Here is a 55,788-nt window from a genome sequence, read left to right on the forward strand (position 1 = left end):
GTTCACCATCATCCTGCTCGGTGAGAGCGTGCTCGCCACCTCCGTCGGTGTCGCCGCGGCGATCAAGGGCGGCGTGAGCGGCTCGCTCGTGACGATCTCCGTGTCCGGGCTCGTCCTGCTCTTCGCGCTGTGGTGGCTGTATTTCCTCCAGCCCGCCGGAGAGGGGCTCAGCCGCAACCGCCAGCGTTCGTACCTGTGGGGCTACGGCCACTACTTCATCTTCGCGGCGCTCGCTGCTCTCGGTGCGGGACTTGAGGTCGCGGTCGCACAGACCGGGCGCCATGTCGGGACGTCGCACGTGTCGTCGCTGACGGTTTGTTACGCCGTGGCCATCCCGGTCAGCGTGTTCCTCGTACTGCTGACGGCGGCGCACGCACCGATCGCACCTCGGCGGGTCATCCACCCCGCGGTGACTATCGTCGGCGCCGGCCTCACCCTGCTGCTGCCAATCGCGTCGGTGGTGGCCGGCTCGGTCTTCGTGGTCGCGGCCATCGCGACCGTGTGCGTGCTGGCCGTCGCCGTGACGACTGTCCAGCGACGTGCGAGCGCGCCGTCGCAGTGAAACTCACCTTGCCGGCGCTCGACGCCGGGTGCGATGCTTGGGCGGCGTACGACCTTGGGGGAACGCAATGAGCGGCTGGATGTGGATCCTTCTCATCTTTGTCTGGCTCGGCGGCGCCAGCTGGATAGTCGAGACCACGCGGAAGGCGCTGAAGACCCGGCACAAGCGCCGGCTCGAACTCGAGCGGGAGACCACCCGCCGCACGCTCGCCCAGCAGGCCGCCGACCAGCCGCCGCAGCCCATCTGCGGCTGCACCCACCACCTCGCCAAGCACGACCGGTCCACCGGGAAGTGCCACGAGGAGGTACAGGCGCCAGTCGCCTGGGATGCCGACCGCAAGCCGGTGCAGTTCGAGGCTCGCCAGTGCAACTGCCAGCAGTACGTCGGGCCCGAGCCTCTCGGCACGGTGTACGCGCCCGAGATCATCGACCCTCGCTGAGAGCTGCGAAAGCCGCACCTTCGGCCTGACAGCGCGACGAGAAACCGGCCGGGAGTGAACCGCCCCCAGAGCGGGTACGCGCCGCTCGACTCGACGGTGTGCTCGCGTACGCTCACCGGCGTCGGCGCGCACTCACCCGCACGGTGCGCGAGCGATCAGCAGGAGGGAAGCTGTGGCCGGGCTGGACCTGGACGAACTCCTGCACGTCGCCCTGGGCGCCGCCGACATCGCCCGGCGAATTCTGCGCGGCGAGTCCGGCGTGTCTCTCACCTCGGTGACCCAGAAGAGCGACCGGGACTTCGCCTCCAACCTCGACTTCACCGTCGAACGCGAGCTTCGTGCCTACCTTCGCGAACACACACCCCGGTTCGGCTTCCTCGGCGAGGAGGAGGGCTCCGGTGCGACGGAAGGCGGCCGGCCGGAGCTGCCCGTGACCGACCCGGCTGCCGACGAGCGACCGTTCTGGGCACTGGACCCGGTGGACGGTACGTCGAACCTCATCCACGGCGTGCCCATGTGCGGGACGTCGCTCGGGCTGGTCCACCGCAGACGCCCGGTCCTCGGCGTGATCGACCTGCCGTTCCTGAACGAGCGGTACCACGCGCGTCGGGGCGGCGGCGCGTTCCTGAACGGCGACCCCATCCACGGCGGCAGGGCGACCAGCCTGCAGCGTGCGTTCGTCGCGGTCGGCGACTTCGCCACGGGCGCGGCGGCCGAGCGGCAGAACCCGCTCCGGCTGGCGATGGTCGAGCAACTCGCCCACCGGGTCGAACGCATCCGGATGCTCGGCTCGGCCGCCACCGACCTGGCATGGACGGCCGCCGGTCGCGTGGACGCCTGCGTCCTGCTCAGCAACAAGCCGTGGGACACCGCGGCGGGCGTGATCATCGCCCGCGAGGCCGGCGCCGACGTGGTGGACGTCGACGGCAGTCCGCACGACCTGGACTCCCAGGGGACCATCGCGGTGTCGGCTGCCGTCCGGGACGAACTGCTGGCCCTGCTCGCCGCCGCCGGGGTCGGCCACTAGCGCGTCTTCCGACCCGACCGATGAGTTCGCGGGCGAGCGCAGGTCTACCCCCGGAAGACAGCGGCCGAGTTGGAAAGGTGGCATCCACATGGCGACCTTCGTGTTGATCCACGGCGGCGGAGACGTGGGCTGGGCCTGGCATCTGGTGGAGGCCGAACTCCGGGCGCGCGGCCACGACACGGTCGCTCCCGACCTGCCGAGCGGCGACGACTCCGCGGATCTCGACGCGTACGCCGATGCCGTGGTCGATGCAGTCGGCGACCGGCGTGGTCCGGTCGAGCGGACCGGTCCGGATGACCGGGATGATCTGGTCGTGGTCGGCCACTCCTACGGCGCTTTCACCGCGCCACTTGTCGCCGACCGGCTCTCGGCCCACCTGTTGGTCCTCCTGGCCGGGATGGTCCCGTCCCCCGGCGAGCCCCCGGGTGACTGGTGGACCAACACCGGCTACTCCGAGGCGGCAGCGAAGCAAGCGGAGATTGATGGCGGGCTCACCGGCAACGAGGATCCCTACATCCTCTTCTACGACGGGGTTCCACGCCCGCTGGCCGAGGAGGCGCTGGGGCGTGGGCGTAACGAGTCCCCCGCCGCGAGCGGCCAGCCGTGGCCGCTGGCTTCGTGGCCCGACGTACGGACGAAATTCGTGCTGTGCCAGGACGATCGGCTGTTCCCCGCCGACTTCTTCCGCCGGCTGGTGCCCGAACGCCTGGGCATCACACCGGACGAGCTGCCCGGCTGTCACTGCGCGATGCTAAGCCATCCCAAGGAACTGGCGAACCTTCTGGTCGGCTACCTGGGATCCGCGGAATCCTCGACGCCTTCCCCGGCGTGAAGACCGAGTGACGGCTCCCGTGACAGAGCGGCTTCACTGCCGCCGGCCGGACGCTCAGCGCAGGGGGCCGGTGACGTACAACGCATTGCCGTCGGGATCGCGGAAACCGGCTTCGCGTACGCCCCATGGCGCGTCGGCCGGTTCGATGCTGATCTCGCAGCCGGCCGCGCGCACCTGGTCGACCAGCGCGTCGACATCGTCGGTCTCGAAGGTGCCGACATCGACCGACCGCGGGTCGTCGCTGTGGTGCAAGAGGATCTTGACAGTCGTCGTCGCGGTCGCCTCGCCGGCCGCAGCCGAGCCGCCTACCGAAACTGCGAGGCTGATGTCACCGTCGTCGACGGACTGCCGTAGGAATCCGAGCACCTGCTCGTAGAACCGCGCCGACTTCTCGACATCGGCACAGAAGATGCTCTGCCCCGTGAACGCCACCCTGTTCATCGCGATCCTCGCCTTCCGTTGACACCGCATTGCATGCGCCATGCGCAATGCACATACTAGGCAGATGCGCCAGTCGTTGCCAGTGTTCGCAGAAGCAGGTCCGGCACCACAGCTGGAGATCGCACCTCCCACACTGGCCCTTGCGATGCCAACCGGCATGGTGCTGGTGGACTACGCCCTTGCAGGTATGGCGACTCCGACCCCCGAGCCGCAGCTCGTGGCCGAGGAGTTGCCGGCCGATCTCGTACGGGCGAGCCATCCGATCCGGGCGGTGCTCGCCCACGGCACGGTCCTCCGGGACGTACTTCTCGCCCAGCTTCCGCCCGAGCACGAGGGTCACACGTCCTGGCCCGCGCTTCGCGAATGGCTCGCCGACCTGGATGATGCGCACATCCTCGGCCTGGTCGAGTTCGGCGCGTACGCGTGTCTCACCTACGACCGGCCCACCGCGCACGATGATCCCGCTCACCGTCAACCCCGGGACGTGGCCGGCATGCTGGGCTCCCGCGCGGCACTGCGGCGCGACGTCACAGCCGTACTCGAATCGTGGCCGGTCCCCCGTGCCGGCAGGCGTTCGGCCGAGTTGCTCGACCCGTCGTCCGTACGCGACACGCTTCTGGAGTTGCTGGACGCGATCTGGGAGCTCTGGTTCGAACGCGTCTGGCACGACCAGCTGTCCGCACTGCGTGCCCAGGCCTCCATCGGGCCGCCGCCGGGTTGCGGAGGCGCACAGTGGGTCAGCGTCGTCACCGGACTGCGGCCGGAAGCGCAGTACGCGGAGGCGGCCGACCAGGCGCGCCGGCTCACCTTGGTGCCGTGCCCCGGACTCGGCAGAAGCCTGTCCCTGCTGCGGGACGAGCACGACATCTGGGTCCTCTACAGCCCGGCGTACGAACCGGCTCCCGAGCCCCGTCCCGGCGACAGCGCGACGGAGGCGCCGTCTCAGCGCCGCCGCACCGGCATCTCAGTCGGACGGCTCGCCTCACTCGCCCCTGCGATGCGCGCCCTGGGCGACCGAACCCGGCTGGCGATCGTGCTGCAGCTCCTCGACGACGGACCGCTCACCATGCAACAACTCGTCGACGTACTGCAGGTCCACCAGAGCACGGTGTCCCGTCAGGTCGCCGCCCTGCGGGAGGCGGGCTTGGTGGAGGTCGACGAACAGCGGCGCATCGTGGTCGACCGCGATCCCGTTCGCCAGGCGTGCCACACTCTCCTGGATGCGCTCGAATAGCCGAGCCATCCGCCCCGCACGTACCGACCTAATTCCGTTGCCGAGGAATTCAAGCCTGGTTACGCTCACCGAGTCGTGTCCTACCGTTCGTCGGAACGCGACATCGAATTCGGCGACCCATTCAGGAGATCCGCCATGGCTGGCGTGTGCGATATCTGCGACAAGCGCCCCGCGTTCGGAAACAAGGTTGCCCGGCTGGGACACCGCGCACTGAAGCGCAAGGTCAAGGGTCGTTCCCGCCGTCAGTTCAAGCCCAACATCCAGACTGTGCACGCAGTGGTCGACGGCAAGCCCAGGCGGCTGAACGTATGCACCGCCTGCATCAAGGCCGGCAAGGTGGAACGCCGATGATCGGCCGCTCTTTGCTCTGGTCTTCGAATTGATCGAGACAGAAACGCGCTGATTCCGGCAACCTCAGTACGGCCTGCTTTCACCGAACCGAAGAACAGACCGATGACCTCCTCCTGATTTCCGAGGATCACCCAGTGAAGTTGGTTCAGCGCGGAGTGCGCCCAGTACATCCTCAACAACGCCGGCCCGATCAATTCCTGCAGTACTTCGTCGATCCGGTCGAACGCCGACCGCTGTACGCCGTACTGACCACCAGCTGGCCCGAGCCTGCTCCGCCACAGGTCGACGCAGATCCGTACGCAGCAGACGCCAGTCGGTCACCGGACACCACAGCCTCCCGCCCATACCGACCCGCTCGCACCGGCCGAACTCGTTCGCAGAGACGACGCGGAGCGGGCCGGTGCCGCCCACCTGCAGCAGGTACGGGCCAACCGGGTCCGCGGCACAGAGGTGGCGCCGTCAAGAAATCCTTGACAAGAGTCGGACTGCCGCCAACCGGGCGCGAGGAAGCCGAAGACACCCGGGCCTACGCGTCCAGCAGCCGCGCCAGGGCAGGTCGTACATTCCATTGCTTGGTCATGTCGGCGTACTCCTCGCCGATGTTCTCGCCGGCCTCGGCGCCGGTACGGGTGGCGCGCAACATGATGTTGCGGGGGGTGTGCTCGCTGCCGACGAACTGGATCGTGTCGACGCGGTAACCATGCTGGCGCAGGATCGAGGCGCGCAGCGCATCGGTCAGTACGTCCGCGAAACGCTCCCGCAGGATGCCGTGCCGGGTGATCATCGTGTACGGCTCGGGCGGCTCCACCTTGCTCAGCTGGGCCTGGATGTCGTGGTGGCAGCAGGGCGCCGCGAGGATCAACGGCGCCTGCCACCGCACCGCTCTGGCCAGCGCGTCGTCGGTCGCGGTGTCACAGGCGTGCAGGGACAGGACGAGGTCGGGAGCCTCCTCGAGTTCGGCGGCGGCGATGCTCGACGCTGCGAACGCCAGCTGGCCACCGAAGCCCAGATCCGTTGCCAGCTTGGTGTTCCGGTCGCGCGCCTGCGGACGCAGGTCGATCCCGGTCATCCGCAAGGGGAGCTTGCGGACGTTCGCGAGGTAGCTGGCGGCGGCGAAGGTGAGGTAGGCGTTGCCGCAGCCGAGGTCCACGACGCGCAGCGGCCGCTCGTCGGTCGGCAGCGGGACGAGTCCGGTGTCGAGCGCCCGGTCGAGCGCGGGCTCGAGCACCCGGAGGAACTCGTCCACCTGGCGGTACTTCGCCTGCCGGGTGGGCTTGATCCGCCCCTGGTGGTCGGCGATGCCGACGGCCTTCAGTACCGGGTCCTCCGCCGGCAGCAGGCGAGGCTTCTCCCGGTCGTGCTCACGGCTGACCGGCTGCTCGGCCACGCGCGGCCGGACGTGCAGCTGCGCGTCGCCCTTCTTGGTGACCCGAAGCTGCAGCGTCTCGTCCACGGAGTCGAGGTGCCAGTTGCCGAACGCCGTCGCGAGCAGGCCGTCGACCGCCTCCTCCGCCTCCGGCCCGAGGGCGGCGTTGCGGGTGTGCGCCTGGTGTTCGTCGTACGTCGTGACCTGCAGCACCCGCCCGGCCCGCACGTCGACGTACCTCAGTTCGGCCCGCCGCCAGGCCACCTCGTGCCCGCGACGCCGGCCCGCGGCCACGGCACGGACGAGCCGCTCGGAGTCAAGGAGTTCCTCGCGTACGCGGGCCAGCGCCTGCGACAGTGGTTCGGGCATGCCTCCAAGAGTGTCATGCGCACTCCGCCGCCGACTCCGACCGGCCCGGCCGACACCATGCGTAGCCGGCCGGTCGCTACCCGAACCAGCGCACGGCCTGGCCGTGGGCCCTGGTCCAGGCCAGCGGCCTGCCGTCGAGGCCGAGCACGTTGTGGTGGGCGTGGTCGGGTGGATCGGGCAGGTCGTCGTACGGCAGCACCTCCGGGGCCTCGTTCGACACCCAGTGCCCGGGCAACCGACCGGCCAGTTCGGTGAACGCTGCCCGTCGGGGCGCCGGCACCTGATACAGCACCGAGGTGTGGAACACCACCAGCGTCGCGTCAACCGGTGCCTGCGCGGCCAGGGCGGGCAGGTCGTCCACCAGGTCCCCGCGCAGCAGCGACGGTGGGTCGGCCGCGGCGACGGCCGCGGCCGCACGCAACCGGGCACGGCGATGCGCGTGCTCGGGCCAGATGAGCGCCTCGAGCCACGCAACGTCGGCGGGGTCGGTCACGTCGAGCGGATTGAGGTCGAGCCCGGCCCTCCAGACGACCTCCGGAAGCGTGGTCGGCGGAATCAACCCGGTCGCCTCGCAGTCCAGTACGGGTTCACCCTCACCGATCTTCCGGTCGCCGTAGCGGTAGGCGTACCGATCCGGGTACAGGCACAGCCCGGCGGACGCGCCGACCTCCAGCAGAGCAAGCGGTTGCGGCAGCATGGAGAGGACCGGAAGCAGGACAGCGCACCGGCCGGCCTCGTTGGTCTGCGTGGCGCGGGCACGCATCTGCACTTCGATCAACGGCCAGTTCGCCACCGTGTAGTCGTGGAACGCGGCGGGATCCTCCACCGGACCGCCGAGGAACCGCACGACACCGAACAGCAGGTTCGGCTGCCGCTTCGCCGGTGGGAGGTTGTCGAGCAGGGCGAGCATCTCGTCGTCGCCGGAGACCGCCGATGACAGGCGTTCGTACGCGTGCGAAACCCCACGCGCCTCACGGGCCGCGAACTCGGCGTACGTCTGAGCGGTCGTCATGGCAGCCGCCGACCGACGGTGAGGAGGGCGACGAAGCTGACCGTCAGCGGAGGCCGGCCGAGCGAGTCCAACCGGCGTTCGACCCGGGCGAGGAAGTCCGCGCCTCGCGCTTCTCCGAGAGCGTGCGTGCCGGACTGCGTGGCCAGGTTGGCGACGTAGTCCCCGGCGGTGTAGCGCACCTCGAAGGGGTACCGCAGGCTTGCCACCTCCTCGAAGTAGAGCTCTGTCTCGGGCGCGAAGTGCAGCGGAGCGACGTGTTCGGGGGCCGGCGGCGGGCCGCCCTCATAGCCCACCGCCCGATAGTCCTCCTGCACCTGAGTCCAGAACGCCTCGGCGTCCGCCGGCTGCGCCCGCACGCATGCGGCAACCGCCATGCAGGCTCCGGGGCGCAGCAGTTGATGCGGTTTCGCGTATCGGAGCGCGGGATCGACCCAGTGCAGGGAGTTGACGGCAACCACCGCGTCGAGCGGTGGATCGGTCGGCGGTGGCCGCCAGTCCTCGAAGGAGGATGTCACCACGTCCGCGGCGGGGAACCCGGCCAGCCGGACGCGGGCGAGGGCGGCGAGCTCGGGACCCAACTCCACACCGGTGACGGCCAGCCCCCGCTCGGCGAGCGGCACGGTCGCCTGCCCCGTGCCGCAACCGATCTCGACCACGCGGTCGCCGGGACCGAGCCCGGCGACGTCAACCAGGTCGTCGAACAACCGGGGCGGGCAGACCGGCCGAGTGCGTTCGTAGTCCGGCGCAGACCGGTCGAACCCGGCACGCAGCTTCTGACGTCTCAGTTCGTCCTTCACGAAACACCTCTGGGAGGCGCGCAACCCACGCTTGCGGCCCATGGAGTCAGTCCGGGATCAGATCGACCGCCAGTCGATGCCGTCCGGCTGTGGGAGGCCAAGACAGGAAGCGGCCCAGGCCAGGTCGATGGCGATCAATCTGACGAAGACGCTGACCAGCCAGTCCGGCGTACCGGGTTCGTCGAGGACACGCCGGGCGAGCAAGGCGGCTCCGGCGGCTGCCCACCCTCCGGCCTTCGGCAGCACGTCGTACGGCGCCGGACCGCCTTCGAGGTGCAGCGTGGGAAGAAGGAGTGCCAGGTCGTGTTCGGCGCTGCCACGCGAGGCGTGCGACCAGTCGACGAAGATCACGCGGTCGTCCGCGACGCAGATGTTGTCGCTGCGCAGATCCCCGTGGACCAGCGAGTCGCCGCTGTCATCGAGGCTCGCCTCAGCATCGGTGAGCACGGCGGCGGCCCTGGTCAGCCAGCCCACGGAGCACAGCCCGAGGTCGAGGAACGCAGCCCGATCGGACCCCTTCCCCAGCAACGTCGGCCAGTACGCGGGCCGGCGCGGCGTCGGTTCGAACGCGTCCGGAGCCCGAACGGCCGACAGGGCCGCCACCGCGGCGAGCACCCGATCGATGTCGCCGTCCCGCCAGTCCACACCCTCGTGGCCGGCCGGCCAGTGCGCACGCCCCAGGTCCTCGACCACCAGCACCGGATGCTTGCCGTGTTCGTCGAGCCACGCCACGACCTGCGGAGTGAAACGTTCGGGCGCGTGCCGGAGGGCGAGGTACTCGGTGCGAAGCCATCGTTCCGTCTCGTCGTCGGTCGCCGCCTTGACGAAGACACCACTTCCGTCCTTCAGCGTCACCAGGTAGCGCTCCGCGGCCGACAGTCCGGTGTCCGGCTTGATCCACTCCGTGCTCGGTTGGTCGAGAGCGCGTTCCACCCGCGCGCGAATGTCCGTCATCGAGCACGGACGTCGCTGTGCGTCTGCGTTCACCGTGGTCCCGCTCAGCCTGATGTTGTCCGACATCAGCGGATCACACCGCTCCACGGGTCTCGTCCAGTGCTCGCATCGCCCCGGTGATCTTCATCTACGCGCCCTCTTTCCGCAGAACCCCAACCAGTTACGTAGCCGCAAGGATACGTAAGAGCTGACACATCAGAACCCGATTGCCTCGCGGAGGAGCAGGACGGTGCCACGCCCGGGCTGGTACTCCGCGTTGAGGACGAGCAGGCGGTTGACAGCGCTCGGGTATCCGTAGGCCGCCTGGGCGCGGACGCTCTCCAGTGGGAGGGCGTACTCATGCACACGACGCAGCGCCGTGTCCAGGTCGGGCACCACCTTCTGCGCCCCGACGACCCAGATCGCGTGGGCGGCTCCCCCGGCATAGGCGGGCAGCTGACTTCCGCTGCCGGAGGCGGCCACGAGGGAGCCGGTCTCGGTGACCGCGGCGACGCTGCCCACCACGACGTCGGGCGTGGCTGTCAGCCGCCGGATCTCGTCTGCAGAGGTGGCGCGGTCCATCGCGAGTACGCGTGGCTTGACGGCCCGATAGCGCCCACTGACATTGATGTCGTCCTGAATCCCCGACAGGCGCAGGGTCTCGCTGGCCCCGGTGAAGACGCTTGCACCTTCCGGAACGAGGTCGCGCACGCGGACCCGAGCGGCGGCGACATCGTCCAGAATCTCGACGTCGAAACCGTTCGCAGCAAGGGAAGCAGCCGCACGTTCCAGACTCTGCGCGGAAGCCGGGTCGGCGAAGGTCGTTGCCGGGACGGAGGTGGTCATGGCACTCCTGAACTCCTCGTGGCGGCACGTTGTCTACTTGTCACGTGCCCTGCTCACGAGTACGACGAGACAGCCCCGCGGAAGGTCAGGGGACTCGCCGCCCGGACCTCACGTTTCGGCCCGCCGGCTCGTCGAACCAGCAAGGGCAGAACCTACGTCAGGGAGCCGTCGACGACATGAGCACACCCCCAGAGTCGGGAAGCAGCCGAACCGGGCCGGGACCGGACGCGATCATGAGCGAGCGGCGCCAGTTGATCAGTCTCGCGTACCGGCTGCTCGGCTCGCTGGCCGACGCCGAGGACGCAGTACAGGAGACCTATGCCCGCTGGTACGCCATGCCCGAAGGGCAGCGTGAAGACATCGCCTCCCCTGGCGCCTGGCTGACGACGGTCGCGAGCCGCATCTGCCTCGACCTGCTCGGCTCGGCGCGTGCCCGGCGGGAGAAGTACGTGGGCGAATGGATCCCCGAACCAGTGCCCGAGTCCACGGACTGGATCAGCGGGCGGCGCAGCGCCGGCGACGCCGCTGTCGACCCGGCCGACCGGATCACCCTCGACGAGTCGATCAGCATGGCCTTCCTCGTCGTACTCGACTCGATGACTCCCGCCGAGCGTGTCGCCTTCGTCCTGCACGACGTCTTCGCCTACCCCTTCGCCGACATCGCCGAGATCGTCGGCCGCACACCTGCGGCATGCCGGCAACTGGCCTCCTCGGCCCGCCGCCGCGTCCGCGCCTCGCAGGCCCCACCGACCCCGGCAGCCCGACAGGCCGGCATCGTCAGGGAGTTCAGCCGGGCATGGGAGGCAAAGGACGTCGACGCCCTCATCGGCCTCCTCGATCCCGACGCCACACTCGTTGCCGACGGTGGCGGTCTCGCGCTCGCCGCCCTGCACCCCATCGAGGGCGGCGAACTGATCGCACACCTGCTCGCCGACCTCGCCGACAGGACGCCCGGCAACGTGACCTTCGTCGAGCATGTCGTCAACGGCCAACCCGGCCTGGTCGCACAGGAGGACGGCGTCACGATCTCGGTGTACGCGTTCGAGATGGTGGCCGACCGGATCAGGCACATCTGGGCGGTTCGCAACCCCGAGAAGCTGCGCCCCTGGACGGGCGGCTGACACCTCGGCAGGGTCGGTTCCGACCACCGCGACGATCGGCACCAGCTCAGTCGCTCGGCGCGGTTTCGACAGATGCCAACAACTTCCCGAGCAACGAGGCGAGCTGGTCTCGCTCGCTGCCGTCAAGCCCCTCGAGGACGGCCGCCTCGTTCGCCATGTGGGTGCGAACGAGCTTGTCGACGAGACGCCGGCCCGCTCTGGTCAAGGTGGCGACCCGCCCCCGGGCGTCGTCTCGGGCGCGAGCCCGCGTCACCAGGCCCGCGGCGGCGAGCCGGTCGATCCGTTTGGTCATCGCCCCGGGAGTGACCAGCGTCGCCCGGGCGAGCTCGCCGTTCGACAGGGCATGAGGTGGGGCGCTTCGGCGCAGCGCGGCCAGTACGTCGAAGTCGCCGGGCGCGAGTCCCGCGGCGGCGAACGGCGGCCGGAGAATCGGGTCGCACACCGCTGCCAGTCGTTCGATCCTTCCCAGGATCAGCATCGGCGAAGGATCCAGGTCCGGAAGTCGCGCCCGCCACTGGTCGACGATCGCCTGCACGGCGTCGCTGTCGGGGAGTACGCCCCGCTCACCGGGTAGGGCCATGTTGACAGGATACTTTCCGCGTCAAGTAAACTCGTTTCCATGGAAACTAGCGCGTGTCCTCCGAGGGTGGCTGTCTACGTCGACCCGACCTGTCCCTTCGCGTGGATCACCAGCAAGTGGCTCGCCGAGGTCGAGCAGCACGCCGGCCTCGAGGTGCGCCGTGAGCTGATGAGCCTCTCCGTGGTCAACGAGGGGCGTGAGCTCGACGCCTGGTACCGGGACTACAACGAGGGCGCGTGGCGGCCCGCTCGGGTCGCGGCTGCCCTCCTCGCTTCCGCCCATGCGGAACGCTGGACCGACTTCTACGAGACGTTCGGACAGCGGCGCCACGTAGGTGGCCTTCGCGACGATGCGCAGAACATCGCACTCACCCTGGACGAACTACAGCTCCCGGCCGGGCTGGCCGGCGCGTCCGAGGAGACCTCGTGGGACGCCGATCTGCGCGCCCGTACCAAGATCGCCACCGCACTCCTGAGCGACGACGACGGCGGGACCCCGATCGTTCGGATCGGCGACCGCGGATTCTTCGGGCCCGTACTCACGGCCGTCCCCCGCGGTGATGCTGCCGTCCGACTGTGGCACGCGGTGTCGACCCTCGCGACGATCCCGTCGTTCAGCGAACTCAAGGGAGCACGCGACGAGCATCTACAGACGAACTGACAGCGGGAGCCACACGTTGCATGCCGCACCTGGGCGCCGGCATGGCCCTCGCAGGTGGGTCTTCCGGTGCCCCCACCTCGGCAGGGTCGACCGGCGGGTTCTGAATTGGTTCTGAATATCCGGCACGACACGCCGGTGTAATTCAGCAGACGGTTCAGACTTATCGAGTGCGGACCGCCTGCACAAACCGAACAGGTGCGCACCGCTCCTTGTTGCGACGCCAGGAAAGGCCGTACGCAATTCCGGAAGCCGTCGATCAACCAACGAGAAAGGTTGCGCGCCTCCACAACCGGGCAGGAATTCCCGCGCCCGAAAAACTGCGTCGCCCAGGCGTGGATCGCGAAGTTCAGCCTGGCGCTTCGGCCCTACGTGGACGGCGCGTACGTCAACGTGCCGAACATCGGCATGGCCGAGTGGGAGACCGCCTACTGGACGTCGAACTTCTGCCGACTGCGCAGGATCAAGTCGAAGTACGACCCCACGAACCTCTTCCACTGTCCTTGGGTACCGTCAGCCCGCCGCACAGGAGGGCACCCGCGTCGCCGGGTGCACTTCCACGTCGCGCCGCGGTCCGCCGAGGAGATGGCCACGTGGAGCCCGGCGAGCGATCGGTGGAGCGGCCGGCACGCCGGGTGACTTCCCAGCCTTACGTGTTAAGCCGCCGACCCGGGGTAGACCGGCACGACATGCGACCGAGGGCCGTTGTTCGGCCCCTCGCACCTACGACGGTTGGAGGAAGCATGTCGACCCCTAGCTACGGTGGGCCGGCCGGTTCGGAGCCGACAGGCGCCAGCGGTGGCAAGGAGCAGGCACGGCAGGTCGCGGGGAACGCCGCACAGGAGGGCACCCGCGTCGCCGGGGTTGCCAAGGACCAGGCACAGCAGGTCGCGTCCGAGGCTCAGCACCAGGCCAGAAATCTCTTCCATGACGTCCGTGGACAGGTCGAGGAGCAGTCCCGCGCACAGCGCGACCGGCTGGTCAGCACGTTGCAGAACTTCAGCGACGACGTCGAGCAGATGGCGAGCGGCCAGGACGGCAACGGCGGGCTCGCCCACGACGTCGCCCGGCAGGTTGCCGGTCGGGTGCGGGAGTTCAGCTCCCGGATCGACGGCCGCGAGCCGGCCGAACTCCTCGACGAGGTTCGCCGCTTCGCTCGGCGTCGGCCGGGCGCGTTCCTCGCGGGCGCTCTCGCGGCCGGCGTGGTGGCCGGCCGACTGACCCGCGGCGCCAAGGAAGCGAGCAGCAGTGGTTCCGGTGCCGCGACGGGCACCAGCGGTTCGGCCGGATACGGCGACGGATACGGCAACGGCAGTGGAGTCGGCCACTACACCGGCCCCTACACAGGGCCCGGCGCCACGGACTCCGACACGGTTGGAGACGCCGCGGCCAACTACGGCCCGAGCAGCCAGTACGAAACGTCCAGCACCGCGGACCCGACGAGCACCACCGGCTACAGCGGCGGCACCACGGCCCCGGCCGCCGGCCCCGGCTGGTCCGAGCAGGACAACCCGTACACGCCTTCGGGCACAGGCGCGGGCTCGGGTGGTTCGGGCGGGGTCGCCCCGCTGGATCCGGCGGCGGACGAGTACGCCCCGCCAACCGAGCGGCCGCAGCCCGGCGGCGGTCGGATCGCTGACCGGCGCGGAACCACCGGGGAGGCGCCGTGAGCGGTACCGACCCGTTCAGCCCTTCCGGCACGTACCGTACGACGGATGCCTCCGGCACGACGGCCGGCGGTCACAGAGCGGAGGACAACCGTTCGCTGGGCGAGATCGTGGGCGCCATCGCCGGTGACCTGACCACCCTGGTTCGCGCCGAACTCGACCTCGCGAAGACGGAACTCAAGCGGGAAGCGACCCACGCGGGCAAGGGCGCGGGTCTGCTCGGAGGGGCCGGCGTCACCGGGCTGCTCGCGTTGGTGTTCGTGTCGTTGGCACTGATGTTCCTGCTCGACAACTGGATGCCCATCGGCCTGGCGGCGCTCATCGTCGCTGCCATCTGGGGCATCGTCGCCGCGGTGCTCGCCGCCCGCGGCAAGAAGGAACTCAAGCAGCCCATGCCTCCCCTGGAGGCCACACAGCGCACCCTGAAGGAGGACGTGCAATGGGCCAAAGCACAGAAGGGCAGTTGACCGACCAGATCGCCGACACGCGTGAGGACCTCTCGCGCAACCTCGACGCTCTCGCCGACAAGGTGAGTCCGAGCCGGGTGGTCGAACGCCGCAAGCAGGCCGTACGCGGCCGGTTCGGTCGGATGCGGGACCGCTTCATGGGCACCGCCCACGACGTGCGCGGCATCGCGGGTCACGCCACCAGCCACGCGGGCGGCTCGGTGAGCGACCGCGCTTCGCAGGTCGGAAGCTCGGCCAGTGACGCGGCGTCCGGCGCCGTCGACACCGTGTCCAGCACCGCACACGGAGCTGCCCACACGGTGCAGGAGCGGACCGAGGGCAACCCGTTGGCGGTCGGCCTGATCGCCTTCGGAGCCGGTGCGCTGATCGGATCGCTGCTGCCGGCGACCGAGAAGGAAACCCGAGCGGCCCAGCAGGTGGTGGAAACCGCCAAGGAGAAGGGCCAGCCGGTGGTCGAGGAAGCGAAATCCGTCGGCCAGGAGGTCGGGCAGAACGTCCGCGAACACGCCACCGAAGCCGCACAGGAAGTCCGCGGCACAGCCGAGGAAGGCGTACGCCAGGTCAAGGACCAAGGTCAGTCCTCGGCGCAGAACGTCAAGGACGACGCCAGGTCGCGTACCCAGTAGGTCGCGCTACCAGACGAATCCCGTTTCGCCCGAACGTACGGCGCGTGGATGCGGCTCATGGCGAGCGCATCCACGCGCCGTTCGTCGTTACGTGAAAGCCTTGCACCATGAGGGGCGAACCACTGCCGGCTGCTGATCCACCGCCGATCGGCGGGCCGGTCCTTGTGGCCCAGCGATGGCGCGAGGTCGTTCTCGTCCACTGGGCTGTCGATCCCCGCGCCGTCACGCCACTCCTACCGGCCGGCACCTGGCCCGACACGTTGGACGGGCAAGCCCACGTTGGCATCGTGGCGTTCGGGATACCCGGCACGTACGCGTTCGGGCGGGCGCCCGTCGGATCGGCGTACGAGGTGAACGTTCGCGTCTACTGCGTCGACGAGGAAGGCCGGCACAGCACGGTCTTCCTGCGGATGGATGTCTCGCGCCCCGACATGGTTCTACTCGCCCGGATGCTCGCCCGGATGCTCGCCTGGCTGCCGTACACCTGGTCGAAGATCAGCTTCCTGAACGCCGGAGGCACCGACTCCGGATCGCGTTCCGACTTCGGCTACCGGTGTCGACCTCGCCTCGCGCGGGGCGCTCCTTTCGCGGATCTGGTTGTGGAACCCGGACCTGCCATCGAGGCTCCCACGGCGTTGGAGCAGTTCGTCACGGCGCGCTGGTACCTCCATCAGGGACATCCACTCGGGACGTATCGGCTACCGGTCGCGCACCGGCGGTGGCCTCTCCACCGAGCTCGTCCCGTGAAGATCGACGATTCCCCTGTCCGAAGGACCGGCCTGACTCCCCTCGACCCGTCCCCGCTCTCCGTGCTCTGGTCGCCCGGTGTCGATGCGGAGTTCGGTCCACCACGCTTCTGCAAGGCTCCGTGATCCGTAGGGTTTGGGATTCCGGGCTGAGGCGTGCTGGTTTCAGAACGGCGGCAATGCAAGGCGGGATGCTCCGCAGGCCGCGGAGCTGCAGTCGCCGGGACCTCCGTCGCTCACCCGGCGCGCTGGTTGCGACGCCACCGCTCGGGGGTGACGCCGTAACGATCCCGGAAGCGGCGTACGAGATAGGTGGCGTCGCGCAGGCCGGTCCGTGCGGCCACCACGCCGAGCGGCAGGTCGGTCTCACGCAGCATCCGCCGGACCTCCGTCATGCGCCGTTCGGTGATCCATTCGAGCAGGGGCCGACCGGTCCGCTCCCGTACGACCGTCGTGAGATGCCCCGGCGTGTAGCCGAGCGCGCGGGCGACATCTCCTACGGTGATGGGTCCCCGGAAAGTCGCCTCGATCTCGTCGAAGACCTGTTCCACCAGCGGATCCGGTGTTCCCGCGGACGCATCGGGAGCCAGCCTCGCGGCCGCGACCAGGACGCGGGTGAGGAGTCCGGCAACGACCTCGCCGGCACCGAGACGATGCGGATCGGCGAGTTCCTCGGAGAGTTCGGCCAGCCATCCCGACCACCGGGCACGGTCGGGTTCGGCGACCAGGCCATGCCCCGCTTCGGTCGCGAACATCGCGAGCAGCGGATGAGTGGCCCAGGCCAACGGAGAGACCGCCGCCAGGGCCGGCACAGCGTCCGGCGTGAAGGCGACCGACCAAGCACGGCAGCGGGCCATCGCGATGACGGCCGACACGTCGATCACCTGGCCCGGTGGCACCGCATGGACCTGGCCAGGACGCAACGGCCACTCCGTGCCGTCGACCGAGAACGAGCCCACGCCGTCCTCGACGTACACCAGGACGAGGAAGTCATGGGCGTGCCGGTGGACCGGCGGAAACCCCGCGTGCTCACCCTCGGCGTCGAAGCACACGACCGAGACCGGTGGCACGCCCGGACGATTGTCGTAGCGGTAGACAGGCGTCCCGTCCGACCGCAGCGTACGCAGGCGCGAGGAAGTTCCGGGCGAGACCTCGACCGAAGGATGTGCCATGGATACCGACTCCTGTGCTGTCCTGGAACCGAAGAATATCCAAGGCTTGGAGGTGACGACACCAATCCGGCACGGGGCCCCGGCTCCCGACCGGGCGAACAGACCTGGGGAGCAACCATGACGTCCTCGACCAACGTACGCATCACCGACCAGCGCGCGCCGGAGGACCGCGGCCGCCCGTTCCTGCCAGGAGCCGGAAAGACCTGGCTCCTCCCCTTCTACGACATCTTCAGCCGGGTGGCCGGGGTCCGGCACCTGCACGAGCGCACGGCCCAACTCGCCGGCATCGCGCCGGGCCAAACCGTGATGGATGTCGGCTGCGGCACCGGCAACCTGTCGCTCGCCGTGCTCGCGGCTCAGCCGGACGCCCGCGTCACCGGTCTGGACCCAGACGACGATGCCCTGCGCAGGGCGGCTCGCAAGGCGGTCCGGCGTGGCGTGTCCCTGAGCCTCGTCCAGGGATACGCCGACCGGATCCCGGCCGAGGACGCCTCGCTGGACCACGTGGTCTCCGCACTTGCGCTGCACCACGTCGACGACGACGGCCGGGCCGGGTTCGGGTCCGACGCTCTGCGAGCTCTCCGACCAGGAGGCAAGGTCACGATCGTCGACTTCGGCAGCCCCGCGTCCGGTAACGACGACGCTCAGCACTCGACGCACGGCGGCGGTCACGGGCCGGCCCACGCCCTCCGGCACCTGCCTCGCATGCTGCGGTCACGAACAGTTCGAAACCCAGCCGTGGCCCGCAACCTCGACGGCGGCATCGTCAGGCTTCTCGCCGATGCAGGATTCACCGACGTCCGGGAGGTCGAACATCTCGACCACAGGTTCGGCCCGGTCACCTTCGTGCAAGCGACCCGCGCCTAGACCCTCAGGCTGACCGGCCGGACGGGTCGTCAACTGGAACTTGCCCACCGCACAGTCCGATCGGCGGCCGCCGCGGTTGTCCCGCGCCGGCCGCCGATCTCCGTCGCCTCGTCAGGCGAGCGTCTCGGTGCGACGCCGCCTCACGAGGAACATGCCGCCGAAGGCAGCTGCCGCCAGCGCACCGGCGCCACCCGCCGCGAGTCCCGGGTTGGCGACCGTCGAAGAGCCTCCGTCACCGCCGTCGACCCCGCCAGATGGCTTCCCGCAGGGGCCGGGGTCGGAGAGTCGGTCGCCCATCTTGCCGTGCTCCGATCCGTAACCCCAGTCACCCTTCTTGCCGTGCTCCGATCCGTAACCCCAGTCGCCCTTCTTGCCGTGCTCCGACCCGTAACCCCAGTCGCCCTTCTTGCCGTGCTCCGATCCGTAACCCCAGTCGCCCATCTTGCCGTGCTCCGACCCGTAACCCCAGTCGCCCTTCTTGCCGTGCTCCGACCCGTAGCCCGCGTCGTCCTTCTTGCAGTGGTTGTCCCAGGCTGCCACCTGGCCAGTGGGCGCGACGCTTGCGGACGCGATTCCGGGCGCCGCCACCAACAAAGTCGCGCTTGCGAACGCCGCTCCGGCAGCGAGCTTTCCGAGGTGCTTTTTCGACATGCGTTGCGTCACTCCTTTTGTGCGCCTTCTCAGCATCCGCTGACGCCTTGGAAGCTCCCCCTGCGCTGGGCAGACAACCGGAAATCAAGATGGCGGCGAACCGCGGGAATGAGGTTCTTCAGGCTTGGTAGAGTCCGCGACCGATATCCCCCACACACCTCGCGGCCGCATCAATCCGGGCCGAGGTTGTTGCCGGGGTCGAGGGCGGTTCGGAATTTCCGGCACGACGATCCGGTCGCGCACCGGGATCGAGTTTTGGCCCGCGTGCGGCAGCGGCCGCGGCCACGCCGGCCACGTTGAATTACAGATCCCGCGGCTTCGGCTTTCACCGGACCGAAGGAACTTGAAATGTCTGCGCACGGCGCAAATTCGAAGATGGGAATTCCCGGCACGTCACGGGAAGGGCATTCTGAAGGAAATGCAGGTGGTTTGGAGGCTCGCCCTCCTCCGCTCACCTCTTTGTCGGCTTTGCCCCGTATACGACAGGGCGCCCCGACAGCGGCCTGTCGGGGCGCCTCGGTGGCGGTGCGACTACCGCGATGCCGATTGCGGAGCCCACCGGTAAAGCACTGAGTACGCCGGACCGTGGGCGCCGAACCCCGTGACCTCGTTGATGTGCTCGACGACCCGCCGGGTAGCGGGATCCGCCAGGTCACCGAGGCCACGGACCTTCACCAGGTAGCGGATGCCGGCCGCGGCGTCGGCGGAGATCCCGTTGCGGGCAAGAACCTCGAACACCTCGGCGACCGAATCGGCGTGCAGGCTCGAGGCGAGGCGATACCCGTCCGCGACCAGGCCGAACGCACGCTCCACCTCATCGCCGGCCAGGTAACCGGGCCGGCCCCGGTGTCCGATCTCGCCGACGACCAGGAATCCCCGATCCGGATGCGCGCTCAACTCGGCCACCTCTTCCCGGGTCCCGAGAAACTCGCGCCGCGGCACGTTCGCGGGCGCCTCGGCGAGGATGGCGTTCGTCAGCGTGCTCTTGCCCGCGTTCCGCGGGAGCGCGTAGACCAGGAACGACTCACCGGACGCCGCGATCCGCCGCAGGAGATCGGCGCCCTCGTCCGTGACGGACCCGTTCGCAACCATGTCGGCCAGCGTGATCACAGCAACCCCCCTCAAAAGATATACCGGCAGAGTATCGCCGGATGCCGCCGAGGAGGACCCTCCGTACGACCGGTGAACGGCCAGAGCAGGACACCTCCGCGGTCCTCGGCAGATACCTCTGGAGGGTCACGGCGCGTCGGGGGCCGGCACGTCGACAGTTCGGACCGACCTGCGGCGTAGAGGAGTCGCGAGGCAGTCCTCACACCCCGCTGCGGGTGAGGGTCTCGTCGAGCCAGTGCTCATAGCGGCGGCCGAAGTACAGCACGTGCATGATCGCCGTGTAGACCTGGTAGACCGGCGCACGGACCTCGAAGAAGTCCTTCTCGATCGGATGGAACCTCCGGTACGACTCGAACACGGCGTCGGCGTACGGCTGGCCGACGACATGTGACAGGTCGAGCTCCGGGTGGCCGTAGACGACAGACGGATCGAGCAGACCCGTTATCTTGTTGCCGTCCGCGAGAATGTTCGCGCTCCACAGGTCACCGTGCAGCAACGTCGGGGCGGCGGGCTCGGTCAGACGGTCACCCAACTGCTCGCAGAGCCTCTCGACCCGTGCGCGAAAGCCGACGTTCAGTGTTCCGTTCGCGACTGCCGCGTCGGCGCAGTGACGCAGCCGTCGATCCCTGAAGAACGGCACCCAGGCGCTGGACCATCCGTTGGGTAACAGGAACCAGCCGTTCAGGGTCGGGCCGTCGAAGCCGAAGGCGTCGGCGTGCCGTCCGTGCAGGATCGCCAACTCCTCGCCGAGAGAGGTCGCTGCGGCGCCGGTCAGGTGCACCCCGGGCATGAAGGTCTGCAGGAGGAGCTCCGGATCGGCGTAGATCACCTCCGGCACGATGCGGGGGTGCGCGTCGTGGAGATGACGCACCATCGTCGCCTCGATGTCAAGGCGCGCTTGCTCCCCGAACGCCGCCTTGCAGACGACCGTACGCCCGTCGGCCAGGTCCAGCCGCCGCACGTCCGCCACCATGCCACCGACGAGGGGTACCTGCCCGGCCACCGTCAGCCCGGCGCGATGGCGTACGGCGTCGAGGATGCGTTCCACGGCAACGCGATCTTCAGCCACGATGTTTCTCCCTTCACGCCCTTCCTGCGAAGGCGGAGTCGTCCGGCCGGAAGCGGCGGCCGGTGAGGAGGAAGCCGACGAAGCCCAGGGCTGTCAGGGCGGCGGGGATGACGAACAGCGCAGGTATGCCGAGCCAACCGACGCCGAAGGCCCCGATGGACCCGCCGACGGCTCCGGCGAGCGGGATACAGCTGCTGAACATCGAGGAGGCGAGTCCGATCCTTTCCGGGCAGAGCTGTTGAGCAACGGTGATGCCCAGGCCCGCGACCGCCGCCCAGACGCCGGACATCAGGACCTGGCCGGCGAACAGCCCCACGACCTGACTGCTGGTGGCGTACGCGAGGTGGGCACCGACTCCGAGCACCGCCGCCATCGCGAGCACCCGGATCGGGGTGAACCTGTCGGCGAGCCGGGCGAAGACAGGCATCAGAAGGAGTTCCAGGAACGGCTGTACGGCGATCACGGCCCCGCGCATGGCGTCACCGACGTGCAGTTGGTTCGCCATGTACAGCGGCAGGAACGCGAACTTCATGGTGTCGCCGTTCATCACCAGTACGCAGCATCCGAGGAACACCAGCAGCGGTGTCAGCCTGTTCTTCGTTCCGTACTTGGTGGTTCCCCTGTGATCATCGGGCCGGCGAACTGTCGACCTCGTGGCCGCATCCGGCTTGGCGGTCTCCACCCTGAAGCGTTCGACGCGGCGGGTGCCGAGCGGAACCAGCTGCGCGACCAGGCAGGCGGCGTTGGCCATGAGCAGCGGCCGCAGGCCGAAGGTCGCGCCGAACCAGCTCCCGAGAACCGGGCCGACGATCCAGCCGGCCGTGAAGCTCATGCGGACCGCGGCGACGATCCGGTTGGTGGCCGGGGATGGGTGCCGGCTGAGTTCGTCGCGAGTGGCGGCGAAGAGTTGCCCCATCGCTCCGCCGCCGAAGCTCAGGACGAACGCCCCGATGACGAACGGCATCCAGGGCCGGTCGGCCAGCGCCATCGCGGTCCAGCCGAGTGCGGCGATCACAGCGCACGCGCGGTACAGGAACAGCCGGTTGGTGAGCCGCTCGGACAACGTGCCGACCAGGAAGCCTGCGACCGGCGCAGTGAGGTTGACGAGGTAGTACAGGCCGGCGGCCTGGATCGGGATGTGCAGTTCCGTGACCAGGTACAACGTCATCTGGGGCATGGTCGCCGACGTGCCGATCCCGGCGACGAACAGGCTGATGCAGGCGGCCCGCAGGAATGGCGTACGCCAGACGATCCGTACGACGGACGTGCCCGTCGGGCTATGGTCCCCCTCGGCGTTTCCCAACCTGGCTCACAACCATCCTCTGGTCCGGCATGATCAGGCTGATGGTACGAGCGATACCGCCCCGGATCGGCGCGAGGTCTGACCCGAACGGAGTCCGATGCACGCTGCGCTCGCTGTCCACCGGGTGGTTGCCGACCAGGCTGCCAATCTGACCAGCATCACGAGGTTGACCAGGGAGGCTGCGGACAGGGGTGCGGGTCTGGTCGTCTTCTCCGAGACGGCACTGACCGGCTTCGTCGGCAACGACGATCCCGTACACGATCGGCTCCTGGCGCAGCCCGTGTCCGGCCCGGTCACCGAGCAGCTTGGCGCTCTGTCAAGCGAGAGCGGCATATGGATCGCCATCGGCCTGTACGAATGGTGAACCACCTGGCAGAGCCCGACGTGGGCGGCTGCTTCGGCGCCGCTCTGGCGGTGGGTCCTGACGGCACGATCATCAGCGAACTTCCGCCGGGCAACGAAGGTCTCCTCCTGGTAGACCTCTCCCGTTGACGACACCTCGCACCGTCGCGTCCGGGTGCGGCCTACCTGGCTCGTCGGAGGTTTTCGCATCCGCCCCAGGGTAGACAGCGCCGCAGGGAAGCCGGAGTTGCCCTCGACTTCCCTCTGATTCGGCGACATGGCACTAAGGAACCGATTCGTGGACATCTTCCAGACCCTCGAATCCGACGTACGCAGCTACTGCCGAGGATGGCCGGCGACGTTCGATCGGGCTGTCGGCAGCCGTCTGTACGACGAGAGTGGAAGGGCATACCTGGACTTCTTCGCGGGCGCGGGCGTACTCAACTACGGCCACAACAATCCCGTACTCAAACGAGCCCTGATCGAATACCTGGAACGCGACGGAATCACCCACTCGCTGGACATGAACACCGTGGCGAAGCGGGATTTCCTGCAGGCGTTGCGCGACCTCGTGCTGAGGCCGCGCAACCTGGACTACAAGGTGATGTTCCCCGGACCGGCGGGTGCCAATGCAGTCGAGGCCGCGCTGAAGCTCGCCTGCAAGGTGACCGGGCGCCACTCCGTGGTCAGCTTCACCAACGGCTTCCACGGCATGACACTCGGCGCGCTCGCCGTGACGGGCAACTCGGTGAAGCGCGCCGGCGCGGGCGTACCACTGGCACACACCGCGCCGATGCCCTACGACGGCTACCTCGCGAACTCACCGGACTTCGAACTCCTGACCAAGCTGCTGGACGACCGCGGAAGCGGACTCGACCTGCCAGCGGCCTTCATCGTGGAAACGGTGCAGGGAGAAGGCGGACTCAACACGGCCAGGATCGAGTGGCTCCAGGAACTCGCGGAGCTGTGCAGGCGGCGCGACATCCTGTTGATCGTCGACGACGTGCAGATGGGCTGCGGCCGCACAGGGCCGTTCTTCAGCTTTGAGATCGCCGGCCTCAGGCCGGACATCGTGTGCCTTTCCAAGGCCATCGGTGGGTACGGGCTGCCGCTCGCGCTGACCCTGTTCAGGCCGGAGCTGGACATCTGGACACCCGGGGAGCACAACGGCACTTTCCGCGGCATCAACCCCGCCTTCGTCGCCGCGGCCGAGGCTCTGCGTACCTACTGGCGCGATGACAACCTCGAGAAGAGCACGGTGGCGAAGGGCGAGCAGGCCGAAAGAGTCCTGGCCGACGTAGCCGCCGCCCACCCCGGGATCCCGATGCAGGTCAGGGGAAGGGGTCTCGCGCGCGGCCTGGCCCTGCCCAGCGGAGACCTGGCGGAACGGGTCTGCCGCAACGCGTTCGAGCGCGGACTACTCCTGGAAACCTCCGGTCCCGAAGGAGAGGTGGTCAAGTTGCTGCCGCCGCTCACCGTGACCGACGACGAACTCGACGAGGGACTGTCGCTGCTCGAGGAGTCCGTGAAGGAAGCATCGAGGTGACCGTAGTCGAACTGTCGAGGTCGTCCTCGCGACGGCGGTCAGGACGCCCGAACGGCCGGTCCAGGTGGTGCACCAACCTCGCCGGTGCGCCTGAGCTTGTGCCAACGCAGGCGATTTCCGGTCAGGGCGGTGATGCACGAGTGCAGCAGCACGAGATACATGACCTGCCGGTAGGCCACCTGCTGTAGAGGCAACGCCCAGAGGCTGCGCAGGTCCTCGCGATCGAGCCGGAAGGCGTAGGCCGCGGATATGGCTTGTACGCCCAACAGCCCTGCCCATACCAGCAGGGTCCGCCAGGGGTTGTGGGACACCAGCCCGTAGACAGCAGCGATGTCGACCAGTGGTGCGAGCAGTGGGGCCAGAACCTGGAACACGGAGATCAGTGGCAGCCCGACCCGCCCGAAGCGGCCCGAGGGTCCGCGTTCGATCAGCGAGCGGCGGTGCTTCCAGATCGCCTGCATGGTGCCGTAGCTCCAGCGGTATCTCTGCCGCCACAGTTGGGTCATCGTGCCCGGCGCCTCCGTCCACGCCAAGGCGTTCTCCTGGTACGCCACGTCCCAGCCGGCGCGGTGGAGCGCCATGGTGATGTCGGTGTCTTCGGCAAGCGTGTCTTCGGTCATCATCCCGGCATCCCGCAGGGCAGTGCGACGGAACGCTCCGACGGCACCCGGGATGGTGGGCATGCAGCGAAGCAGGTCGTACATGCGCCGGTCGAGGTTGAAGCCCATGACGTACTCGATGTGCTGCCATTTGCCGATCATGCGATCGCGGTTGCCGACCTTCGCGTTGCCGGCCACTGCCCCGACTCGCGGGTTGGCGAAGGGCTGTACCAGGTTGTGCACCGTCGCGGGCTCGAAAACGGTGTCGCCGTCCATCATCACGATCAGCTCGTACGAAGCCCAGGCGACGCCGGTGTTGAGCGCGGTTGCTTTGCCACTGTTGGGCTGCCGTACGAGCGTGACCCCGGGCAGGCCGAGGGATTTCACGATCTCGGCGGTGTCGTCGGTCGATCCGTCGTCCACCACGATGATCTCGACCGGATGATTGCTCGCCGCCAGTGAACGCACCGTGTTGGCGATGCACTCGCGTTCGTTGTACGCGGGAACCACGACGCTGACCGGTTCGATGACGTCAGGTCCCCAGGAGAAGTCCGGGTCGTTGCGTACGCGGGCGTGGCGCCGGGCAAACACCAGCATCATCACAAGCCGGAAGAGCACCAGCAGGCCGGTGACTGCCAGGAGAACGAACAAACCTCGTACGGCCACCTGGGAAAGCTGGACCGCGGCGACGAATGCCCTGCCCTTCCAGAGCCCGGCGCTGGTGGGGGGATGGTCGAAGCTCTCGGCTCCCATGGCCTTGCTGAGGGTGGTGAACCGGTAGCCTCTGGCCTGCAGTCTGGGGATCAGCACATCCAGTGCATGGACCGTCTGCGCCACCTTGTCGCCGGATTCGTACATGAGCACCACGGCGCTCCGGCCGGTCGGCTCGGGGACTGGACGATTCGCGGCGCCGTGAACGGCGGTGCGTAGCCAGTGCTCGCTGCCGGTGTCGTTCAGGACGGTGAGGTATCCCTTGGACCCAAGGTATTGGACGGCCGGCCAGGAGAGGTTGTCCAGCCTGCTCGGGACGGACGAATCCGCCGGGCGGACAAGTGAACTGGTGATTCCGGCGGCACCGGCCAGCGCCAGTTGGGAACGCGCAAGCTCGCCGTCGATGTCCGCCTTCGAGCCGCGAAGGATATCCGGGCGAGAAAAGGTGTGCAGCCCGACATCTTGTCCTGAATTGACCAGATCACGGACAACGCCGGGGTACCGAACGGTCAGCTGACCGACGACGAAGAAGGTGCCGTGCACCTTGTGTTTCTTCAGGACCTTGAGAATTTTCGGTGTCCACATCGGGTCCGGGCCGTCGTCGAAGGTAAGGACGATGGTCTTCTTCGGGACGCGGTACGTACGAACTGTGGATCCGGTCGCGTCGAGGACGGGGCCGCCTCTCAGGACCTTCTCGGGCACCCAGTCGGAGGCCACCATGTAAGGCAGGTGCTCGGTGGCCGGGACTTTGTGTACGTAGCCGTCGAGGAGAAGAACGCAGAGGAGGACCGCGAGCAGGAACACCGGGACGATCGGCAGGCGTCGAGCCCTCCCTGGCCGGGACGGCGTCCGGGCGCGACCAGTTCCCTGGTTCGACTTCGGGTTCGCACGTACCGGCGACTTGCTGCTGGCGTTCACCATCGTCGCGACTGGTCGTACGTCGGCGGGGCATAGTCTTCGGATCCGACGGGGAACGCGGCGTCATCTGTCCCCGGGCTGTCCGACCACCGGCTGGGAGGCCGTTTCCTGCTCTCTGGCCGGGAACCCCGTCCTGAGGCCGGAGAGCCGGAAGCGGTTGGTGTGGGACCTGAGGGTTCGGGGAGGGGCCGGCTCCTTGACTGCCCTCTCCGGTCGGAGCGGTCGGTGGCGGACGAGGTGCGATCCCTCGCTCCAGAACGGACTTCTTGCATCCGCGCGAGCGACGCGGAGGGGGACGGGGCCGCGGAGGCCCCAGCGGGAGGTGCCGCCCGGCTGGGAGCCATCGGGGTGACTCCAGTGAGGCTGACGCCCAGCACGGCCGTGCACGCGGCGCACAGGCCGGCCACAAGGTAGCCGGCGCGCCGAACGTTGCGGGCCCGGCGGCCGGTCGAGTCGACGAAGATCGGATCGACAGAGACGTCGACGCCGGTCGCGACGTCGGTCTCCCCTCTGTCCGCATCCTCGCTGGTCTTCTCGGGTCCCCCCACTGCGGCCAGCGCGCGAGGTTCGGGGACGGACCTGCCGAACGGCTCGACCACGTTGACCGCGTAGACCCGTGCGCTTCCGGTAGCGGGAAGCGACTCCTGCACGTAGGCGACTCCCGACGCGGTGACAGGCGCCGACTCAAAGATGCGGACGATCTGTGCCAGGTGATCGTCGGTGAACCGGTAGCAGTCGCCGAGCATGGTGAAGGGGACCCTGCGCGCTGCTGCCTGCTGCTCCAGCCAACCCGGCGCGACTCGGAGGACTTCCGCGGCTTCCTCAGGCGTGTAGACCGTGAGCACCGCGTTCACTCGGCCCCTCGCCCTGTGTGACATGCCGGTCGCGCCCGAGCGGCTACGTACGTTTCGAGGTTCTTCATTGGAATAGCCGTATTCGCAAAGTCATTTCCGGATAGCTATGCTTGATTCCCTTTCAGGAATACCCAAACTGGCCGGGGGCAAAACTGCCGGAACTCTGCACCGACCAGTTCCGGCCTGGGGCTTTTGGTGCATTGATGCTGTCCCAGTCAGCCAGTGAATATCCAAGAAGGCGCAGGCCGAGACAACCGTTGCAACTGGTACGAACATCCGCCTCGGGCAGGCGATTGTGCCGGACGAAATCCGTCAGGCGAGGCGGAGAACAACGGCCAGGAAAACAAAGGTGGACGCGAAACGCGTCGGTCTCCATCACCCAAACGGATAGGCATTCCGTCGACAAGCAATGAGAGGAAATCGGCGGAGGTGAAAGTGCCCGTTCCGAAGTCGCCGACGGCACCTCCTGCGAGGCCACACGGGTGGAGAATTTCAGTGAGCAGGTACGGGGAGATTCGGATAAGCGCCGTAAGGGTTCGGACGCGCCGCTCTACCGACTGGCCGTTCCGTCGTGCACCCTCGGCCAGCCGTCCGCTCCTCAGGTGAGGACGTCCATCATCAGCGCTCGCGGCGCCGGGCTCGAGAGCGGGTTTCCGGCCGGGTCGCGCAGCGGGTAGGCGTGGTAGAAGAGCACGTCGGTACGCCGCCCGTCGACCGTCGCCTGGGACTCGGACCCCCATCATCGGATCCAAAAGGGCGATGAGCGGCTCCAACACCGTGCTGACCTGCGACGATGCGTCCGCCATGGCACCGATAGGCGAGAGGTCGCATCGTCCGAGACCGGGACCAAAAGCTGATTTTGTGGCAGGCTCCGGGGCCATGCCAGGAATCGCGACGATCGGAACGCGGTGTGGCCGCGGCCACACACGCTTGCCTACCCCGAGCCGCTGGAACAGGGGTGTTCGAGGTTGGCCATGAGCTTGCCTTCTACTCAGCATGTGAATGCGGCGTGTTCCACTTCGTTGTCATCTGGGCCGGCGACAGGACCCGAGTCATGCAGACTGGCGGCCCTGAGCTCGCGCAGCGACTCGAGGATCAGGGGTGGCCAGAAGAGATCTACGCGGATGAGAACGGGACCTTCTTCTACAAGGTGGTCCCATCCCTGGATGTCGCCATGTTCATGTCGGGCTAGTCTCCGCCGCCGCCTCGAACTCGGCCGGCGGGGTCAGCTCCGCAGGTGCCACAGGTCCAGGAGTGGGACGAGGACACGTTCCCTCTGTAGCTACTTCACTTCGGTCCATTGGCCGCGTTCCTTGCTGGCGAACCCCGGGGCAGTGAGTTCGTGCAGGCGCGTTGCCGTCCACTGCGTAAGGTAAGACGGGCTACGACCGCGGGTCGTCGACCTTGATTTTGTCTCCGGTGTTGGAGACGAAGACGATCAGGAGCTTGGCCGGTTCGGTCCGGCTGGTGTTCTCGGTGAGGATGTGGTGGGCGCCCGGCGGCTCGACCCAGTTTTCGCCTTGGTGGTAGGCGTGCACGGGCTTGCCGGCAAGTTCGCTGCGCACGGTGCCTTCGAGCACGTAGGCGTAGACGAACGCCTCGCCGTGCCGGTGCGGCTTCGCACGTGCGTTGGGCGGGAAGGCGACGACCGCCGAGGTGAATGTCTTGCCCTTCACGTCCGGGAGGCTCTGCTTGAGCAGTGGCGTGAGGGTTTCGGTGGGGTGCTTCGATGTCGCGGCCGCGGTCGGCGTCCTGGCGTTGGCAGGCTGGTCGGCGGTGGAGCAGCCCGTGGCCAAGGTCAGCGTAGCGACGGCCAGTAGGCCGCCGGCGATCCGCATTCCGATCATGATTGGTCTCCTGCTCAGCCTTCCGTGACGCCGATGATCGTCTTGCCGGGGGTGCGCGTGGCAGGGGCGAACGCGGCGGCCGTTTCGGCGAGCGGCCGTACCTCGCCGACGACCGGTTTGAGTCGGCCGTCCCTCACCCGTGTGACGAGCTCGGAGAGCCGCACGCGGTCGGGCTCGACGACGAAGAAGACCGCGCGCCCGTCCTTGGGCCGGGCCTTGGGCGGCAAGGTGATGCTCACAAGCGTTCCCCCGGCCCGTACCACCGTGGCGGATCGTTCGAGGATGTCTCCGCCGATCACATCGAACACGACGTCAACCTCGGCGCTGTCCTCCAGCTTCTCCGCCTGCAGGTCCAGGAACATGTCGGCGCCCAACGCAAGCACCTGGTCACGGTCGGCGGCCCGTCCGGTGCCGATGACACGTGCGCCGGCCTCGCGGGCGAGCTGTACCGCGATCGAGCCGACCCCGCCCCCGGCGCCGTTGATCAGCACGGTCTGGCCCGCCGCCAGGCGGCCGTGGTCGAACAGGCCCTGCCATGCGGTAAGTCCGGAGATCGGCAACGCGGCAGCCAGGGTATGGTCGACGTCCGCCGGCAGCGGCGCGAGATTGCGGGCTTCGACAGCGCAGTATTCGGCGAGCGAGCCGTTGCGGGCCCAGTCGGCCATGCCGAACACCCGCTGGCCGACACTCACGCCGGTCGTGCCGAACCCCAACTCTTCGACGACACCCGACAACTCGTGTCCGGGCACGCTCGGCGTCCGGTCGCGGCCCGCGCGATCGGTCCACGTGGCCGGCCAGTCCAGCTCTCCACGGGTGAAGCCCGCGGCGTGCACCCGCACGATGACGTCATTCTCGGCCGCGTGGGGGTAGGGCATGTCCGTCAGCGACAGCCCGCCGAGACCGGCTTCACGGTCTCGGACAGTGATGGCTTGCATAAATGTCCTTACTGGGGAAGGGAGCGCTCGAGCGCGCAGCCCGCTCACACGCAGGACTCAGCGCGGCTCGTCGTCGGAGGAACGCAGCAGGTGGACGCATGCCGTCCGGCATGATCGATCTCATCTGCTCACGAGCGCGCGCTCCTTCGTCTGTCCCGTTTTGGTTCTCATCAGGGAGACGAGGCAGCCCCTCGGGATGTGACGGCTCAGACGTGAGAAAGCTTGTCCGGGTTGATGACCCTGCGGTACGTGGTGATCAGACCGTCTGCGATCTCCAGCGTGTCCACGGAGTAGACACGGCCCTCCCGGCGGAACACCAGGGCGAGCTCGCCGCCGACCTCGACGAGATCGATGCGGTCCGGACGCCACTGGCGTCCCACGCGCACCATTACCTCAGCGACACGCTCCCCACCATGGATGAGCTTGCGCGCCGCGAGGGCCTCGCCGCCGCCGTCGGTGACGTAGACGACGTCCGGGTGTAACAGCCTGACCAGGCCAGCCAAATCCCCCACCTCGTAGGCGGCGCGAAAGGCCGCCAGCACACGTTCACGCTCCGCCTTCGACGCCTGCGGCGAAGACTGCTTCGCCTTGGCCACCCGCCGCCGCGCCCGCGAGGCCAGCTGCCGGGCACCCGGCACCGAGACATCCAGTACTCCGGCGATCCGGTCGAACTCAAGGCCGAACACATCGTGCAGCACGAAGGCCACCCGCTCCGGCGGACTCAACTCCTCCATGATCAGGAGCATCGCCGTGCCGACGGCCTCATCCACGAGGACCGGCTCGGATGCGTCCGGCCCAGTCAGCAGCGGCTCCGGCAGCCACGGCCCGACATAGGTCTCCCGGCGGAAACGGGCACTCTTCAGAATGTCGTACGACCGCCGCGCGGCCACCGTCACCAGCCAGGCCCGCAGATCATCGACGTCCTGCAGATCTGTTCCGGCCGCCCGCAGCCACACATCCTGGGTCACGTCCTCGGCATCGGCCACCCCGCCCAGCAGCCGGTAGGCCACACCGAAAACCGCGGGCCGGTGCCTCTCCCATTCGGCTGCGAGCGTGTCCTCCTGCTCACACCGTCCAGGCACGCGCCCGTCGTCCATACAGAACGCAACCTCCTCCAACTTGCGAATCCAGCGTAGTCATCCGAGCTCGGGATCTACGCAGACAGGCCCGGAAGCGAGCCGGCGTGCGTTCTTCCGGCCCAGCTCGACGCGGAGACGGGTCAGGTGACTGATGTGAGCCTTGGTAGGTGAGTAGATGGAGAGGTTTCTCCAGGATCCCCCCGGGGCGGCTCACCCTCCGGCGATGACGGACCACAGGGCTCGGAGGCGGTGTTGGCGCTCGGGGGCAAGGTACTGACTGGACCACGAACACCTTTGTTCAGCCTGTGTCGACCCGAGATGCATGCTGGATCGGCGCCTTCGTCGCCGCCCTGGGCCGGCACGGACTGGTCGGTCTCTACCGGAAAAGTGCGGACGAGGCCAACGACTAGCGGGGGGTCGGTCAGGCTCGTCGAAGGGGCAGGGAACAGGTCGCATGGGGACGGCGGTGACTTCGTGGGTCGGTCTCGGGCTCATGGGCGCACCCGCGCGTCTGGGGCTTTGTCGCTCGGGCGTAGCGTCGCATCTATGGCGAAGGGCCAGCCCTCTCGTCGGCGTCACCTGTGGACCGTGCTTGCGATCATTGCGACCGGGGCGGCTTATCTGCTGGCGGCGCAGCCCGGTGTACTCAAGAGGCTCGGCGAGTCGGGCAAGGCGACCCTTGTGTGGCCGGCAAGCGGGGTTGCCCTGGCGGCCCTTCTGATCTTCAGGCTGCGGGCCTTGCCCGGAGTTGCGTTGGGGGCCTTTGTGGCCACCTGGGTGGCATTCGACCGGCCCCTGTTGGTCGCGCTGGGGATAGCGGTCGAGGCCACGGTTGCGGCCCTGCTTGCCTACGCTCTGCTGCGTCGGGCGGGCTTCCGGAACGATCTTGCCCGGCTGCGTGACGCCGTGGCGCTGGTGGTGTGCGGTGCGGGGGCTGGCATGCTGACCGGCGCGGCCATCCGCAGCGGCGTCCTGGTGCTGGCCGGCATCGAGCCGGCCCGTGAGTACGGGGCGGTGATGCTTCGTGGTTGGCTCGGGTCCGCACTCGGAATCCTGGTTGTCACGCCGTTCCTTCTGGTGCTCTACAGAATCTCGCTGCGTCGGGCGCTTCCTGACGTGTGGCGCCTGGTGGAGGCCGTCGGCCTGCTTGTGTGCACGCTGGGCGTGACATGGTGGGTGATCACGGGAAGCACCGGCGGGCAAGAGCTGTTCCTGGTCTTCCCGCTTCTGATCTGGGCCGCGTGGCGGTTCCAGCTCGAGGGTGCCGCACCCTGCATCGTCGTCGTTTCGGTTGTCACTGTCTACGCGACGGTGAGGGGTCTCGGTCCGTTCAACGGGACCGATCCACAGGCGGCGCTGATGACAGCCCAGACGTTCGTCGCCGCAACCACCCTTGCCACCCTCTTCCTCGCCGTCGCGGTGACCGAACGCAACGATGCCCGCGACGAGATGGATCTGGCCGCCCGCGAGCTCGTGAGAGCGGTGAATATCCTCGGCGAGCGCCTACGACCGGACAAGACCATCAGCGCCGACTCTGGTGAAGCAGCACCGGAGCCCCCCGATCCGCGCACCCGCGTACGCCGCGAACGTATCCAACCTCCACCGGATGGATGACTTGCCTGACCCGCACGGGAACGCGGCGGGGCCGATTGAAGGGCCGGAGGGTTTGGCCGGTGTCCTGGCTTGGTCCGGGAGAGTGGCAGCCCGTAGCCTCGTCCGGCGCGGTGGGCAGCTTGGCTGCCTGCCGGTAACCGCCCACCGTGGACCGCCGCTCTTGGGGTCCCGGGCCAAGCGAGGCGGCTGAAGCCTCCGGGCCGGCACGTCGGCAGGCGGCGGGTACGGCGGAGGTCTTCGCCGCTGTTGTCGAGGACCAGGCCGAGGAGCCTGGACCGCGTGGTGCGGCGGTGCCTGTTAGCAAGGGTGTTAGCAATCGTCAGGTTGAGCATGGCCGCCGACTCGCCTCGGCCCCTTCTGGGACGTTGGTGCTGGTCAGGGGCCGTTTCTGTGGCTTGCTGGGGTGGGAGGACTCGAACCCCCATCATCAGATCCAAAATCTGAGGTCTTGCCCTTAGACGACACCCCAAGGCGCCCACAGCCTACGCGGGAGCCGATCAGTCTCCACACCCGGCTGAGGGCGTCCGGCGGGTCGGCGAGACCCGCCGGACGGCCGCGTACGACCCCTCAGTACGACCGGCCGACGATCGCGATCAGGTCCGGTTCGTCCTCAGTTTCCGGCACGCTTCCGTCGGGGCGGAGCAGGCATCGCACGGTCATCGCGCTCTCCGCCAGCCGGGCCTCGCCCTCCTCGCCGACCGCCGACCACGGGATCCGCGCCCAGCCCGTCCCCGCCGCCTCGGTGGCCTCGTCGATCGTCGTCGCGTCGACCGTACGGGAGTCGCGGAACGCCTCCGCCTCCCGCAGCAGCGCCGCCTGATCGGCGGAAAGCGCCTCGCCGACGGCCGCGACCACCTCGGCGACCGGCGTCGGCGTCTTCGTACCCGGGATCCGACGCACCACGGTGACCGTCCCGGCCGACACGTCGCGCGGACCGATCTCGATCCGTACCGGAACGCCCTTCAGCTCCCAGTCGACGGCGCGACGGCCGTACGCCACCGCCACCTGGTCGTCCAGGTCGACCCGTACGCCGGCAGCCCGCAGGTCGGCCACCAACCCACCGGCGAGCTCCGCGACACCCTCACCGGCCTTGACCATGGTCACCACGGCCTGGGTGGCGGCCAGGCGCGGCGGGATCCGCAGACCGGAGTCGTCGCCGTGGGTCATGATCAGCCCGCCCACCATCCGCGTGGACGCACCCCAGGACGTCGTCCAGGCGTACGGCCGCTCCCCCTCGGCGTCGAGGAAGCGGATGTCGAACGCCCGGGCGAAGTTCTGCCCCATCTCGTGGCTGGTGCCCATCTGCAGCGCCTTGCCGTCCCGCATCATCGCCTCGCAGGTCAGCGTGTGCGCGGCACCGGCGAAGCGCTCCTTCGGCGTCTTCAGCCCGGGTACGACGGGGATGGCGAGAACGTCGACCATCATCGCGGCGTACACCTCGTGCAGGATGCGGCGCGTGTACGCGGCGGCGTCCGCCTGCGTCGCGTGCACCGTGTGCCCCTCCTGCCACAGGAACTCACTCGTCCGCAGGAACACCCGCGGCCGCAGCTCCCACCGAACGACGTTGGCCCACTGGTTGAGCAGCAGCGGCAGGTCGCGGTAGCTCTGCACCCACTTCGCCATGTACTCGCCGAAGATCGTCTCGCTGGTGGGCCGGACGACGATCGGCTCCTCGAGATCCTTCCCGCCGGCGTGGGTGACCACGGCGAGCTCGGGGCTGAACCCCTCGACGTGCTCGGCCTCGCGCTGGAGGTAGCTCTCCGGGATGAACAGCGGGAAGTAGGCGTTCTGGGCGCCCGCGTCCTTGATCCGGGCATCCAGCTCGGCCTGCATCCGCTCCCAGATCGCGTAGCCGTACGGACGGATGACCATGGTGCCGCGGACGGGGCCGTTGTCTGCCAGCTGGGCCTTGGCCACGACGTCCTGGTACCACCGGGGGAAGTCGCTCACCTGGGAGGTGAGCACCGCTGCTCTGCTCATGGGGCGACACTAGTGTGACGCCCGACGGCGGTGCGAGCGAGAATGCCCTCCATGACCGCCGCCGCCCCGCGCGACCCCCGTGAACCCGGTGATCCGAACGACCCCGGTGACCGCCGAGACCCAGGCGACCCCCGAGACCCCGGTGAACCCCGAGCCGCTGGTGAACCCCGCGATCCTCGCGATCAGTACGAGCCGGTCGAACCGCCGCGACCCGAACGCCCGCCGCGCAACCGGTCCGGCTGGTTGGGGCTGGCGCTGGCAGGTGCGGCGTTCCTCGCCTCGCTGCTGGTCGCCTGGACCGGCGCGGTACTCCTCGCCGCCCTCGGTCTGGCACTGTCGGTGACCGGCCTGGTCCGCGCCTACCGGGGTCGGGCCACCAACGGCGCGGCGTCCGCGGGCGGCCTCGTGCTGGCGATCCTCACCATCGCGCTCGGCTTCTTCTGGGCCCACCAGGCGCAGCCGTGCCTGCCGCTCTCCCAGGACACCAAGAAGTTCAGCCAGTGCTACGAGGAGCACACCGGGCTGCTCTGACAGGTGCGAGCTCAGCGCAGCCAGCTCACGTGGCCCCGCAGCAGCGCGTACCCCACGAACGCCACCACGTCCAGGAATGTGTGCGCGACGACAAGGGGCCACAGCCGGTTGGTGCGCTGCCAGAACCGCCCGAAGATCAGCCCCATGACGACGTTGCCGACGAAGCCGCCGAACCCCTGGTAGAGGTGGTAGGACCCGCGCAGCACCGCCGACACGACCAGCCCGGAGTTCTCGCTCCACCCGAACTGCCGCAGCCGGGTGAGCAGGTAGCCGACGACCAGCACCTCCTCGGCCCAGGCGTTACCGGCCGCGGACAGGATCAGCACCGGCGTACGCCACCAGTGCTCACCCAGGGTGGACGGCTGCACGTTGAGGCTCAGGCCGAGCGCCTGGGCGAGGAAGTACAACCCGAGCCCTGGTATGCCGATCACCGCGGCCAGTACGGCACCCGCACCGAGGTCACCCGGCCAGCGGCGCAGGCCGAGTCCGACCAGCCGGGGCCCGATGCCCGAACGCCACAGCAGGTACGCCCCCAGCCCGCCCCACGCGAGCAACTGCAGCACACCGGTGAGCTGCAACGCGAAGTCGATCAGCTGCTGCGCGGCCTGGGAGACGTTGAGCGCCACCGACTGCTTGCTCAGCGGCTCCGGCTTCAGCAGCGAGTCGATCAGCGACAGCAGGCTGCGCAGGCCGGACAACCCCAGCGTGACGCTGAAGACGAGCAGCAGTTCGACGAGCAGGGCGCGGCGTTCGCGGGGGTCGGTGACCACCTCGGGCCGGTCGGGCCGTTGGGGCGCCAGCCACCCGCGCACGCCGTATCGCACAGCGGAACGCTACCTGTTGTCGCCGTGAAGCAGGCGGGCGATGTCGGCGGCGAACCGGCGTTCGGAGTCGTCCTGCGGCGCGTAGCCGATGACCTCGCGGGCGTTGGTGATCGACCAGAACTTCCGCGCGTTGTCGGAGACGCCGTAGAAGATGTGGAACGGCACACCGTGCTCGTCGGCGATGTCCGGTGTCTCGATCGACCGTACGAACAGCTGGCGCAGGTCGCGTTCGCTGATGTAACCGGCGAGCTCGCGAACGTAGCGGTGCGCCGGCTGGTCGACGAAGTTCGCCGGGTCGATCTCACGCGGCACCACGATCCGCACCTGGATCACCTCAAGCGCCCGGCCGATGCTGCCGCAGGCGTAGAGGAAGCCCAGCGACTCGTACGCCGCCTTCGCCCAGCCGTAGAAGTTGTCCGGCCGCGGGTAGTCCTCCGGGGTCACCCGGTCGCGCCGCCCGGCGAAGTAGGGCTGTTCGTACCACTTGGCGGCCTGGTTCGTGCTGGCGGCGACCACCCGGCGCACGCCGTGGTCGAGCGAGAGCTGGTAGACCCGCTGCATCAGGTCGACGTTGCGGCGTTCGCCTTCGTAGCGGGCCTGCGGGTCCTCACCGTCGGGCCGGTGGTACGCGAGGTGCACAACGGTGTCCACGCCCTCGAAGTACTCCGCCAGCTCGCTTGCCGGGGTGTCGAGCAGGTCGACAACCTCCACGTCGGGACCAGGGCGTACGTCGAGGGCTCGCACGTCGTAGCGCTCCCGGAGCTCGGGAACGAGCTGGCCGGCGATGTAGCCGGTGGCGCCGGTGACCAGGACCCGGCGGCGGGCACCGAGGCCGGCGTCGCTGGCGGTGGAGGTGGCGGAGGTGGCGGCGTCGGCGGTCGCGTCGGTCAGCGTGTCGGTGTAGTTCGCAGGGGATTCGGTCGGCATTCTCCCAGCCTCGCACCACCGCGTTCCGTCACCGCACCCCGTCACCGCACCGGCGTGAGGATCTCCACTCGGTTGCCGTTGCCGTCCGCGGTGTGAAACCGCCGGTAGCCCGGAAAGAGCTCGTCCCAGCTCACCTGGAATCCGGCCGACGCGGCCCGCGCCGCCAGTTCGTCGATGTCGTCGACACAGAACGCCGGATGGGCCTTACGCGCCGGTGCGAAGTCGGCCTCCACACCGACGTGCACCTCGACCTGCCCGTCCGCGGACCGGAACCACGCCCCGCCCCGGGCAGCGAGCGCCGGCGGCTTGTCCACCTCGGGCAGGCCGAGCACCCCGCCGTAGAACGCCCGCGCCGGGTCCTCCCCACCGGGCGGGCAGGAAACCTGGACATGGTGAAGCCGCATGCCTGCTCCGTTCCTTTGCTCTGCGCTCATCGGTTCTCCGCTCATCGGTTCTGCGTTCACGCGGTCTGCGTTCACGCGGTCTGCGTTCATGCGTCCTCCCCCAGGTAGCGCTTCATCCCGACGTGGCTGGCGACGAAGCCGAGCCGTTCGTAGAACCGGTGTGCGTCCACCCGCGCGGCATTGGAGGTGAGCTGCAGCCGTACCGCGCCACGCCGCCGGCACTCGGCCAGCACCCAGCGCATCAGCGCGGTCCCGAGTCCCCGCCCCCTCAGGCCGGCGGCGGTGCGGACCGACTCGACCTGGCCGACCAGGCCGCCGTGGTACATCAGGTGGCGCAGGAAGTTGACCTGGCAGGTGGCCACGACCTCGCCGTCGAGTACGCCGACGAGCAGCAGTGCGTTCGGGTCGGAGCTGATTTCCTCGTACGCCGCGACGTAGCCCGGCGCCGGTTCTCCGGCGTGGCCCACGTCCTCCGCGACCTCGCGGATCGCGTCCGCGGCAACCAGCGCGAGCACCGCGGGCAGGTCCGCGCGGGTGGCCTCCCGTACGACCAGGTCGCTCACGACGCGGCCCGGTGCGCGACCGCGAACACCCGCCGGAACGGCAGGACGGTCCCGTAGTCGCGCCGCGGGTAGGCGGCGGCGAGGCGTTCCTTGTAGACCTTCTCGAACTCCGGGCGCACGTCGTCGGGCAGCGCCTGCAGCACCGGCCGGGCGCCGGTGCCCCGGATCCACTCGAAGACGGCGTTCTCGCCGGGCAGGACGTGCAGGTACGTCGTCTCCCAGGCCTCCACCTCGCAACCGGCGCCGGCAAGGAGGGCGAGGTACTCCTCAGCGCCCGGTGCGGCGGCCCGCTGCCGGACCCGCCCGGCCAGGTGCGTCGCCCACGGCTCCTCGGCGGCCAGGTCGAACAGGATGCGGTGTGTGGGGCTGTCGAAGTTGCCCGGCACCTGCAGGGCCAGCCAGCCACCGGGGGCGAGGTGGCCGACCCAGGTGGGCAGCAGCGCCTCGTGGCCGGGCACCCACTGCAAGGTCGCGTTGGTGACCAGGACGTCGACCGGCCGGTCCGGCACCCACGAGTGCGCGTCGCCGAGCCGGAACGACAGCCGGCCGGAGGTCTCCCCCGCCAGGCCCCGCGCCAGATCCTGGGCCCGGTCGATCATCTCCGGCGAGGAGTCGATGCCCTCGATCCGCGCGTCCGGCCAGCGGCCGGCCAGGGTGGCGGTCAGGTTGCCCGGCCCGCAGCCGAGATCGACGACGTACGCCGGTGCCGGTGCGGCCACCCGGGCGACGAGATCGGCGAACGGCCGGCCGCGCTCGTCGGCGTACTTCAGGTACTGCCGGGGATCCCACCTGAGGCCGCCGGCCCCGGCCGCCTGCTCGGCGCCGCCCGTGACCGGCCGATCGTCGGTTCCCATCCGCTGCCTCCCGCGAGTCTCGTGCCCACCCACCAGGGTGTGTCCTCGGCACGCGATTTATCTTGACGTCGAGATAGCTTGCCCGAGTTGGTATCTCGACGTCAAGAGTCTTGACACCCCCTAGGCTGGGCGTCGTGGAGAGCAACGAGGTGGCGGGCCGGGAAACGGGCGCGAAGCCCGCAGACCAGGAGGCAGAGGGCAGGTCGGCGCAGGACGAGGTCGACCGGCTGGTGACCGCGTGGCGGCGGGAGCTGCCCGACCTCGACGTGTCGCCGTTCGAGGTGCTGTCCCGGGTGACCCGGCTGGCCCGCCACCTCGACCGTGCCCGGCGGCTGGTCTTCGCCACGCACGACCTGGAGTCGTGGGAGTTCGACGTCCTCACCGCGTTGCGCCGCGCCGGTACGCCGTACGAGCTCTCCCCCGGCCGGCTGCTCACCCAGACCCTCGTCACCAGTGGCACCATGACCAACCGGATCGACCGGCTGGCCGCCAAGGACCTGGTCGAACGCCGGCCGGACCCCGCCGACCGCCGCGGCGTCCGGGTCCGGCTCACCGCGAAGGGCCGCGATCGGGTGGACACCGCCCTCGCCGACCTGCTCGCCCACGAACGCGAACTGCTGGCCGGGCTGCCGGCCGCCGACCGTGACCAGCTCGCCGGCCTGCTGCGCCGGCTGCTCGGCCCGTTCGACGAGCGCAGCTGACTCGGGGCTCGACACGCTCAGCGCAGGGGCGGGCCGCCCGAGCGTCCAGGCAGGCACGGCATGATGAACCCGTGCAGATCTCGGCCCGCGCCGACTACGCCGTCCGCGCCATGCTCGAACTCGCCGCGGCACCCCGCACGGTCACCGCGCAGGCGCTCGCGGACGCCCAGGGGCTGCCGCACAAGTTCCTCGAGGCGATCCTCGGCGACCTGCGGCGGGCCGGGCTGGTCCGCAGTCTCCGCGGAGCCGAGGGCGGCTACCGGCTCGCCCGCCCCGCCGAGGACATCGCGGTCGGCGACGTCATCCGGGCCGTCGACGGTCCGCTCGCCGGAGTACGTGGCATGCGTCCGGAGCAGGCGTCGTACGAGGGAGTGGCGGCCAACCTGCAGACGGTGTGGGTGGCCACCCGTGCGGCCGTGCGCGGCGTCCTCGACGAGACCAGCCTGGCCGACGTGGTCAGTGGCAAGCTCTCACCGCACCTGCGCCGGCTGGTGAACAGCCCGCAGGCGTGGGAACCCCGCTGAGGACGGGACCCCACCCGGACGCCGCGGGCTACGCCGTTCCCTCCAGCAGCTCGGCGAGTTCCAGCCAGCGCGTCTCGACCTCGTCCTTCTCCGCCTGGACGCCGCGGAGTTCGCCGTCCAGCTCCATCAGGCGTTCGTAGTCGCTGGCGTGTTCAGCCTGCGCGCTGTGCAGCTGGTCGACCCGGGCGGTGAGCCGGGAGAGCTGGCGTTCGAGCTTGGCCAGCTCCTTCTTCGCCGCCCGCTGGTCGGCGGCCGACGCCTGCCGCGCGCCGGCGTCCGGCGACGGCGCCGGGGACGGCGGCCCGGCGGTTCCGGGCGTGGAAGCAGCCGACGCCTCGGCCGCGTTCGCCTGCGCTCCGAACGCGTTTCCGGCGGCCGGCCCACCCGCCGCACCGGCTCCGTCCCGGCGCCGCTGGAGGTACTCCTCCACACCGCCGGGCAGCAACGCGAACCGGCCGTCACCCAGCAGGGCCCAGACCGTGTCGCAGGTGCGCTCCAGGAAGTACCGGTCGTGCGTCACCACGACCAGCGAACCCGGCCAGCCGTCCAGGAAGTCCTCGATCACCTGCAGGGTGTCGATGTCCAGGTCGTTGGTCGGCTCGTCCAGCAGCAGCACGTTCGGCTCGGTGAGCAGCAGGCACAACAACTCCAGCCGGCGGCGCTCGCCACCGGACAGCTCACCCACCCGGGTGCGCAGCCGGTCACCGCGGAAGCCGAAGCGTTCGAGCAGCGAGATCGCGGTGACCTCCGGCCCGACGGTCGGCACCGGGCGGCGCCCGACCGCACCCGGCCGGATGTTGTCGGGGGCCAGCTTGACCACCCGCTTGATCTCCTCGGCCGCGGCGGCCACGGTCACGTCCGGGTCAAGCGTGCCGAGTTCCTGGGACAGGTGGCCGAGCTGAACGGTCTGGCCCCACGCCACCTTGCCGTGGTCGGGTTCGGTCTCGCCGGCGAGCAGCCGCAGCAGGGTCGTCTTGCCCGCACCGTTCACGCCCACGACGCCGATGCGTTCACCCGGGCCGAGCTGCCAGCTCACCTCCCGCAGCAGCTCGCGCGTGCCCCGGCGTACGTCGACGTCCTTCAGGTCCACCACGGTCTTGCCGAGCCGGGCGGAGGCGAACTTCGCCAGCGCCGGCTTGTCCCGCGGGTCGGGCTCGTCGGCGATCAGTGCGGACGCCGCGTCCAGCCGGAACTTCGGCTTGGACGTACGGGCCGGCGCACCGCGCCGCAGCCAGGCCAGCTCCTTGCGCAGGAGGTTCTGCCGCCTGGACTCGGAGGCGTCGGCCATCCGGTCGCGTTCGGCCCGGGCCAGCACGTACGCCGCGTAGCCGCCCTCGAACGAGTTCACCCGCGCGTCGGCCAGCTCCCAGGTCGTCGTACACACCGCGTCCAGGAACCACCGGTCGTGCGTCACCGCCACCAGGGCCTCCGACCGCGCGCGGAGGTGCTGCGCCAGCCAGTCGGTGACCTCGATGTCGAGGTGGTTGGTCGGCTCGTCGAGCAGGACGAGATCGTGCTCGCGGACCAGCAGCCGGGCCAGCGCCGCCCGCCGCCGTTCGCCACCGGACAGTCCGTCGACGGTGCGTTCGAGGGGTACGTCGGCGAGCAGGCCGGTGAGCACGTCGCGGGCCCGGCGGTCCGACAGCCAGGTGTGTGCGGGCAGGTCGCCGAGTACGACGTCGGAGACGGTGCGGCCCGGCTCGAACTCGTCGCGCTGGTCCAGCACACCGACCCGCAGCCCGCGGTTGTGGGTGACCCGCCCGGCGTCGGCCTCCTCGGTGCGCGCGAGCAGCCCGAGCAGCGTGGTCTTGCCCGCGCCGTTGCGTCCGACCAGGCCGATCCGCTCGCCCGCGGAGACGCCGAGGCTCACCTGCTCCAGCAGCGGCGTGATGCCGTAGGACTTGTCGACCCGTTCGAGGTTGACGAGGTTGGTCGCCATCCCTGCCCTTCTGTAGTGGAGGCGCCGGCCACACCGGCCATCACCGGACAGCACCCGACCGCCGCGCCGCTGTCGAGGCTATCCGCTCGCGGGAACCACCCCCACTCCCCGTCCGGGCCCTGGTCCGGCCCCTGGTCCGGGCCCCTTGTGCCGGTCGCCTGGCTGAGGCCGGACCGAGGCGTTCCGGCCGTGCCCGACCTGGGCAACGATGGACGGATACGCACCGAACGCCGTACGCCGAGCCGAGAAAGGGTGCCGATGAGTGCGCCGCTGAAGATCACCGAGGTCGAACGCATCGTCGTCAACGTGCCGTTCACTCCCCGCTGCCAGGAGTGGAACGCGCTCCTGGTGTGGGACTGGGGCGTCATCGAGGTGGTGAAGGTGACCACCGACGCCGGCCTGGTCGGCTGGGGCGAGACGCTGCTGCACTACGGCTGGGGGCTCGTGCCCGAGGAGGCGGCCGCACGCGTACGCGGAGGCAACCCCGCCGACTTCCTGGGTGACGACTCGCTCGGCCCCGGCCTGCAGATGGCGATGTACGACCTGGTCGGCAAGGCGCTCGGCGTACCGGTGTCCGCCCTGCTCGGCCGGAAGGTGCGCGAACGCTGCCCGATCGCCTGGTGGAACACCAAGATGGCGCCGGAGGCGCTGGCGGAGGAGGCCAAGGAGGCGGTAGCGGCCGGCTACGTCTTCCACAAGTTCAAGGCGCGCCCGTGGCTGGACGTCTACGCCCAGGTCGACCAGGTGGGCGCGGTGACCCCGCCGCACTACCGGCTGGACATCGACTGGAACGGCATGCTGCTGTCGGCCGGGGACGCCGTACCGGTGCTGCGTGAACTCGACCGCCGCGAGCGGGTCGCGATCTACGAGACGCCGATCCCGCACGAGGACCTGGAGGGCTACCGCCACATCCGCGACCGGGTCGCCCGGCCGGTGGCGGTCCACCTCGCCGCACAGCCGTTCCAGGCCGTCGTACGGCAGGAGACCTGTGACGGCTTCGTCGTCGAGGGCGGCGTCGCGAGGGCCCTCCATCGGGGCGCGATCTGCGCGGAGTTCGGCAAGGCGTTCTGGCTGCAGTGGGTCGGCGCGGGACTCACCACCGCGCTGGTCGCACACCTCGGCTCTGTGCTCACCCACGCCCGCTGGCCCGCGGTGACCGCACTCAACAACTACGCCGACGACCTGATCGTCGACCCGCTGCGTGTCGAACAGGGTTACCTCGTGGTGCCGGACGGTCCGGGCCTGGGCGTCGAGGTCGACCAGGACGCGCTGGAGCGCTACCGGATGTCGGCACCGCACACCCTGCCCGAACGCCGGCACGTCCTCTCGGTCGTCTGGCCGTCCGGTCGCGCCGTGCACTACGCCCGGATGGCCGACATGTGGACCGACTTCCTGGCCGGCAACCATCCCGTCCAGGAGCCGGGCGTGCGGATGGACGTGTGGCCGGACGACGGGTCCGCGGAGTGGCGGGAGCTGTTCGCCCGGGCCCAGCGCGGGCCGGTGCACGCGTCCGCCTGAGCCGTCGTGCGGGGTCGCGCCGGCAGTCGCGTACGACACACGAAACCCCCGGCGGGAGGCCGGGGGTTTCGTGCTGTCACCCGATCATCTGCTCGGGGCGGTGCCTGTTCAGTGCCCGCGGAGGGCCCGTTCAGGGCCCTGCTCAGCGCAGGTCGAACTCGCCCTTCTTGGCGCCTCCGACGAAGCTGGACCACGAGCCCGCACCGAAGACCAGCTTCGGGCCCTGCCGGTCCTTGGAGTCGCGGACGGCCAGCTGCGCACCGAGGTCGGCGACCTCCACGCAGTTCGACATCCCGACCGAGGCAGATGCCTTACGCCATCGTGCTCGGGACAGGTCAACTTTCATTTTCGCCTCCTTGTTGGGTGGCCATCTCCGATGCGATGGCCACGACTTTGCGGGCCGACTCGGTGGGGCTGAGCGCCACGGCGGCCATGTGCGCGAACGCGCGGTTACCTCGGTCGACGTCGGCCTCGGACTCAAGGAGCGCGATGCCGGCGTGTCCGTCGGTGAAGACAACGGGTGAGTGGACGTCCTCGTCGAAGTCGAAGATGGTGAACGGACCGGACGTGCCGGGATAGCTGCCGGCCTCGAAGGGCACCACCTGGAAGATGCAGCGTTCGGACAGCTCCAGCACCCGCAGCAGCTGGCCGCGCATGATGCTCAGGTTGCCGCCCACCGGACGGCGCAGTGCCGCCTCGTCGACGATCACCCACAGCCGGCTGCGGTCGTCGTCGGCACCCTCCGCCCAGAACTGCTCCTGGCGGGCCATCCGCACCTTGACCGCCCGCGCCTGCTCATCGGCGGTGAGGAAGGTGCACATCGCGTCGAGCGCGCTGGCGTACTCCTCGGTCTGCAGCAGGCCCGGAAGCACGAGGGGTTCGAACTGCCGGATACGCAACGCCTCCGACTCCAGGCCGACAAACACGCTGTACTGCTTGGGGAGCGAGCCCAGCGGAGCCCACCATCCGCGCTGCTTCCCGAGCTTCTGCAGGTCGCGGAGGAGCGATGCGAGCTCCTCGTCGTCGACCTTGTAGAGGTCGAGCAGCGAATCCAGCTCCGCCTTCACGATTCCGACCTCACCCGCCTCGATCTTGCGAATCTTCGAAGGAGAGCACCCGAGGAGCTCGGCCGCGTCGTCGAAGGAACGTCCCGCCTCCTCGCGCAGCCGCTTCAACTCCTTGCTGAGCCGCCACCGCGAGATCGTGGGTCCGGTCACTCTGGGCATGCGAGCCTCCCCGGTGCGTAACTGCAGAAAAGTGTGGACCTTGGGCCTGATTGTGGCAAGTACTTATGCCACATCAGTCGGGAAATCCCGGAACGCGAAGATCAACTCGGTACATGAAAATTTACATTGGAAGTCTTACTTGACCATCCGTGGTGCTCCTGTCACTCTAGGAGTCCCTACGGGCCGCCGTAGACCCCGGCCCATTCCCTGCGCGGCGGCCCGTAGGACTCCACTTCGCGGAGCACGTGATGGAGAGGAAGGGCTCATGCCCAGCAGCGCGACAACCATGCCGTGTCGCTTCCAGCTGTATCGACACCGTGACGCGACAGGCGTTTCCGGAACGGGTGTCGTGGCGTGGGGGACCGTGTACCCCAACGGGAAGGTCAGCCTCGCCTGGTGCGGGCCGCGACCCTCCATCAACGTCTACGAGTCACTCGCCGACGTCACCGCGATCCACGGCCACGACGGCCACACCCAGGTGGTGGTGTACGACGAGCTGCCGCACCCGGCGGCCATCGACCCTGCCCGGCTACTCAGCCGTTTCGACGCGCGCGCCGTGTGACTCCGCGAGCAGCACCGCACCGGCGAGGTCGAGCCGGGTGTCACCCAGCCTCGCCACACTCAGGTCCACCGCGTGCAGGTTTGCGCCGCGCAGGTCCGCCTCGGTGAGCACCGTGCCCCGCAGGCCGGCGAACGACAGGTCCGCGTCGCGCAGCACCGCTCGGTGCAGGTTGGCCTCGGACAGGTCGGCGTCACCGAGCCGAAGGCCGCGCAGGTCGAGCCCGCTCAGGTCGGCACCCCGCGCGGTGATGCCGCCCCACTGGCCGCCGCGGACGGTCAACGGCCGGAACACGCAGTCGACGAACGTGCTGCCGGTGAACTTGCAGCCGTCCAGGACCGCGGAGAAGAAGGAAGTACGCCGGAACTCACAGCCCGCGAACGCCGAATCCCGGTGCTCGGAGGCGTTGAACCGGCAGTTGTGGAACTCGCACCGCTCGAACGACGCGCCGTGACTGCGGGACTCGGTGAGGTCGACCTCGCGGAACACGCACTCGACGAACCGCTCCGCCTCGAAGTCGCGGGCGTACCAGTCGAGTTGGTCGAAGGTCTCCGCCGTGGTCTGCTCGTTCGCCGCCATCCCCCCATCATGGCGATGGCCACCGACAACGCGACCGGAACCGGTGCGCCCGCCGGTGGCCATCACGTGGGAGGTGCGAGGCGTCAGCTCGCCCCGGCCTCCTCGAGGACCTCCTCGGCCAGCCGGTCGGCGTCGGCGAGGTCGTGGTCCATGCCCCGGGCCACGAACCACTCGCAGATCCGCTTCACGTCCCGGCGCAGGAACTCCTGGCCCTGCGGGTTGGTCACCACGTCGACCAGCTGGGGCAGGTCGATCAGGATCAGCTCGCCGTCGTTCACCAGCAGGTTGTACGCCGACAGGTCGCCGTGGGCGTATCCGTTGCGACCGAGCAGGACCAGGGCGTCGTGCAGCTGCCGCCACAGGTCGGCCAGCTGGTCCGGCTCGGGACGTAGCTGTGCCAGCCTGGGCGCGGCCTGGCCGTCGGCGGAGCCGATGAACTCCATCAGCAGCTCGGTGCCGAGGTGCTGGACCGGGTAGGGCACCGGCAGCCCAGCCGTCCACAACTGACTCAGCGCGTCGAACTCGGCGACCGCCCACCGCTGGGCGATCAGGTTCCGGCCGAAGTTGGTGCGGTTCTCGACCGCCCGCTGGTCGCGGGTCCGGCGCGACCGACGGCCTTCGAGATAGCCGGCGTCCCGGTGGAAGAGCCGGTGGTCGGCCGAGCGGTACCGCTTGGACGCCAGCAGACACCGGCTGGGGCCGCCGGCGCCGGCCCCGCTGTCGGTGCTGTCGGTGCCGTTGGTGCCGTTGGTGCCGTCGAGGTCCGGCACGCCGCGTTGGATCAGGAACACGTCGGCTTCCTTGCCGGTCTTGAGGACACCGAACTCGGTGTCCACCGCGCCCAGGTCGGTGACCAACCACGACGGGTACGGCTCCGGGCCGTGGCCGCCGGGATCGTCCCAGGTGGTCCAGCGGTAGCCGGTCGGCGGACCGTCGTCGGCTTCGACGGCCTCGCGTTCGGCAGCCAGCCGGGCGCGGGCCTCCTCGGTCATCCGGCCCCGCGAGCGTGGCCCGGGCTCGGCGTCGGACCGCCGGCGCCGCATCCGGGCCGAGGCCGGCGCGTCGTCGTAACCGGGGCCGAGACCGTCGGCGAGGTCGTAGGCGGAAACGTCGATGTTGCGGTCGTACTTCAGGTTGCGCTTGCGCACGGTGAGAGAGCTCCTTGGGAAGGATGCGGCCCTCCCGCCGTGCGCGGTGAGTTGTCGGCGCCTGTCAGCGGCCGGAGGGCTGCGCGAGAGGACGGGTACGAGACCACGCCCGGACGGCATACTTGGTCACTTCGCACACCTCCTCGATCGCGCCGGCCGACGGCCGGATGCCCTGGGTCGCCGCGACAGGCACCGCCCGCGGCTGACGACTGCCGACACTCTGGCGCAGGCCGGCGAAGGACCGCAACCGGTTTTTCTCGCGGCAGGACTTCGAGTCTCTCCGGGCGCAGCCGGCCGGGGACTCAGGACTCGACGACCCGCGCACCCGGCACGGGCCCGGTTGCCCGGCGCACCGAGGCGCACAGCCCCGTACCCGCCAGCCGCGCGGCCAGGTCGACCGCGTGCACATGGTCGCGGGCCAGGAACGCGCAGGTCGGCCCGGATCCGGAGACCACCGCGCCGATCGCGCCGTAGTCGCGGCCCGCGTCCAGCACCTGGCCGAGCCGGGGCCGGATCCGCAGGGCGGCCGGCTGCAGGTCGTTGACCAGCGTCGCGCCGAGCTCGGTCGCCGAGCCGGACGCCAGCGCGGCCATCATCGGCTCCGGGATCCGCGGCGGCAGGACGGCGAGGTCGTCGCGGATCCGGTCCAGCCGGGCGTAGACCGCGGGCGTGGACATGCCCTCACCGTCCAGCGCGAACACCCACTCGTACGTCCCCCTCGCCAGCGCCGGGGTGACGATCTCGCCGTGCCCGGCGCCGATCGCGGTGCCGCCCAGCAGGCAGAACGGCACGTCGCTGCCGAGCCGGGCGGCCAGGCCGAGGAGTGTGTTCCGGTCGGTCTTGGTTCCCCACAGCGCGTCGCAGGCGACCAGGGCGGCCGCCGCGTCGCTGCTGCCGCCGGCCATGCCGCCGGCCACCGGGATGCCCTTGGTGATGTCGATGGCCACACCGGCGTCGACCCCGGCATGGTCGGCGAGCAGCCGGGCCGCGCGGATCGCGAGGTTGCCGTTGTCGAGCGGCACCTTGCCGGCCTCCCGGCCGCTGACCCGGACGGTGAACTCCCCCGGTGGCGCGAGCGTCGCCGCCACCTCGTCGTACAGGCCGACCGCCTGGTAGACCGAGGCGAGCTCGTGGAAGCCGTCGGTGCGCAACGGGCCGACCATCAGGGCCAGATTGACCTTGGCCGGTGTCCTCACCACTACAGCGCTCACCGGGCCGGCTTCCCTTCTCTGCGTTCCGATCCGCGTTTCGCTTGCGTACGTTCCGATCCGCGTTCCCGCCTCGAGGCCCGGACGTTGCCGGGCAGCGCCTCCGCGATCCGGGCAAAGGCGGTGACGTCCAGGCGTTCGCCGCGCTCACCCGGGTCGACGCCCGCCGCCCGCACCGCGCTCTCGGCCGCGGCCGGCGAGCCGGCCAGCCGGGACAGCGCCGACCGCAGCGTCTTGCGGCGCTGGGCGAACGCCGCGTCGACGACCGCGAACACTTGCTCCCGGGACGCGGTGGTCGGCGGTGGCTCACGGCGGGTGAAGCCCACCAGGCCGGAGTCGACGTTCGGCTGCGGCCAGAACACCGTCCGGCCGACCAGCCCGGTCCGGGCGACCTCGGCGTACCACGCGGCCTTCACGCTGGGCACGCCGTACACCTTGGAGCCGGGTGCCGCGGCCAGCCGGTCGGCCACCTCCAGCTGCACCATCACCAGGCCGCGCCCGACAGACGGGAAGTGCTGGAGTACGCCGAGCAGGACCGGGACGGCGACGTTGTACGGAAGGTTGGCCACCAGCGCGGTCGGCGGCGGCCCGGGCAGCGAGCGGAGATCCATCGCGTCGGCGTGGACCACGTCCAGCCGGTCGGCCTGCTCCGGCGCGAACCGCGCGACCGTACCCGGAAGCGCTCCGGCGAGCGTGTCGTCGATCTCCACCGCGACCACCCGGGCCGCCGCGCCGAGCAGGGCGAGGGTCAGGGAGCCGAGCCCGGGGCCGATCTCCAGCACCACGTCGCCGGCCCCGACGTCCGCGGTCCGCACGATCCGGCGGACGGTGTTGGCGTCGGTGACGAAGTTCTGCCCCCGCTGTTTGGTGGGGCGCAGGCCGAGGTCCGCCGCCAGCACGCGAACGTCCGCCGGGCCGAGGAGACTCGGCCCGGCGGACGCACCTTCGAACGCGTTACCCACACCGGAACGCTATCTGGCACCTACCGGTGCCCGGACGCGCACTCAGCTGTCAGGGGTGGGCACTGACTTTGTGACCGTCAGTCGTACAGGTGGCTGCCGCAGCTCCACTGGCCCGCGCCGTCCCTCTTGTACAGGAGCTTGGCGCGGTAGGTCTGCTCCGCCGACGAGTTGTCGATCGGGTTGCCCGAACCGCCCACGGAGTGCCAGGTGGACAGCGAGAACTGGTACAGGCCGTAGTAGCCGGAGGGGTTGACCGCCCGCGGGTTGCCGCTGGACTCGCACTGCGCCAGCGCCGCCCAGTTGAGGCTGTCCACGCCGCCGCCGACGTTGCCGCCCCCACTGGAGCTGCCGCCGCCACTGCTGCTACCGCCACCGCCGCTGCTGCTTCCGCCGCCGCTGGACGTGGAGGTCTTGCGTACCTTGATCCCGTCCAGCACGATCTTGTCCACCGGCTGGCGGACGATCTTCTGGGACAGCAGCTGGGACTTGACCTTCTTGCCGTCGACGTAGGTCGTACGGAAGATCTGGGCCTTCTCGCCCCTGCGGCCCACGCGGTCGACCTTGCTGTGACCCTTGTACAGGGACGCCGTCTTCCGGTGGATGGTGTCGTAGGACAGCACGACCTTGCGGGTCGACTTGCGGACGTCGACCCGGTTGACGGTGATCGCGGTCCCGTCCTTGACCTCGGTGGACAGGCTCGGCTTCACCCGGTCGTCGGCGTCCACCTTGACCTGGGCCTTGGCGAGCGCGTCGGAGACGGTCCGCAGCGGCTCGTCCAGCGGTGTCTTCTTGCCGTCGTGGCTGATCACCACGGACTTGCGGGTGAGGATGTCGACCGTGAGGCCCTTCCGCGCGATGCCGACCGAGCGGCTGGCGGAGGTGCGGGCGCCGTCGAAGCGGCCGCCCAGGTTGTTCAGCGCCTCGCCCAAGCTCATCGCGGTCACCCAGTGGGTCTGCTTGGAGCCGTCGACGTTGAGGGTGAGCGGCTTGGCGTACCGGACGGCGATCCGGGTGCCGTCGGTGACCCTCGCCGTCCTCGCCGGCGCCACCACGTCACGCGGGCCGACCTTGATCTTCTGCGACGCCAGCACGTCACCGACGGTGGAGTCGAAAGTGTGGAGATTACGAGCCTTACCGTCGACCGAGACGGTGACGGACTTGTCCAGCGACGCATAAGCGGTCGTGCCGCCGATTCCCAGCGCGCCGACCACTCCGATGCCGACGGCACCGATAAGTACCTTCTTGTGCACGGTGCTCCGATGGTCGTGCTTTCCGGGCACGGACACAGACGGCACGCCTCAATGGAGGGTCAGGGTCCGCGCGACTCGACGGTGAGCCCTTGACCAGCGCGAACACACGCTGATGCCGGGCGCGGATGACGCCCCCCTCTGCGCCGTCCGAGGCTTCCCCGACCCCGGCCAACGACACGGGACGATAACGAACAATGCACCCGCTATCAACTCCAGGCGCATTAGAAGCTTATTCCGGACAGCCCGCAGAGGCGGTCGGAGTGACCACGGATTGTCAGAAAAGCGGAAATGCGCTGGGCAAATACGAATCCCGGGATCGGCGAATTCCGCTGGTGTGATTCGTTCGTCACCAGGTGCCGAAGACAGCCTCTGTGGCCTCCGCCACGGCCGCGCACATGGCCTCCTCCGAGACCCCCTTCACCTCGGCCATGCACCGGACGGTGAGGGGTACCAGGTAGCTCGCGTTCGGCCGGCCGCGGTGCGGCGTGGGAGCGAGGTAGGGCGCATCGGTCTCGACCAGGATGCGGCCAAGGGGCACCTCGGCGAGTGCCTCGCGCAGCGGTGCGGCGTTCTTGAAGGTCACCGTGCCGGCGAAGGAGAGGTAGTAGCCGCGGCGTACGCACTCGCGGGCCATCTCGGCGTCCCCCGAGAAGCAGTGCATCAGCACCCGCTCCGGTGCGCCCTCCTCGGCGAGCACCCGGAGGACGTCGTCGTGGGCGTCGCGGTCGTGGATGGCCAGCGCCTTGCCGTGCTTCCTTGCCAGCGCGATGTGGGCCCGGAAACCGTCCTCCTGGACCTTCCAGCCCTCCTCGCCGGTACGGAAGTGGTCCAGCCCGGTCTCCCCCACCGCCCGCACGCGCGGGCTGGACCCGGCCAGCCGGTCGATCTCGGCCAGGGCCTCGTCGAGTTCACCAGCGGCCGCGAGGACCGGCACCTCGTTGGGGTGCAGGGCCACCCCGGCCACCAGCGCGGGGTGCTCCTCGGCGGCGCGTACCGCCCAGCGCGCGCCGGGCAGGTCGCAGCCGATCTGCACGATCCTCGGTACGCCGACCGCGGCCGCCCGGGCCACGGCCTCCTCGACCGGGAGCCACTGGCCGCCCGGACCGTCGGGGATGTCGAGGTGGCAGTGGGAGTCCGCGACCGGGACGGCCAGCGGTGGCGGCGGCTCCGGCCGGCTGCGGTCGCGGCGGTCCTGCCCGCCTGCCCGCTGCGGGGTCGGGCCCCCGCCCGGTTGGGGCGTCACGACGCCTCCGGCTCCTCGATCCGCGGGAACAGCGGCGCCCCCTTCGTGAGCACCGACCCCTCGGGCAGCTGACCCCAGTTGCCCGCCTCGGTGAGCGACTGCTCGGCCAGCGCGCCGACACTCTGCTCGGCGCCGAGCATCTCCCACAGCGCCGCCGCGCTGCGCGGCATCACCGGGTTGTAGAGAACGGCCACCGCGCGCAACGCCTCGGCGGCGGTGTAAAGGATGGTCGCCAGCCTGGCACGCGCCTCCGGGGAGTCGTCCTTGGCGACCTTCCACGGAGCCTGCTCCGTCAGGTATCCGTTGACGACGCCGACGAACGCCTCGACCGCGGCCAGCGCCTCGTGGAAGCGCAGCGACACCGCGGCCTGGTCGGCCACCCGTACGGTCTGCGTGAGGCGTTCGGCGATCACCTGCTCGGCCGGGCCGGCGTCGGCGGGAGCGGGCAGGCTGCCGTGAAAGTAGCGGCCCACCATCGCCGCGACGCGGGAGGCGAGGTTGCCCAGCCCGTTGGCGAGCTCGGAGGTGTAGACGGCGCTGAGGTGTTCCCAGGAGAACGATCCGTCGGAGCCGAACTGGATGGCCCGCAGGAAGTAGTAGCGGAAGGCGTCCGAGCCGAAGGTGTCGATGATCTGGCTGGGCGCGATCCCCGTCAACTTCGTCTTGCTCATCTTCTCACCGCCGACCAGCAACCAGCCGTGCGCGAACACCGTGGTCGGCAACGGAAGTCCAGCGGCCATCAGCATGGCAGGCCAGATGACCGCGTGGAAGCGCAGGATGTCCTTGCCCACAAGGTGGACGTCGGCTGGCCAGACCTGCTTGAACAGCAGGGGATCCGTGCGGTAGCCGGCCGCCGTGACGTAGTTGAGCAGCGCGTCGATCCAGACGTAGAGGACGTGCTCGTCGTCCCACGGGACCGGGATGCCCCAGTCGAAGGTGGACCGGGTGATCGACAGATCCTGCAAGCCCTGCTTGACGAACGCCACGACCTCGTTGCGGGCGCTTTCGGGCTGTACGAACTCCGGGTGCTCCTCGTACAACCTGAGGAGCTTGTCGGTGTAGGCCGACAGCTTGAAGAAGTAGTTGGTCTCCGAGAGCATCTCCACCGGCCGCCCGTGCACCGGACACAGCTTCTGGCCGTTCTCCCCGTCGATCAGCTCGGCCGGGAGCTTGAACTCCTCACAGCTCACGCAGTAGGGACCTTCGTACGTGCCGGGGAAGACCTCGCCGGCGTCGTACAGATGCTGCCAGAACTCCCGAACCCGCTCGGTGTGCCGTGATTCGGTCGTACGGATGAAGTCGTCGTTGCTGGCGTCGATCGTCTCCAGCACCGGCTTCCACGCCGTCTCCACCAACTGGTCGGCCCACTCGCGGGGCGTCACGCCGTTGGCCTCGGCGCTGCGCATGACCTTCTGGCCGTGCTCGTCGGTGCCGGTGAGGAACCACACCTTCTCGCCGCGCTGGCGGTGCCAGCGGGCCAGGACGTCGGCCGCGACCGTGGTGTAGGCGTGCCCGATGTGCGGCTTGTCGTTGACGTAGTAGATCGGCGTCGTGACGTAGAACGCCTTGCCGTCCTGACGGCTTGTGGTGGCATCGACCATGTCCGCGATCCTAGGGAACCCGTCGGTCACCGGCGACGGCGGCGGCGTAGACGACCCGCTTCGCCACTCCGGACTCCCGTGCGACCGCCGCGATCGCGTCCCTCCTGGACGAGCCGCCGTCCACCCGCTCGGCGACCATCCGGGCCAGCTCCGCCGGCGCCAGGTCCCGCGCCGCGGCCGCCGGGGCACCGCCGACCACGAGCGTGATCTCCCCGCGTACGCCCTCCTCGGCCCAGGCGGCCAACTCGCCCAGGCTGCCCCGGCGTACCTCCTCGTAGGTCTTGGTGAGCTCCCGGCACACCGCGGCGGCGCGATCCTCGCCGAACACCTCCGCCATCGCCGAAAGGCTCGCGGCCAGCCGGTGCGGCGCCTCGAAGAACACCATCGTCCGCCGTTCCTCGGCGAGCTCGCGCAGCCGGGCCGAACGCTCGCCGGCCCTGCGCGGCAGGAAGCCCTCGAAGCAGAACCGGTCGACCGGCAGCCCGGACACCGCCAGCGCGGTGAGCACGGCCGACGGCCCGGGTACGGCGGTGACCCGGATCCCCGCCTCCACCGCCGCGGCGACCAGGCGGTAGCCGGGGTCGGAGACCGACGGCATGCCCGCGTCGGTGACCAGGACGACTCTGCGGCCGGCGAGCAGCGCCTCGACGAGTTCGGGGGTACGACGGGCCTCGTTCCCCTCGAAGTACGACACCACCCGGCCGGTGGGGTGGACGCCGATGGCGGAGGTGAGCCGGTGCAGGCGCCGGGTGTCCTCCGCGGCGATCACGTCGGCGGCGGTCAGCTCGGCGGCCAACCGCGGCGGGGCGTCGTCGAGGGAGCCGATGGGCGTGGCGGCGAGGACGAGCACCCCGGCCTCCGCACCCGTCTCGCCGCCTGCCTCGGGGCCTGCGTCACGACTTGTCCCGGGGCCTGTCACGGGGCCTGTCCGACGGGGGGTTTGCGCACGGGCCGACACGCGCTCATCCTCGCATCGCGCCGGTCAGGCCGTTCCCACCTGGTGTCCGTACCATGAACCCCGATGACGACGACGGCCTCCGAGCGCGCCGCCGACGGGTCGCCCGGGCGGGCCGGCGACGCCCCCGCCGTCCCCGCCGCTGTGATGGGACGCGACCCAGACGGCAGACCCATTCCCCCGCTGCGCCAGCGGCTGTGCCCACCCCTGCCCGGCGACGGGTGGCGGGGCTGGATCGGGCCGTTGCTGATCACGGTGTTCGCCGCGGCGCTGCGGCTGTGGAACCTCGGCCGGCCGGCGAAGTTCGTCTTCGACGAGACCTACTACCCCAAGGACGCGTTCAGCCTCCTACGCTTCGGGGTCGAACACCAGTTCGTGGACAAGGCCAACGAGCGCATCCTGGCCGGGGACCTGAACGTGTTCGGCGAGCCCGCGTTCGTCGTCCACCCGCCGGCGGGCAAGTGGCTGATGGCGGTCGGCGAGTGGATGTTCGGCATGACGCCGTTCGGCTGGCGCTTCTGCGTGGCCGTGGCCGGTGCCCTGTCCGTGCTGGTGATGGCCCGCATGGTCCGGCGGCTCACCCGGTCCACGCTGCTCGGCTGCGTCGCGGCGTTCCTGTTCGCCGTCGACGGGCTGCATCTGGTGGAGAGCCGGATCGCGCTGATCGACCTGCCGGCGATGTTCTGGCTGCTGCTCGCGGTGGCCGCGCTGCTGATCGACCGCGACTGGGTTCGCACCCGGCTCGCGGACGCGGCCGAGCCGCTCGGTCGGGTCGCGCCCGGCACCTGGGGACCACGGCTGCTGTGGCGGCCGTGGCGGCTGGTGGCCGGGCTGTGCTTCGGGCTGGCCGCCGCCACCAAGTGGAACGCCGCCCTCGCGCTCGCGGCGTTCGGCCTGCTCACGTGGGCCTGGGACGTCGGCGCGCGGCGGGCGGTCGGTGCGGCGTTCGCGCACTGGATCGGGGTGGCCCGGCTGGCGCTGGACGCGGCGGTCGCTTTCGTCACGGTGGCCGGCACCGCCGCGGTCGTCTACGTCGCGTCCTGGGCCGGGTGGTTCGCCTCACCGGACGGCTGGGACCGCACCTGGGCGGCGTCCAACCCGGCGAGTGGCCTGGCCCGGCTCGTCCCCGACGCGGTCCGCTCGCTGTGGCACTACCACGCCGAGATCATGTACTTCCACACCCACCTGACGGAGAAGCACCAGTACGCCTCCTCGCCACTGGGGTGGCTGGTCATCGCCCGGCCGGTGTCGTTCGACTGGGCCGACAACATCGGCCCGAAGCAGGGCTGCCCGACCGATCGCTGCGTCCAGGAGATTCTCGGCATCGGTACGCCGGTCCTGTGGTGGCTCGCGGTGATCGCCCTGGCCGGCTGCCTGGTCTGGTGGGTCCTGGGCCGGGACTGGCGCTTCGGCATCCCCGTGGTGGGTGTGGCCGCGACCTGGCTGCCGTGGTTCCAGTACGCCAACCGGCCGATCTTCTACTTCTACGCGATCATCATCCTGCCCTGGATGGTCATCGGCCTGACCCTGATGCTCGGCAAGATGCTGGGGCCGCGGGACGCCTCGCCGCGACGCCGGATGTGGGGCGCCGCGGTGCTGGGC

Annotated in this window: 56 protein-coding genes and 1 tRNA gene (2 of these 57 running past the window's edge); 23 read left to right on the forward strand and 34 right to left on the reverse strand. The window is 69.6% G+C overall.

Going from position 1 to position 55,788, the window contains the following annotated elements; translation table 11 throughout:
• The 4 genes from BLU27_RS00235 to BLU27_RS00250 form a co-directional block, all read left to right on the forward strand.
• Window positions 1-562: the 3' end of a low temperature requirement protein A gene (locus tag BLU27_RS00235; RefSeq protein ID WP_241827700.1), read on the forward strand. It extends 644 nt beyond the left edge of the window; only the last 562 of its 1,206 coding nucleotides appear in the window; its start codon lies off the left edge, out of view; the stop codon is at window positions 560-562.
• A 79-nt stretch (window positions 563-641) separates the two neighbouring features.
• Window positions 642-1,001, forward strand: a complete 360-nt coding sequence (locus BLU27_RS00240; RefSeq protein ID WP_197681618.1) for a hypothetical protein — start codon at window positions 642-644, stop codon at window positions 999-1,001.
• 172 nt (window positions 1,002-1,173) lie between these two features.
• Entirely contained in the window at window positions 1,174-2,028 is an 855-nt protein-coding gene (locus tag BLU27_RS00245) for an inositol monophosphatase family protein (protein WP_241827701.1), read from the forward strand.
• Between the two features lie 88 nt (window positions 2,029-2,116).
• A complete protein-coding gene (locus BLU27_RS00250; RefSeq protein WP_092649436.1) occupies window positions 2,117-2,860 on the forward strand; it encodes an alpha/beta fold hydrolase in 744 nt (247 codons plus the stop codon).
• Window positions 2,861-2,914: 54 nt separating this feature from the next.
• On the opposite strand, the gene BLU27_RS00255 is transcribed toward BLU27_RS00250, so the two are convergent.
• Entirely contained in the window at window positions 2,915-3,301 is a 387-nt protein-coding gene (locus BLU27_RS00255; protein WP_092649438.1) for a VOC family protein, read from the reverse strand.
• Between the two features lie 145 nt (window positions 3,302-3,446).
• Between BLU27_RS00255 and BLU27_RS00260 the strand changes: the two genes are divergently transcribed.
• Entirely contained in the window at window positions 3,447-4,535 is a 1,089-nt protein-coding gene (locus tag BLU27_RS00260; RefSeq protein WP_157728116.1) for an ArsR/SmtB family transcription factor, read from the forward strand.
• A 75-nt stretch (window positions 4,536-4,610) separates the two neighbouring features.
• Window positions 4,611-4,886, forward strand: coding sequence for a 50S ribosomal protein L28 (rpmB, locus tag BLU27_RS00265; RefSeq protein WP_449710124.1), 276 nt, complete (start codon window positions 4,611-4,613; stop codon window positions 4,884-4,886).
• 526 nt (window positions 4,887-5,412) lie between these two features.
• On the opposite strand, the gene BLU27_RS00270 is transcribed toward rpmB, so the two are convergent.
• From BLU27_RS00270 to BLU27_RS00290, 5 genes are all read right to left on the reverse strand, one after another.
• The gene (locus tag BLU27_RS00270) at window positions 5,413-6,621 is read right to left on the reverse strand and encodes a class I SAM-dependent methyltransferase (RefSeq protein WP_092649442.1); all 1,209 of its coding nucleotides are present in this window, start codon (window positions 6,619-6,621) and stop codon (window positions 5,413-5,415) included.
• Window positions 6,622-6,697: 76 nt separating this feature from the next.
• Window positions 6,698-7,633 carry a DUF2332 domain-containing protein gene (locus tag BLU27_RS00275; protein ID WP_092649444.1) on the reverse strand — a complete coding sequence of 312 codons (936 nt, stop codon included), beginning with the start codon at window positions 7,631-7,633 and terminating at the stop codon, window positions 6,698-6,700.
• Complete coding sequence (locus BLU27_RS00280) at window positions 7,630-8,430, reverse strand: class I SAM-dependent methyltransferase (RefSeq protein WP_157728117.1); 801 nt, start codon at window positions 8,428-8,430, stop codon at window positions 7,630-7,632. The genes BLU27_RS00275 and BLU27_RS00280 overlap by 4 nt, the downstream gene beginning before the upstream one ends.
• A 57-nt stretch (window positions 8,431-8,487) precedes the next feature.
• Entirely contained in the window at window positions 8,488-9,384 is an 897-nt protein-coding gene (locus BLU27_RS00285; RefSeq protein ID WP_157728118.1) for a phosphotransferase, read from the reverse strand.
• Window positions 9,385-9,579: 195 nt separating this feature from the next.
• Window positions 9,580-10,209: an LUD domain-containing protein gene (locus tag BLU27_RS00290; protein WP_092649450.1), complete on the reverse strand. Its 630-nt coding sequence runs from the start codon at window positions 10,207-10,209 to the stop codon at window positions 9,580-9,582.
• 176 nt (window positions 10,210-10,385) lie between these two features.
• On the opposite strand from BLU27_RS00290, the gene sigJ (BLU27_RS00295) reads away from it, so the two are divergent.
• Entirely contained in the window at window positions 10,386-11,330 is a 945-nt protein-coding gene (sigJ, locus tag BLU27_RS00295) for an RNA polymerase sigma factor SigJ (RefSeq protein ID WP_092649452.1), read from the forward strand.
• Between the two features lie 46 nt (window positions 11,331-11,376).
• On the opposite strand, the gene BLU27_RS00300 is transcribed toward sigJ (BLU27_RS00295), so the two are convergent.
• A complete protein-coding gene (locus tag BLU27_RS00300; protein ID WP_092649454.1) occupies window positions 11,377-11,910 on the reverse strand; it encodes a MarR family winged helix-turn-helix transcriptional regulator in 534 nt (177 codons plus the stop codon).
• A gap of 66 nt (window positions 11,911-11,976) precedes the next feature.
• Here BLU27_RS00300 and BLU27_RS00305 point away from each other — a divergent pair, with 66 nt between their 5' ends.
• From BLU27_RS00305 to BLU27_RS00330, 6 genes are all read left to right on the forward strand, one after another.
• Entirely contained in the window at window positions 11,977-12,570 is a 594-nt protein-coding gene (locus tag BLU27_RS00305) for a mycothiol-dependent nitroreductase Rv2466c family protein (RefSeq protein WP_092649456.1), read from the forward strand.
• Between the two features lie 273 nt (window positions 12,571-12,843).
• Window positions 12,844-13,206, forward strand: a complete 363-nt coding sequence (locus tag BLU27_RS00310) for a BBE domain-containing protein (RefSeq protein ID WP_241827702.1) — start codon at window positions 12,844-12,846, stop codon at window positions 13,204-13,206.
• 104 nt (window positions 13,207-13,310) lie between these two features.
• Window positions 13,311-14,237 (forward strand): hypothetical protein, encoded by a 927-nt coding sequence (locus BLU27_RS00315; RefSeq protein ID WP_092649458.1) that lies wholly within the window; start codon window positions 13,311-13,313, stop codon window positions 14,235-14,237.
• The gene (locus BLU27_RS00320; RefSeq protein WP_092649460.1) at window positions 14,234-14,701 is read left to right on the forward strand and encodes a phage holin family protein; all 468 of its coding nucleotides are present in this window, start codon (window positions 14,234-14,236) and stop codon (window positions 14,699-14,701) included. The genes BLU27_RS00315 and BLU27_RS00320 overlap by 4 nt, the downstream gene beginning before the upstream one ends.
• The gene (locus BLU27_RS00325; RefSeq protein ID WP_092649462.1) at window positions 14,674-15,327 is read left to right on the forward strand and encodes a DUF3618 domain-containing protein; all 654 of its coding nucleotides are present in this window, start codon (window positions 14,674-14,676) and stop codon (window positions 15,325-15,327) included. The genes BLU27_RS00320 and BLU27_RS00325 overlap by 28 nt, the downstream gene beginning before the upstream one ends.
• A 107-nt stretch (window positions 15,328-15,434) precedes the next feature.
• Window positions 15,435-16,199 carry a YqjF family protein gene (locus BLU27_RS00330; RefSeq protein ID WP_092649464.1) on the forward strand — a complete coding sequence of 255 codons (765 nt, stop codon included), beginning with the start codon at window positions 15,435-15,437 and terminating at the stop codon, window positions 16,197-16,199.
• A gap of 110 nt (window positions 16,200-16,309) precedes the next feature.
• Here BLU27_RS00330 and BLU27_RS00335 read toward each other — a convergent pair whose 3' ends face one another.
• Window positions 16,310-17,245 (reverse strand): AraC family transcriptional regulator, encoded by a 936-nt coding sequence (locus tag BLU27_RS00335; protein ID WP_092649466.1) that lies wholly within the window; start codon window positions 17,243-17,245, stop codon window positions 16,310-16,312.
• 117 nt (window positions 17,246-17,362) lie between these two features.
• Here BLU27_RS00335 and BLU27_RS00340 point away from each other — a divergent pair, with 117 nt between their 5' ends.
• Window positions 17,363-18,112: a class I SAM-dependent methyltransferase gene (locus BLU27_RS00340; protein WP_092649468.1), complete on the forward strand. Its 750-nt coding sequence runs from the start codon at window positions 17,363-17,365 to the stop codon at window positions 18,110-18,112.
• 111 nt (window positions 18,113-18,223) lie between these two features.
• On the opposite strand, the gene BLU27_RS00345 is transcribed toward BLU27_RS00340, so the two are convergent.
• The 4 genes from BLU27_RS00345 to BLU27_RS00360 all read right to left on the reverse strand — a co-directional run bounded on the left by BLU27_RS00345 (window position 18,224) and on the right by BLU27_RS00360 (window position 22,245).
• Complete coding sequence (locus BLU27_RS00345; RefSeq protein ID WP_092649470.1) at window positions 18,224-18,763, reverse strand: hypothetical protein; 540 nt, start codon at window positions 18,761-18,763, stop codon at window positions 18,224-18,226.
• Between the two features lie 531 nt (window positions 18,764-19,294).
• Entirely contained in the window at window positions 19,295-19,855 is a 561-nt protein-coding gene (locus BLU27_RS00350) for a hypothetical protein (protein WP_157728119.1), read from the reverse strand.
• A 217-nt stretch (window positions 19,856-20,072) separates the two neighbouring features.
• Window positions 20,073-20,942 carry a fructosamine kinase family protein gene (locus BLU27_RS00355; RefSeq protein WP_157728120.1) on the reverse strand — a complete coding sequence of 290 codons (870 nt, stop codon included), beginning with the start codon at window positions 20,940-20,942 and terminating at the stop codon, window positions 20,073-20,075.
• Window positions 20,943-20,955: 13 nt separating this feature from the next.
• Window positions 20,956-22,245 (reverse strand): MFS transporter, encoded by a 1,290-nt coding sequence (locus BLU27_RS00360; RefSeq protein WP_092649476.1) that lies wholly within the window; start codon window positions 22,243-22,245, stop codon window positions 20,956-20,958.
• 97 nt (window positions 22,246-22,342) lie between these two features.
• On the opposite strand from BLU27_RS00360, the gene BLU27_RS00365 reads away from it, so the two are divergent.
• Window positions 22,343-22,609, forward strand: coding sequence for a nitrilase-related carbon-nitrogen hydrolase (locus BLU27_RS00365; protein ID WP_092649478.1), 267 nt, complete (start codon window positions 22,343-22,345; stop codon window positions 22,607-22,609).
• 276 nt (window positions 22,610-22,885) lie between these two features.
• Window positions 22,886-24,133, forward strand: coding sequence for a diaminobutyrate--2-oxoglutarate transaminase (gene ectB, locus BLU27_RS00370; RefSeq protein ID WP_092649480.1), 1,248 nt, complete (start codon window positions 22,886-22,888; stop codon window positions 24,131-24,133).
• A gap of 38 nt (window positions 24,134-24,171) precedes the next feature.
• Here the strand turns inward: ectB and BLU27_RS00375 are convergent, their stop codons facing one another.
• The 4 genes from BLU27_RS00375 to sigJ (BLU27_RS00400) form a co-directional block, all read right to left on the reverse strand.
• Window positions 24,172-26,247, reverse strand: coding sequence for a bifunctional polysaccharide deacetylase/glycosyltransferase family 2 protein (locus BLU27_RS00375; RefSeq protein WP_241827703.1), 2,076 nt, complete (start codon window positions 26,245-26,247; stop codon window positions 24,172-24,174).
• Between the two features lie 2,350 nt (window positions 26,248-28,597).
• Window positions 28,598-29,053, reverse strand: a complete 456-nt coding sequence (locus BLU27_RS00390; RefSeq protein ID WP_197681620.1) for a cupin domain-containing protein — start codon at window positions 29,051-29,053, stop codon at window positions 28,598-28,600.
• A gap of 23 nt (window positions 29,054-29,076) precedes the next feature.
• Window positions 29,077-29,997: an NADP-dependent oxidoreductase gene (locus BLU27_RS00395; protein ID WP_092649490.1), complete on the reverse strand. Its 921-nt coding sequence runs from the start codon at window positions 29,995-29,997 to the stop codon at window positions 29,077-29,079.
• Window positions 29,998-30,203: 206 nt separating this feature from the next.
• Window positions 30,204-31,094 (reverse strand): RNA polymerase sigma factor SigJ, encoded by an 891-nt coding sequence (gene sigJ / locus BLU27_RS00400; RefSeq protein ID WP_092649492.1) that lies wholly within the window; start codon window positions 31,092-31,094, stop codon window positions 30,204-30,206.
• A 528-nt stretch (window positions 31,095-31,622) separates the two neighbouring features.
• Between sigJ (BLU27_RS00400) and BLU27_RS00405 the strand changes: the two genes are divergently transcribed.
• Complete coding sequence (locus BLU27_RS00405; RefSeq protein WP_157728122.1) at window positions 31,623-32,690, forward strand: MASE1 domain-containing protein; 1,068 nt, start codon at window positions 31,623-31,625, stop codon at window positions 32,688-32,690.
• 398 nt (window positions 32,691-33,088) lie between these two features.
• Here BLU27_RS00405 and BLU27_RS00410 read toward each other — a convergent pair.
• Window positions 33,089-33,159 (reverse strand) — tRNA-Gln (locus tag BLU27_RS00410).
• Window positions 33,160-33,257: 98 nt separating this feature from the next.
• Complete coding sequence (gene proS, locus BLU27_RS00415) at window positions 33,258-34,670, reverse strand: proline--tRNA ligase (protein WP_092649496.1); 1,413 nt, start codon at window positions 34,668-34,670, stop codon at window positions 33,258-33,260.
• Window positions 34,671-34,721: 51 nt separating this feature from the next.
• Here proS and BLU27_RS00420 point away from each other — a divergent pair, with 51 nt between their 5' ends.
• A complete protein-coding gene (locus BLU27_RS00420) occupies window positions 34,722-35,201 on the forward strand; it encodes a hypothetical protein (RefSeq protein ID WP_092649498.1) in 480 nt (159 codons plus the stop codon).
• An 11-nt stretch (window positions 35,202-35,212) separates the two neighbouring features.
• Here the strand turns inward: BLU27_RS00420 and BLU27_RS00425 are convergent, their stop codons facing one another.
• The 5 genes from BLU27_RS00425 to BLU27_RS00445 form a co-directional block, all read right to left on the reverse strand.
• The gene (locus BLU27_RS00425) at window positions 35,213-36,025 is read right to left on the reverse strand and encodes a CPBP family intramembrane glutamic endopeptidase (RefSeq protein ID WP_092649500.1); all 813 of its coding nucleotides are present in this window, start codon (window positions 36,023-36,025) and stop codon (window positions 35,213-35,215) included.
• Between the two features lie 9 nt (window positions 36,026-36,034).
• Complete coding sequence (locus BLU27_RS00430; RefSeq protein WP_092649502.1) at window positions 36,035-36,952, reverse strand: NAD-dependent epimerase/dehydratase family protein; 918 nt, start codon at window positions 36,950-36,952, stop codon at window positions 36,035-36,037.
• A gap of 41 nt (window positions 36,953-36,993) precedes the next feature.
• Complete coding sequence (locus BLU27_RS00435; RefSeq protein ID WP_092649504.1) at window positions 36,994-37,356, reverse strand: VOC family protein; 363 nt, start codon at window positions 37,354-37,356, stop codon at window positions 36,994-36,996.
• 86 nt (window positions 37,357-37,442) lie between these two features.
• On the reverse strand, window positions 37,443-37,919 hold the full coding sequence (locus BLU27_RS00440; protein ID WP_197681621.1) for a GNAT family N-acetyltransferase: 477 nt from the start codon (window positions 37,917-37,919) through the stop codon (window positions 37,443-37,445).
• Window positions 37,916-38,773, reverse strand: coding sequence for a trans-aconitate 2-methyltransferase (locus BLU27_RS00445; protein WP_092649506.1), 858 nt, complete (start codon window positions 38,771-38,773; stop codon window positions 37,916-37,918). Before BLU27_RS00445 ends, BLU27_RS00440 begins: the two co-directional genes overlap by 4 nt.
• 227 nt (window positions 38,774-39,000) lie before the next feature.
• On the opposite strand from BLU27_RS00445, the gene BLU27_RS00450 reads away from it, so the two are divergent.
• Together BLU27_RS00450 and BLU27_RS00455 are read left to right on the forward strand one after the other, a co-directional pair.
• On the forward strand, window positions 39,001-39,474 hold the full coding sequence (locus BLU27_RS00450) for a MarR family winged helix-turn-helix transcriptional regulator (protein WP_277869323.1): 474 nt from the start codon (window positions 39,001-39,003) through the stop codon (window positions 39,472-39,474).
• 71 nt (window positions 39,475-39,545) lie between these two features.
• A complete protein-coding gene (locus BLU27_RS00455) occupies window positions 39,546-39,998 on the forward strand; it encodes an RrF2 family transcriptional regulator (RefSeq protein ID WP_092649508.1) in 453 nt (150 codons plus the stop codon).
• 28 nt (window positions 39,999-40,026) lie between these two features.
• On the opposite strand, the gene BLU27_RS00460 is transcribed toward BLU27_RS00455, so the two are convergent.
• Window positions 40,027-41,937 carry an ABC-F family ATP-binding cassette domain-containing protein gene (locus BLU27_RS00460; protein WP_092649510.1) on the reverse strand — a complete coding sequence of 637 codons (1,911 nt, stop codon included), beginning with the start codon at window positions 41,935-41,937 and terminating at the stop codon, window positions 40,027-40,029.
• A gap of 258 nt (window positions 41,938-42,195) precedes the next feature.
• On the opposite strand from BLU27_RS00460, the gene BLU27_RS00465 reads away from it, so the two are divergent.
• Complete coding sequence (locus tag BLU27_RS00465) at window positions 42,196-43,455, forward strand: mandelate racemase/muconate lactonizing enzyme family protein (RefSeq protein ID WP_092649512.1); 1,260 nt, start codon at window positions 42,196-42,198, stop codon at window positions 43,453-43,455.
• A 142-nt stretch (window positions 43,456-43,597) separates the two neighbouring features.
• Here BLU27_RS00465 and BLU27_RS00470 read toward each other — a convergent pair whose 3' ends face one another.
• Window positions 43,598-43,801 carry a DUF397 domain-containing protein gene (locus BLU27_RS00470; protein WP_092649514.1) on the reverse strand — a complete coding sequence of 68 codons (204 nt, stop codon included), beginning with the start codon at window positions 43,799-43,801 and terminating at the stop codon, window positions 43,598-43,600.
• A complete protein-coding gene (locus tag BLU27_RS00475) occupies window positions 43,791-44,681 on the reverse strand; it encodes a helix-turn-helix domain-containing protein (RefSeq protein WP_092649516.1) in 891 nt (296 codons plus the stop codon). The genes BLU27_RS00470 and BLU27_RS00475 overlap by 11 nt, the downstream gene beginning before the upstream one ends.
• Window positions 44,682-45,030: 349 nt before the next feature.
• Between BLU27_RS00475 and BLU27_RS00480 the strand changes: the two genes are divergently transcribed.
• Window positions 45,031-45,243 (forward strand): hypothetical protein, encoded by a 213-nt coding sequence (locus BLU27_RS00480; protein ID WP_241827704.1) that lies wholly within the window; start codon window positions 45,031-45,033, stop codon window positions 45,241-45,243.
• On the opposite strand, the gene BLU27_RS00485 is transcribed toward BLU27_RS00480, so the two are convergent.
• From BLU27_RS00485 to rsmI, 8 genes are all read right to left on the reverse strand, one after another.
• A complete protein-coding gene (locus BLU27_RS00485) occupies window positions 45,211-45,819 on the reverse strand; it encodes a pentapeptide repeat-containing protein (RefSeq protein ID WP_092649520.1) in 609 nt (202 codons plus the stop codon). The genes BLU27_RS00480 and BLU27_RS00485 overlap by 33 nt on opposite strands.
• An 83-nt stretch (window positions 45,820-45,902) precedes the next feature.
• A complete protein-coding gene (locus BLU27_RS00490; protein WP_241827705.1) occupies window positions 45,903-46,967 on the reverse strand; it encodes a serine protein kinase RIO in 1,065 nt (354 codons plus the stop codon).
• A 302-nt stretch (window positions 46,968-47,269) separates the two neighbouring features.
• Window positions 47,270-48,178 (reverse strand): 4-(cytidine 5'-diphospho)-2-C-methyl-D-erythritol kinase, encoded by a 909-nt coding sequence (locus BLU27_RS00495; RefSeq protein ID WP_092649521.1) that lies wholly within the window; start codon window positions 48,176-48,178, stop codon window positions 47,270-47,272.
• On the reverse strand, window positions 48,175-49,137 hold the full coding sequence (gene rsmA / locus BLU27_RS00500; protein WP_092649523.1) for a 16S rRNA (adenine(1518)-N(6)/adenine(1519)-N(6))-dimethyltransferase RsmA: 963 nt from the start codon (window positions 49,135-49,137) through the stop codon (window positions 48,175-48,177). The genes BLU27_RS00495 and rsmA overlap by 4 nt, the downstream gene beginning before the upstream one ends.
• A 77-nt stretch (window positions 49,138-49,214) precedes the next feature.
• Window positions 49,215-50,432 (reverse strand): resuscitation-promoting factor, encoded by a 1,218-nt coding sequence (locus BLU27_RS00505; protein WP_092649525.1) that lies wholly within the window; start codon window positions 50,430-50,432, stop codon window positions 49,215-49,217.
• A gap of 301 nt (window positions 50,433-50,733) precedes the next feature.
• The gene (locus tag BLU27_RS00510; RefSeq protein ID WP_422386117.1) at window positions 50,734-51,540 is read right to left on the reverse strand and encodes a TatD family hydrolase; all 807 of its coding nucleotides are present in this window, start codon (window positions 51,538-51,540) and stop codon (window positions 50,734-50,736) included.
• A gap of 86 nt (window positions 51,541-51,626) precedes the next feature.
• Complete coding sequence (gene metG, locus BLU27_RS00515) at window positions 51,627-53,231, reverse strand: methionine--tRNA ligase (RefSeq protein WP_092649528.1); 1,605 nt, start codon at window positions 53,229-53,231, stop codon at window positions 51,627-51,629.
• A gap of 10 nt (window positions 53,232-53,241) precedes the next feature.
• Window positions 53,242-54,081: a 16S rRNA (cytidine(1402)-2'-O)-methyltransferase gene (rsmI, locus tag BLU27_RS00520; protein WP_197681844.1), complete on the reverse strand. Its 840-nt coding sequence runs from the start codon at window positions 54,079-54,081 to the stop codon at window positions 53,242-53,244.
• A 171-nt stretch (window positions 54,082-54,252) separates the two neighbouring features.
• On the opposite strand from rsmI, the gene BLU27_RS00525 reads away from it, so the two are divergent.
• On the forward strand, window positions 54,253-55,788 hold the 5' portion of the coding sequence (locus tag BLU27_RS00525) for a dolichyl-phosphate-mannose--protein mannosyltransferase (protein WP_092649531.1). Its footprint extends 114 nt past the window's final position; the window shows 1,536 of its 1,650 coding nt (coding positions 1-1,536); the start codon lies at window positions 54,253-54,255; its stop codon lies off the right edge, out of view.

It is taken from the genome of Actinopolymorpha singaporensis, from assembly GCF_900104745.1.
GTDB lineage: Bacteria > Actinomycetota > Actinomycetes > Propionibacteriales > Actinopolymorphaceae > Actinopolymorpha > Actinopolymorpha singaporensis.

Bases quoted from the DNA above. Each gene is read 5' to 3' on its own strand.
- BLU27_RS00275 (WP_092649444.1), bottom strand. From the start codon at position 7,633: ATGACGACCGCTCAGACGTACGCCGAGTTCGCGGCCCGTGAGGCGCGT.
- BLU27_RS00250 (WP_092649436.1), top strand. From the start codon at position 2,117: ATGGCGACCTTCGTGTTGATCCACGGCGGCGGAGACGTGGGCTGGGCC.
- BLU27_RS00330 (WP_092649464.1), top strand. From the start codon at position 15,435: ATGAGGGGCGAACCACTGCCGGCTGCTGATCCACCGCCGATCGGCGGG.
- BLU27_RS00335 (WP_092649466.1), bottom strand. From the start codon at position 17,245: ATGGCACATCCTTCGGTCGAGGTCTCGCCCGGAACTTCCTCGCGCCTG.
- BLU27_RS00285 (WP_157728118.1), bottom strand. From the start codon at position 9,384: ATGACGGACATTCGCGCGCGGGTGGAACGCGCTCTCGACCAACCGAGC.
- metG (WP_092649528.1), bottom strand. From the start codon at position 53,231: ATGGTCGATGCCACCACAAGCCGTCAGGACGGCAAGGCGTTCTACGTC.
- sigJ (WP_092649492.1), bottom strand. From the start codon at position 31,094: ATGGACGACGGGCGCGTGCCTGGACGGTGTGAGCAGGAGGACACGCTC.
- BLU27_RS00390 (WP_197681620.1), bottom strand. From the start codon at position 29,053: ATGCGGATCGCCGGCGGCCTACTGGCCGTCGCTACGCTGACCTTGGCC.
- BLU27_RS00325 (WP_092649462.1), top strand. From the start codon at position 14,674: ATGGGCCAAAGCACAGAAGGGCAGTTGACCGACCAGATCGCCGACACG.
- BLU27_RS00260 (WP_157728116.1), top strand. From the start codon at position 3,447: ATGCCAACCGGCATGGTGCTGGTGGACTACGCCCTTGCAGGTATGGCG.
- BLU27_RS00470 (WP_092649514.1), bottom strand. From the start codon at position 43,801: ATGAAAGTTGACCTGTCCCGAGCACGATGGCGTAAGGCATCTGCCTCG.
- BLU27_RS00465 (WP_092649512.1), top strand. From the start codon at position 42,196: ATGAGTGCGCCGCTGAAGATCACCGAGGTCGAACGCATCGTCGTCAAC.
- BLU27_RS00345 (WP_092649470.1), bottom strand. From the start codon at position 18,763: ATGTCGAAAAAGCACCTCGGAAAGCTCGCTGCCGGAGCGGCGTTCGCA.
- BLU27_RS00485 (WP_092649520.1), bottom strand. From the start codon at position 45,819: ATGGCGGCGAACGAGCAGACCACGGCGGAGACCTTCGACCAACTCGAC.
- BLU27_RS00365 (WP_092649478.1), top strand. From the start codon at position 22,343: ATGCACGCTGCGCTCGCTGTCCACCGGGTGGTTGCCGACCAGGCTGCC.
- BLU27_RS00350 (WP_157728119.1), bottom strand. From the start codon at position 19,855: ATGGTTGCGAACGGGTCCGTCACGGACGAGGGCGCCGATCTCCTGCGG.
- BLU27_RS00290 (WP_092649450.1), bottom strand. From the start codon at position 10,209: ATGACCACCTCCGTCCCGGCAACGACCTTCGCCGACCCGGCTTCCGCG.
- sigJ (WP_092649452.1), top strand. From the start codon at position 10,386: ATGAGCACACCCCCAGAGTCGGGAAGCAGCCGAACCGGGCCGGGACCG.
- BLU27_RS00315 (WP_092649458.1), top strand. From the start codon at position 13,311: ATGTCGACCCCTAGCTACGGTGGGCCGGCCGGTTCGGAGCCGACAGGC.
- BLU27_RS00300 (WP_092649454.1), bottom strand. From the start codon at position 11,910: ATGGCCCTACCCGGTGAGCGGGGCGTACTCCCCGACAGCGACGCCGTG.
- BLU27_RS00340 (WP_092649468.1), top strand. From the start codon at position 17,363: ATGACGTCCTCGACCAACGTACGCATCACCGACCAGCGCGCGCCGGAG.
- BLU27_RS00460 (WP_092649510.1), bottom strand. From the start codon at position 41,937: ATGGCGACCAACCTCGTCAACCTCGAACGGGTCGACAAGTCCTACGGC.
- BLU27_RS00435 (WP_092649504.1), bottom strand. From the start codon at position 37,356: ATGCGGCTTCACCATGTCCAGGTTTCCTGCCCGCCCGGTGGGGAGGAC.
- BLU27_RS00430 (WP_092649502.1), bottom strand. From the start codon at position 36,952: ATGCCGACCGAATCCCCTGCGAACTACACCGACACGCTGACCGACGCG.
- BLU27_RS00445 (WP_092649506.1), bottom strand. From the start codon at position 38,773: ATGGGAACCGACGATCGGCCGGTCACGGGCGGCGCCGAGCAGGCGGCC.
- proS (WP_092649496.1), bottom strand. From the start codon at position 34,670: ATGAGCAGAGCAGCGGTGCTCACCTCCCAGGTGAGCGACTTCCCCCGG.
- BLU27_RS00395 (WP_092649490.1), bottom strand. From the start codon at position 29,997: ATGCAAGCCATCACTGTCCGAGACCGTGAAGCCGGTCTCGGCGGGCTG.
- BLU27_RS00420 (WP_092649498.1), top strand. From the start codon at position 34,722: ATGACCGCCGCCGCCCCGCGCGACCCCCGTGAACCCGGTGATCCGAAC.
- BLU27_RS00475 (WP_092649516.1), bottom strand. From the start codon at position 44,681: ATGCCCAGAGTGACCGGACCCACGATCTCGCGGTGGCGGCTCAGCAAG.
- BLU27_RS00405 (WP_157728122.1), top strand. From the start codon at position 31,623: ATGGCGAAGGGCCAGCCCTCTCGTCGGCGTCACCTGTGGACCGTGCTT.
- BLU27_RS00240 (WP_197681618.1), top strand. From the start codon at position 642: ATGTGGATCCTTCTCATCTTTGTCTGGCTCGGCGGCGCCAGCTGGATA.
- BLU27_RS00255 (WP_092649438.1), bottom strand. From the start codon at position 3,301: ATGAACAGGGTGGCGTTCACGGGGCAGAGCATCTTCTGTGCCGATGTC.
- BLU27_RS00270 (WP_092649442.1), bottom strand. From the start codon at position 6,621: ATGCCCGAACCACTGTCGCAGGCGCTGGCCCGCGTACGCGAGGAACTC.